Genomic DNA, 48,713 nt, shown 5'->3' on the forward strand with positions numbered 1-48,713 from the left:
CCTGCAACCTCGCACCCCTCTGCCGACGCCACCACAGACTCAAACAGCGCACCGACTGGAAACTCCACCAAATCTGGGCAGGACTACTGCTCTGGATCACCCCCTCCGGCACCTGGTACATCGTCCGCCCCGACCGGCAGTGATCTCCGCACGCAGGACATCGGCTCCTCGGCTGGACTGGAGGCCATCCCGAGGTGGTCGGGGGTGGGTTATTTCTCACATTGGAACCATTATTTACAAGCTCAACTTGTATTAATGTGGGGAATCCGGCGTCCTCGGTCGAGATGCTGGTCGAGGTTGGCAGTAAGGGTGCGGCATGGAGATCGAGTCGCTGGCGATGGCCCTTGAGCGGGAGCATCACGAGATCGACGCCTGCATCGAGGCGTTCATGGACGGGACGCGGGAGGCGCTCGCGGGCGCCGTCCGTGCGCTGCGCCGCCACATCTACCTCGAAGAGGAGTTCCTGTTCCCCGCCCTGCACGCGGCAGGGCTGACGGCGCCGGTGCTCGTCATGCTGCGCGAGCACGGGCAGATGTGGGCCACGCTCGACGCCCTCGACGCGCAGCCGGAAGACGGTGCCGCGTACACGCTGTGCCGGCGGCTTACCGTCCAGCTCCTGCACCACAACCTGAAGGAGGAGAAGATCCTCTACCCGGAGCTGGAGCGGGTCGTGCCGGAACCGCGGGCCGAGCGGCTGCGGGCCTTCCTTGAATCCGGAGAGATGCCCGCGGAGTGGGTGTGCGTGCGCGCGCGGGCCTGAGTGAACGGAGAAGCACAGTGGAGAAGAAGGCCGTTATCGGCAACGCGTCCGCGCTCGTGGAGTTCAGCGCCGATGGGTACCGCCCGAAGGTCCTGTCGGCGACCGACCTCACCAGGGTGATGGTCGTCGGCATGGAGGACGGGCAAGAAATCCCGCTGCACACGCCGGGCGTGGAGCTGGCGCTGGCGATCATGGAGGGGGCCGGTGAGGTGTGGATCGGCGACGCTCCGCGTCCGGTGGCAGCGGGGGACCTCGTGGTCATTCCCGCCGGTACCACCCGAGGCGTCCGGGCCACGGGGCGGCTGGTGTTCATGAACGTTGTGTCGCCGCCGCCGACCGCCGCGGACCACGATGCCGACCGCCGGCCGTGGCCCGCCGTCGGAGAGTCCCCCGTCAGCTGAGGTAGACGGAGTGCTCGGCGAGGGCCGGGGTCAGGTGCGGGGGGAGGCCCGCCATGGCCGAGACCTCTTCGGCGGAGGTGAATGCGTGCAGGTCCTGGCGCAGCCGCACGATGCGTTCGGCGTCGTCGTGGGTGATGCCGGGGATGGTCATGATCGCGGACGCGGGGGCGTGGTTGATGTCGACGAGGCCGCCATCGTCGAAGGTCCTCGGCAGGTCGGGACGGCCGATGCGCATCTCCAGTGCCGTCTCGGGGTCGTCGCGGGCGAAGGCGGCGGCGCGGGCGCGCAGACCGCGGCGGCGGCGGGCCTCCCGTTCGGCCTGTTCGAGGGAGTCGGGTGAGATGCTCAGGCCGAACAGTCGGCGTCTGATGGCCAGCGCGTGGAGCGTTCCGCCCAGCCATGACAGAACCCACGTGATGACGAACACGGAGTCGGCTGTGCTGCCGTCTTTGCTGTCCGCCGTCGCCAGCATGGTCGTGACGAGGGCGAGGTAAGGGATCGTCGCCGCCCACAGGCCGGTGCTTCTCGTGCGGGCGGCGGCGAATCCGATGGCGATGGGCGTCCCATAGCCGAGGGTGTACAGCGGGCTCAGAGCCCAGAAGTAGCTCGCTGCCGTCCGGCCTGGTCCGGTCGTCGTCATGGGCCACCTTGATCGTTGCTGCTCTGATGTGCCGTGGAGGGGCCGGTCGCCGGAACCGGCGGGGGTCAGGCGATCTCGATGAAGCCGAGGTGGTCGTAGAGGCGGCGGGCGCGGCGGTTGCGGCGGGTCACGGCCAGGGAGACCGTGGTGTGGCCCCGTTCGGTCAAGGCGTGCATCGCCGCCCGGACGAGGCCGCGGCCGAGGCCGTGTCCGGCGTGGGACGGGGCGGTGAAGAGGAAGGCCAGGAACGGCTCGCCCCGGTAGAGGGTGACCAGGGCCGCTCCCACCGGACGGTCTTCGTGGTCGGCGACGAATGAGGCTTCCGGGAGGAACGTCCCGTACTCGCCGTCCAGGGTGAGCTGGATCTCGCGTGCCGCGCCCGGGAGGTCGCCGACGTCGGCCTCGTCGGGGGTGCCCCGGTAGGCGGCCCACATGGCGGCGGCGAGCGCCGGGACGTCGGCGGTGGTGAACGGCCGGAGGCCCGGCGGAGGCGGCGGTGCCGCGCCCAGGGTCGCCTGGAGGCGGCTGCGCACGGGTGCGCCGAACGTCCCGGATGTCATGTTTTCCAGTCTAGGCGGCGCCCCCGGCGCGGGCCGGGGGCGCCATGGCCGTGCGGCCGGCCGTCAGCGCTTGTACCGGCGGCCGTGCAGCATGTTGACCAGGCCGAGGACGCGGGCCATCTCCTTCTCGGTGCGGCCGAACGAGGTGAGGTTCATCGTCGCGAACCGCTGCCGGGTGATGGCCTTCGGGCGGGTGAACTCGCGCAGCCCGTCCGCGCCGTGGATGCGCCCGAACCCGGACTCGCCGACGCCGCCGAACGGCAGCGCGGCCACCTGGGCGAACGCGGCGAAGGCGTTGATGGACGTCATGCCGGACCGCATCCGGCGGGCGACGTCCAGGGCGCGGGACTTGTCGCCGGAGAAGATCGTCCCGGCGAGGCCGTAGCTGGTCTTGTTGGTCCGCTCGACGGCCTCGTCGAGGTCCTTGACGCGGTGGACGGTGATCGTCGGGCCGAACGTCTCCTCGCAGACGGCGGACGAGTCGTCCGGCACGTTGGCGAGGACGACCGGCTCCACGTACGGCTTGCGCACGGACTCGGCCCCGCCCACGACCGCCTTGCCGCCCTTGGCGATGGCGTCCTTGATGTGCCGCTCGATGATGTCGAGCTGCGACGGCATGGTGATCGGGCCGTAGGCGGCCTCGCGGTCGAAGCCGGGACGCAGGTCCTTGGCCTTCTCGGTGAGCTTGCCGAGGAACTTGTCGTAGGCGTCGTCGACGACGTAGATGCGCTCGACACCGATGCAGGTCTGGCCGGCGTTCGACATGGCGCCCCACAGCGCGGCGTCGGCGGCGGCGTCGAGGTCGGCGTCGGAGTCGACGATGCAGGCGTCCTTGCCGCCGCACTCGGCGACGATCGGAGTGAGGTTCTCCGCGCAGGCCGCCATGACGCGCTTGGCGGTCCGGGCCGACCCGGTGAAGGCGACCTTGTCGACGTGCGGGGACGAGGCCAGCGCCGCGCCGGTCTCGCCGAGCCCGGTGATCGTCTGCAGGACGGGGTGCTCGGGGATGACCGCGGCGAACAGCTCGGCGAGCAGCACGCCGACGCCCGGGGTGAACTCCGACGGCTTGAACACGACGGCGTTGCCGGCGGCGAGCGCGTACCCGATCGAGCCCATCGGGGTGAAGATCGGGTAGTTCCACGGGCCGATGACGCCGACGACGCCGAGCGACTGGTACTCCAGCACGCACTTCTGGTTGATCGCCATGAGGCCGGGGTAGACGCTGCGCGGCCCGAGGACCTTCTGCGCGTTGCGGGCGGCCCAGTCCAGGTGGGTGATCGCCATGATCGTCTCGAGCTGGGCGTCCTGCACCGGCTTGCCGGTCTCCTGGTGGATGAGCTCGGCCATCCGGTTCAGGTTGCGGGCGAGCGACCCCTTGACGTTGAGCAGCCGGAGCCGGCGCTCCTTCCAGCCGAGGGCCCGCCACCACTCGGCGGCCTCCCGGGCGCGCTCGATCGCCGCCGCCACGGCGGCACCGTCCTGGACGGGGTGCTCGGCGACGACCTCGCCGGTGGCCGGGTTCAGCGACGCGAACGTCTCGGTGCTCTCGGTGGCCACGGACATGAGGAACCTCCCGGGAGGAGCCTGGTAAGTGATTACTTGCACTGTGTGTACCGGCTAGTAAACCACCCTAAGCCCCCGGCTGGGAGTCGGGGATCCAGCTTCCGTGGAATCCGGCCGGAACGCGCCGCGGCAGGTGGACGGTCGCCGTGTGCGACAGGTCGGACGCGTCGAGGACGAGCAGTTCGGCCCCGGCGTCGCCGGACGCGATCGACAGCAGCCAGCCCTCGTCCTCCCCGCGCGCCCCCTCGGCCGGGACGAAGACCGCCTCGCCGAGCTGCACGTCCTCCCCGCACTCGCGCGCCGACGGCGCCCCGCGCAGGTCGTACTTCACGACCGTGTTCCCGGCGACCGTGTAGAGGTAGCGGTGCTCCAGTCCCGTCCTGGTGTCGTCGTGGGTCGGGAACTCCACGCTCCGGTCGTCGAGCTGCTCCTCGGCCGCCTTCCCGGTGGCGGGGTCGAGGACCCAGCGGTGCAGGAGGGCGCTCTCCGATGTCACCGCCTCGGTCGCGGGGTCGACGGTGCCGCCGATGCCGGCCCAGAGCGGGGCGAACGTCTCGGGACGGTAGCGCGCGCCGTCCAGCACGATCCGGCCGGCGGCGTCCTCGTGCGCGTTGCCGACGTGGAAGACGTAGCACGGGTCGACCTCGAACCAGCGGACCCCGCCCGACCCCTCGCGCGGCATCACGCCGAGCCGCGCCCCGTACCCGTCGTCCCACCGGTACGGGATCGGGGACTCGCCGGACAGCGCCATGTCCAGGTCGAACACCATCGGCAGGTCGAGCCACACGACATGGTTCTCGGTGATCGCGAAGTCGTGCATCATCGTCGGGCCGGGCACCTCGACCTCCCGGCTCTCCACCAGCGTCCCGTCCGCGGACAGCCGGTGGTAGGTGAGGTAGGGCGGGAACACGCCGTAGCCGAAGAACAGCAGGTCGCCGGTGACCGGGTCCTCCTTGGGATGCGCGGTCATCGCCGTGGTGAGCCGGCCGCCGAAGTCGCACGGCCCCGCGGTGCCGAGGTCGGGCGTCACCTCGTAGGGGAAGCCGTTCTCCACCAGCGCCCAGATCTTGCCCGCGTGCGGGACGACGTGCGTGTTCGCCCGCACGGCGCGCCGGTCGAAGGTGTAGTCCTCGCGGAGGAACGGCTTCCCTTCGGTGAAGGCGTCCGTCCGGACCCAGCGGTTGCGGTACCACTCGGCCCGGCCGTCGCGCAGCCGCACCCCGTGGAGCATCCCGTGGCCGCTGAACCAGTGCCCGCTCGGCTCGCCCGGCTTGGGGTTCGGGCCGTTGCGGAAGTACCGGCCGGTCAGCTCCGCCGGCAGCGTCCCGGTGACGCGCAGGTTGAAGGCATCGGTCTCGTCGGGGACGGGCGCCAGGTGCCCGTCCAGCCAGGCGGCCGTGCGGTCCGCGGCGCTCTCGTTCATGGTGTTCTCGCTCATCGCGAGACTCCTTCCAGCGTTAGGGGGAGGTGGCGCTTGCGCGCGAGGTCGGGGTAGCGGGCCGTGAAGACCGCCGGGCCCGCGAAGCCGGCGACCTTGACGGCGACCAGCAGGGCCGTGGCGTCCGGGGCCCAGTGCTGGACGAGACCGAGCACGACCGCCATCACGGTGAAGCCCGCGGCCCAGACGGCGGTGATCACGCGGTTGATGCGCCTGAACAGGCCGGTCGCGGCGATCTCCGCCGAGACCTGGCGGCGGGCGATACCGGCGGTGAACGGACGGCGGAGCAGGAGCGTCCCCCAGGCGGTGACCGCCAGCCAGCCGATCGCGAGCGAGGCGCCGTAGTCCAGGACGGACGAGCCGGGCTCGGTGAGCGCCAGCGCGGTGAGCGCCGCCATGTAGACCGCGGTGGAGATCTCCAGTATCAGCGAGTCGGCGCGATGCCCCCGGCGGAGGTCCTGGCCGAGCAGCACGAGCGCCGCGACCAGCCCGCTGACGGCGCCGGCCCGGACGTCGAAGCCGCTCACGACCGCGAGCAGGATCCACGGCAGGAAGGTTCGGGCGTAGTACTTCGGCATGGCGCGGGCCCCTCGGCGACGGACGTCGATGGTGACGTTCCAACTTTGACATGTCGAACGTAGACGTTCCAATTATGACATGTCAATACAGACTGGTAGGGTCCACGGCATGAGTTTGCGACACGCGGTGCTCGGCCTCCTCGCCGAACTGGGCGGCGCCAGCGGCTACGACCTGCTGAAACTGTTCGAGGTGTCGCTCGACAACGTATGGCCGGCCACGCAGAGCCAGCTCTACGGCGAACTCGGCAAGCTCACAGATGCGGGCCTGATCGAGGTCGCCGCCGAGGGCCCGCGCGGCCGCCGCGAGTACCGGATCACCCCGTCCGGCCGGGCGGAACTGCACCACTGGCTGGTCGACGTCGCCCCGAAGCCCAACCGGCGGGACGAGACGCTGCTGCGCGTGTTCTTCCTCGGCGAGGCGACCCGCGCCGAGGCCCGCCGCTACATCGACGAGCAGATCGCCGCGATCGACGGCCACGCCGCCGGGCTCGCGGAGGTCGAGAAGGCCGTCGAATGGGACGAGCAGGGCGGCATGGCGGACAACGGCCGCTTCGTCCTGGAGTACGGCAAGCGCTTCTTCGAGATGCGCCGCGACTGGCTGCGCTGGGTCGCCGCCGAACTCGCCGCCCGCGAATCCCGCACAACCGATGAATCCCCCGAAGGCTGAAGGGGGCGCGCCCAAGCCGGATGCGTCCTAGCCAGGTGCGCCCCGTCCCCGCTCGTGGTCAGTTGAAGTCGCCGGCGTGGTCGGCCGCCCATTCCGCGAAGGTCCGGGCGGGCCGGTAGGCCTGTCGCCCGCCCGATGAGCCGCACCTGGCGCGGCCTCACCGGTGACGCGGACGACGTCCCGTCCGACCGCAGGGAGGATTTGTCCGACCTTGAGCGGCGCCGCGACGAGGGTGAACTGGCCGCCGACCTCGATCCGGCCGCCGTCCGGCTGGTGCTGATGGCGATGACCTCGGCGCCGGTCACGATGCCGCACGCGGTGCGCCGCGTGTTCGGCCTCGACGCCGAGTCACCCGAGTTCAGGGAGCGCTACGCCGAGCAGGTGCGCCGCATCGTCCGGCACCTGGCCGGGCCCTGAGGCGTCAGTTGAGGCGTCAGTTCCAGTTCTCCCACAACTGGAACAGTGACAGCCCGACCTGGATCGGGATCTCGCCGATGCCCAGCGCGTCCGTGATGGAGAAGACGATGTTGAAGAAGGCCTTGTTGATCGGGCCCAGCCAGAGCAGTGCGATCAGGATGAGGAAGACGTAGCCGCCGTAGGGGCTGACCTTGGCGACCCAGCGTTGCGGCAGGTACGGCTCGATGATCCCGAACCCGTCCAGGCCGGGGATCGGCAGCAGGTTCAGGACGGCGGCGGTGACCTGGAGGAACGCCAGGAACGCCACGCCCAGCCAGAACACCCCGTGGTCCTGGTGGGCGAAGTTCTTGTAGAGCACCGCCAGCATGATGGCGAACAGGACGTTGGACAGCGGGCCCGCCGCCGAGATCAGGCTGTGCCGCAGCCTGCCCCGGATGGAGTGCCGGTCGATCCAGACGGCGCCGCCCGGCAGGCCGATGCCGCCGAGCATGATGAACACCACCGGGATCACGAAGCTCAGCACGATGTCGGAGTACTTCAGCGGGTTCAGCGTGAGATAACCCTTGGCGGCGATGCTGCGGTCGCCCGACCGGAACGCCATGTAGGCGTGCCCGAACTCGTGCATGCAGAGCGACAGCATCCACGCCGCCAGGACGAACCCGAACAGCGCGACCCGCGCCTCCTTGGCGGGGTTCTCTCCGTACCGCCAGACGATCAGGCCGCACAGGACGGTCGCCGCCACGATCGCGAGGAACACCGGGCTCGGCCGGACGGCCGCGCTCCCGCGCGCCTCGTGCGCAGTCCCGTTCATCGTTCCCGGCCCCTCTCGCCGCGCCGCCGTTCTCCCGGCGCCCCGTCCCGCCCGATCGTCATTCGGAAGCTACCCGCTCCAACGCCGTGCCCGTGCGGCGGGGTTCCGGCCCGCGCCGGCCTCGCGGCCCCGGCCGGCGTCACGGCGCCGCGATCACCGGGACGACGTAGGTGCGCAGGAAGCGGCGCTGCGCCTCGGCGTCCCGGTCCCGGTCCATCACGATCAGCGAGGTGATGATCCGGAAGAGGAACTCGACCGTCCCCTCCACCTCGATGTCGGCCCGCAGCATCCGCTGCCGCTGCGCCTGCGCGAAGTACGGCCGCACGTACTCGCAGCACAGGTCGAGGACGTGCTCGGCCGCGCCCGCGACCGCCGCCTGCATGTGGCCCGCCGCCTCCGGGACGAGGAAGTGCGCGATCGTCGGCTCGCCGCGGACGTACTCGATCGCGTCCAGCGATCCCTCGACGATCGCCTCCGGCACCGACCGCTCCCGGCGCAGCCGCGCCGCCAGCCGGTCCAGGAACCGGTGCAGGTCGCGCACCACCACGGCGAGGATCAGCTCGTCCCGGCCGCCGGTGACGCTCCGGTACACGGTCGCGCGCGACAGGCGCGCCGCCGCCGCGATGTCCTCGACCGTCGTCTTGGCGACGCCGAAGCGGCGGAAGCACTCTTCGGCCGCGTCGATGATCCGCTCACGCGTCGCGTCGGTGGTGACCGGGGGCATGGCAGCACATTACCGGCTGCCCGCCGGCGGCTAGTCCAGCGTGTACTCCAGCGCCCAGGTGTGGGATCCGTCCTCGGCGACGGTGATCTGGCCGAAGCCGCGGATGCCGGCCAGTTCCCCGGTCCCGGACGTGGGCACGATCAGCCACCGCAGCCACTGGGTGTCGGGCGTCCCGTCCTCGCTGCCCGCGCTGTGCTGCAGGACGAAGCCGCCCTCCCGGCCGTGCAGGATGCCCCGCACCCGCTCGACCCCCACGTAGGCGACGGGCCCGGCGGGCGTCTCCACGGTGGTCAGCTCGGTGGTGCTCGTCCCGACGAGGTCGCCGTGGAACTGCTTGCCGACGTGGACGCGGGTCAGCTTCGTGCCGTCCCGCTCCTCGTAGGGCTTCTCCGTGTCCCACGCCTCGATGTCGAAGCTGCCGCTGGCTTGAAACGTCATGCCCGCCATGATGCCCGCCGCGTCCGACAGCCGGGGAGCACTCAGCGCAGGACGCCCCGGAACAGCGCCCTAGAAAAGGGTGCCCTCGTGTTCGATGCCGCGCAGCGCGTCGTAGTCGAGGGTGACGCAGTCGATGCCGCGGTCGGTGGCGAGGACGCGGGCCTGCGGCTTGATCTCCTGCGCGGCGAACACGCCGCGGACGGGCGCGAGGTGCGGGTCGCGGTTCAGCAGCTCCAGGTACCGGGTCAGCTGCTCGACGCCGTCGATCTCGCCGCGCCGCTTGATCTCGATCGCGACGGTGGCGCTGTCGGCGTCCCGGCACAGGATGTCGACCGGCCCGATCGCGGTGGGGAACTCGCGGCGGATCAGCGTGTAGCCGGTGCCGAGCGTGGTGATGTGCTCGGCGAGCAGTTCCTGCAGGTGCGCCTCGACGCCGTCCTTCTGCAGGCCCGGGTCGATGCCCAGCTCATGGCTGGCGTCGTGCAGGATCTCCTCGATGGTGAGGATGAGGCGCTCGCCCGACTTGCCGTGCGTCACCGTCCAGCGCGCGACGGCGCCGTTCTCCTCGTAGCTCTCCTCGCGCAGCGAGCAGGGCGGGTTCATCCAGTTGAGGGGCTTGTAGGCGCGGTCGTCGGCATGGATGCTCACGCTCCCGTCCGCCTTGATCAGGATCAGGCGGGGGGCCATCGGCAGATGGGCGGTGAGCTTGCCGGCGTAGTCGACACTGCAGCGGGCGATAACGAGACGCACGGTGCCTCACCTTAGTGCCGGACGCCGCACGCGTGGTCGAGGTCCGTCCAGTCGACCCGCCTAAGCCATCCGGACCCGCGCACCTAAGGCGTGCTGCCGATGTGGCGGCGGCCCCCTTAGGACGAGTGTCTTGGATGTCGGGCCGTGCCGAGCGGCCCGGAACATTCGGGAGACACCGTGTACCACCACGAGATCATGCAGTCGATCATGAGCGAGCGGACCCGCGAGCTGCGGGCGCGGGCCGAGACCGAGCGGGACGCCCGGTTCGCGCGCCGGGCCCGCGAGTTCTGGGCCGACCGCGCCGAGCGGGTCACCGCCGTCCGCCGGGCGCGCCGCCATGGAGCGGCGCCCGCGCGATGACGCGCGCCCCTGGACGGACGGGGGTCGTCCAGGGGCGCTCCGTAGCGGAATGAAAATCTTTGTCAAGCCTGGAATTCTCCGGGCACCGTGATTAGCGTCGGCGGGTGGGTGTTCATCCTCAAACGGCGAAAGGACCCCCGCATGTCTCTCGACGTGACTCCGGAACTGCTTGAGACGGCGCAGCAGGGCGAGGTCGGCCAGGCCGACTTCGTCGAGTGCATCAGGACGTCCCTCCCGTACGCGTGGGACATGATCAGCGGTCTGGTGGCCCGGCTCCAGGTGGACGGCGGCGACTTCGCCGACAACCTCACCCCGCCCCCCGACGAGCAGGCCCGAGGCCAGCTCCTCCGCGTCCTCGCGAGCGACGCCATGCGCTCCACTCTGGAGCGCCACTTCGGCGTGAAGCTGGCCTTCCAGAACTGCCACCGCGTCGCCGTCTTCCCGGCGGGCGACTCCTCCGCCTACCGCACTTTCGTGACCCCCCGCGAACAGATCCTCAACCAGTCCCCCGAACTCCGCGACTGCTGACCCCGCCTCGGCCGACGCGCGGCGTGCTGCCCCGGTACGACCGGCCGGCAGCACGCCGCACGCATGACATGCTCACCCGCGCAGGCCGGGGAGGACCTCGGTGCCCAGCCGGGTGATGTTCTCCAGGGTCGCTTCGCGGGAGCCGGCGGCCTCGACCAGCAGGATCAGGTGCTCGATGCCCGTCTTCCCGACCGTGGTCAGGAGCGACTCGACGCAGTCGTCCGGGGAGCCGACGGGGTGGATGTCGCACATGCGGCGGGTGTAGCCGACCGGGTCGGGGGAGGGGCGTGGACGGTCGTCCACGGCGACGTATCCCTCCAGGCCGGGGCCCAGCCAGCGTGGCATCTCGTCCATCAGGGTCTTGACCGCCGCTTCCCGGGTGTCGGCGACCTGGGCTACGTGGGTGGAGATGTGCGGAAGGTCGGGGCGGCCGTGGCGGGCGACGGCGGCGGCCTTCTCGTCGGCGTCCACGTGCATGCCGAGGAGCATGGGCAGGTCGCGTTGGGCTGCGAGCCGTTCGGTGGCGGGGGAGGTGCAGGCGACCGTCACCGATGGTGGGTCGGGCGTGCGTGGGACGAGCGGGACCTCACGGAAGCGGAAGTGTTTCCCCTCCCAGGAGACACGGTCAGAGCGCAGGGAAGTAAGGAGAAGGTCCAGGGACTCGGCGAAGCCGTGCTCGTAGCGGGGGAGGCCGGTGCCGAAGACCTCCAGGTCCCGCCACGGGCCGCCGCGTCCGACGCCCAGGTGGAAACGGCCGCCGGAGAGAAGGGACAGCATCGCCGCCTGCTCGGCGAGCGCCACCGGATGCTGGGTGGACAGGACGCTCACCGCCGTCCCCACGTGGATCCGGGACGTGACGGCCAGGACATGCCCGGCCAGGAGCGTCGCTGACGGGACGACCCCGTACGACATGAAGTGGTGTTCGGCCAGCCATACGTCGTCGAACCCGGCGCGTTCGGCTGCGACGGCGGCCTCGACCGTGCGGGTGAGAGCTGCGGTGTCACTCTGCCTGGGGAAACGGGTGGCGAGGAGGAAGATTCCGAGGCGCACGTCCTCGTCGTACCCGGGAGCGGGTGTGCGTGAGCGCTCTGCAAGACTGCCAATCATGGATGAGGGTTCGTTCAGCAGGGTCGGGGTCGTCGGACTGGGCACGATGGGCGCGGGCATCGCCGAGGTGCTGGCGCGCGGTGGCCTCGCGGTCGTCGGCATCGAGGTGGGCCGGGACGCGCTGGAGCGCGGGCGCGGGCACCTGGAGAGCTCCACCGGACGGGCCGTGAAGCGCGGCAGGCTCACCGAGGACGCGCAGCGCGAGATCCTCGGCCGGGTCGCGCTGTCCACCGACTTCGCCGACCTCGGCGACTGCGACCTCGTGATCGAGGCCGTCCCCGAGCGGCTCGACCTGAAGCGCAAGGTCTTCGCCGAACTGGACCGGGTCTGCCGGGACGACGCCGTCCTCGCCACGAACACCTCGTCGCTGTCGGTCACCGACATCGCGGTCACCACCGGGCGCCCCACCAAGATCGTCGGCGTGCACTTCTTCAACCCGGCGCCGGTGATGAAGCTGGTCGAGGTCATCGCGACCGTGCTGACCGAGCCGGCCGCCGTGGCCCGCGTCGCCGCCCTGGTCAAGGGCCTCGGCAAGACCCCGGTCACGATCGGCGACCGCGCCGGGTTCGTCGCGAACCGGCTGCTGTTCGGCTACCTGAACCAGGCCGCCGGGATGCTGGAGTCGGGGCACGCGACCCGCGACGACATCGACACGGCGATGAAGGCGGGCGCCGGCCTGCCGATGGGCCCGTTCACCCTCATGGACCTGATCGGCCTCGACACCTGCCTCGAGGTGCTGGACGCGATCTACGCCGAGTCCCGCGACCGCCGGCACGCGGCCTCGCCGGTGCTGCGCGAACTCGTCACCGCCGGCCTGCTCGGCCGCAAGACCGGCCGCGGCTTCTACTCCTACGACGCCACCGGTGACGCCGGGGCCGCGGCGGCGGAGGGCGCGCCCCCGGTCGTCGGCATCGTCGGGGTCGGCCCGCTCGCCGACGCGCTCGCCGCGCTGTGCGACCGCGCGGGCGCCCAGGTCCGCGACTCGGCCGCCGACCTCGGCGGCTGCGACGTGGTCGTCGAGGCGGCCGAGGACGCCGAGGCCGGGCGGGCGCTGCTGCTGGCCGCCGCCCAGGCCGCCGGGCCGGACGCGGTGCTGGCCGTCACCTCCGTGGACGGCTCGGTGATCGAGCAGGCCATGGCCACCGGACGTCCCGCCGACGTCGTCGGGCTGCACCTGCCCGACCCGGCCGGCACGCTCGCCGAGATCGCCGCCACCGTGCTGACCGGCCCGGACGTCGCCGACCGCGCCGCCGGCCTGCTCGCCCGCCTCGGCCTCACCGCCGTCCGCTGCCGCGACCGCGCCGGTTTCATCGTGGACGCGCTGCGCTTCCCGTACCTGAACGACGCCGCCGCGATGCTCGGCGCCGGATACGCCGACGCCGACTCGATCGACGCCGCGATGACGCTGGGCTGCGGCTACCCGACGGGCCCGATCGCCGACCTCGACCGCCTCGGCGCCGCCCGCGCCGTCACCGTCCTGCGCGCCCTGCACGCCGAGACCCGCGAGCCCGCCCTGTCCCCGACCCCGCTCCTGATCGAGCACGTGACGGCGGACAAGCCGATCCGCTGACCGTCCTCGCCGGGCGAAAGGACGGACTCCGCGCGCCGAATACCCTTGGAGCCATGAGCCCCCGCAAGAATCGCCGTGCTGTCTCCGGACGTCCCCCGAGCGGCGGCGGGTCCTGGGCCGAGGAGACCGAGGAGGGGCCGGACGGCGAGTGGGTCGTCCGGTCGATCGCCGGGGCCGGTGCCGCCAAGGCGTACCGGTGCCCCGGCTGCGACCAGGAGATCCCGCCGGGCGTCGGGCATGTCGTCGCCTGGCGGGCGGGTGACGGCGGCGACGACCGGCGGCACTGGCACCGTCCGTGCTGGCAGGCCCGCACCCGGCGCGCCCCCCGCACCCTGCGCTCGCGGAACGCACCCCGTTACTGACGTGCTTGTGCGGGGGCTCGGGGGCATCCCCCCGGAACGAGAGGAGACCCATGGCGGACATCAGGGCGGCGACGGTGCTTCCGGCGCGGCGCGAGGAGATCACGCTGCACACCTCGGACGGGCTGGAGCTGGTCGGGGAGCTGGCGCTGCCGCCGGAGCGGCCGCCGGTCGCGACGCTGGTCTGCCTGCATCCGCTGCCCACGGCCGAGGGGATGATGGACAGCCACGTGCTGCGCAAGGCGTCCTACCGGCTGCCCGCCCTCGCCGACCTCGCCGTGCTGCGGTTCAACACGCGGGGGACGACGTCGGCGCGCGGGACGAGCCAGGGCGAGTTCGGCGAGGGCGAGACCGAGCGGTTCGACGTCGCGGCGGCGCTGGAGTACACCGAGTACCACGACCTGCCGCGCCCGTGGCTGCTCGGCTGGTCGTTCGGTACCGAGCTGGCGCTGAAGTGGGGACGCGACCCGCTGGTCGAGGGCGCGATCCTGCTGTCCCCGCCGCTGAAGCGGGCCGGCGACGCCGACCTGGACGCGTGGGGCGCGGACGGGCGTCCCGTGCTGGCGCTCGTGCCGGAGTTCGACGACTACCTGCGTCCGGCGGAGGCGCGGGAGCGGTTCAAGCGCGTCCCGCAGGCCGAGGTGGTCGGGGTGGACAAGGCCAAGCACCTCTGGGTCGGCGAGCCGTATGTCCGGACCGTCCTGAACGAGATCGTCAAGCGGGTGGCGCCGGCCGCCTACCCGCTCCCCACAGAATGGGATGAACCGGACAGCTAAACCGCTGCGGCCGATCGCGGCCACTCCCGTCACATCCGTGCGATAGCGGGTAACCATGGCCCAATGACGGTGCAGCTGTACGCAAGGGATGTCGGTTCCGGCACGCCGCTCGTTCTGCTGCACGCGTTCCCGCTGTCCTCGGCGATGTGGCTGGCCCAGCGTGAGGGCCTCGCGAACCGGTTCCGGGTCATCACTCCCGACCTGCGCGGCTTCGGCGGGTCGGTGCTCGGCGATGACGAGCCGTCGGTCGACGCGATGGCCGACGACGTCGCCCGCCTGTTCCGGAGCCTCGGCCTGCGGCGCGCCGTCGTCGCCGGCCTGTCCATGGGCGGGTACGTCGCCATGGCGCTGTGCCGCCGGCACCCCGACCTCGTCCTCGGGCTGGTCCTCGCCGCGACCCGCGCGGCCGCCGACACCGAGCCCGTCCGGGCGAACCGGCTCCGGCAGGCCGAGCGGCTCGACCGCGAGGGCGGCCCGCAGGTCCTGGTGGACGAGGTGCTGCCCGGCCTCGTCGGGCCCACCACCTACCGGCAGCGCGCCCTCATCTACGGGCGGGTCCGCGGGCTCGTCCAGGCCACGCCGCCGGCCGCCGCCGCCTGGGCGCAGCGCGCCATGGCCGGACGCCCCGACGCGTTCGACACGCTCCGCGCCGCCACGGTGCCCGCCCTCGTCATGATCGGGGACGAGGACGCGCTCGCCACCGAGGACGAGGCCCGCGCCATGGCGGACGCACTCCCGAACGCCGAACTGCTGGTCGTCCCGCGCGCCGGGCACCTGTGCGCGGTCGAGCAGCCGGACCTGTTCAACCAGGCGGTCGCCGAGTTCGCCGCCGCCCTCGCCCGCATCGGCCGCTGAACCGCCCGCGCGCCGACCCTGCCGCTACAGCGTCTCCTGGCGTGGCATGACGACCTCGCGGATCAGCAGCGAGATCGCCGCCGCCGTCGGGATCGCCAGCAGCGCGCCGACCACGCCGAGCAGCGCCGCGCCGACCAGCGCCGCGACGATCGTCACCGCGGGCTGCACATCGACCGTCCGCTTCATGACGCGCGGGTAGACCAGGTAGTTCTCCACCTGCTGGTAGAGCACGTAGAAGATCACACAGGCGATGAGGTCGGTGGTGTCCCCGGTGAGGAACGCGACCAGGCACACGACCACGGCGCCGATCGTGGCGCCGATGAGCGGGATCAGGTCGGTCACCGCGACGATCAGCGCCAGCGCCAGCGCGTACTTCACCCCGACTATCGACAGGAAGATATAGGAGGAGAGGCCCGCGATGAACGCGATCGTGAACTGCCCGGCGACGTATCCGCCGATCCGGTCGAGGATCTCGTCGCCGAGCAGGGCGACGCGGGCTCTTCGGGAGCGCGGCGCGAGCTGGTAGAAGAACGTCTTGATCTGCGGCAGCGAGCTGAGGAAGTACAGCGTCAGGATCAGGATCGTGATCGTCTGGAAGATGCCGTTGACCGCGACCTTGCCGATGCCGGTGGCGGTGTCGGTCAGGGTCTTCTGGAAGCCGTCGCTGTTGACCGCCTTCTCGGCGCGGTCCAGCAGCCCGTAGCGCTTGTCCCACTCGGCGAGCGTCTTGTTGTCCTGCAGCTGCTGGACGTACTCGGGGATGTTGTGCCGCAGCTCGGTGACCTGCTCCGACACCGGCTGGACGAGCGAGGCGACGAACCCGGCGAAGAACATGATGACGACCAGGAACACCGACGCGACGGCGGCGCTGCGCGGGAACCCGAACTTGCGGAGCCGCTCCACCGCCGGGTTCAGGCCGACGGCCAGGAACATCGCGACGACGATCATCACGATGACCGACTTGGCGTTGGTGGCCGTCTTCACCAGCATCCACGCGGTGATGACGCCGAGTGCGGCGGTGAACCCGAACACGAACGGGTGGGCGCGGCCGAGCGGCTGCCCGGGCCGGCCGAACGGGAACCGCTGGTCGACGCCCGCCTCCCGGCGGCGCTGCTCGACGTCGTGCGCCGGGTCGGGTGCGCCGGGCACCGGCGGCACCTGCTCGGCGACCGCCTTCTCCGGCGGCAGCGTGACCGGCGCCCCGGTCGCCGGATCGCGTTCGCCCACGGGCTCGTCCGTCTCCTCAGGCCGCAACGCCCCACTCGGCGCGGCACTATCCGCACCGGCACTGTCGTCTGCGGGAGTGTCGTCGCTGGGGGTGTCCGCGCCCTGGTCGTCGGCGGGCGGGGTGGGGGCGGGGACGCGGTCGCCGCCTTGCGGACGTCCCGGGCCGGCCGCCGCCTCCGGCTCGTCGTCGCGGGAGGTCTCGTCGGCCACGCCGCTCTCCTCTTTCGTATGCCTCGCCAAAGGACGCGGTCGCCCACGGGGTCACGGATCGCGGGCCGCCGGAACGACGTCCCACGGTGGTCAGACGAAGGAAAGCCCAGAGGCGTTTCCTCGCCTCCAGGCTTTCCTCGACGCCGGTCTCAGGAACTCACTCCTGCCACCAGTCCTCGTCGTCCTCGTCGGGCTTCTTGCCCGGGCCCTGCTTGGCGGGCGCGGCCTTGGCGGCGGCCGGCGGCTGCTGCTTCGGCTGGGCCGGGGCCGGCTTGGGCTCGGCGGCGGGGATGGCGGCCTTCTCCGGGGGCGCGGCCAGCTCGGGCTCGCTGCCCATCGTCGGCGCGACGCCGCCGATGAGCTGGCGCAGCTGGTTGAGGTGGCTGGTGATGCTGTCGCGCTGCCGGGTGAGCTCGTCGACCTGGCGCTGCGCCGCCGTCCGGACGCGGTCGGCCTCGGCCTTGGTCTCGGCGAGCAGCTGCTCGGCCTGCGCCTTGGCCTCGGCGATCACGTTGTCGGAGTTCTTGCGCGCGTTGGCCATCAGCTGCTTGGCGTGCGAGTCGGCCTCGCGCCGGGTCTGGTCGGCCTGCTGGGTGGCCTTCCCGGCCCGCTGCTCGGCGGACGCGGCGCGCTGCTCGGCCTCGGCGACCAGCTTCTGGGTGGCGGCCTGCGCGGCGGAGTGCCGCTCGGCGTCCTGCCGGTCGGCCTCCTCGCGGCGGGCGGCCAGCTGGATCTCGAACTCGGCCTCGGCCTGGGCGCGCTGGGCCTCGCTCTCCTCCAGGATGCGCTGGGCCTGCGCGCGCATCTCGTCGGCCTGCCGCTTGGCCGTGGTGAGGATCTCGTCCCGCTCGCGCTTGGTGGACGCGCGCAGCTGCGCGACCTCGCGCTCGGTGGTGGTGCGCAGCTTGGCGATCTCGCGCTCGGCGCCCGCCCGCTTCTCGGCGACCTCGTGGTCGGCGGTCGCGCGCAGCTTGGCGACCTCCCGCTCGGTCGTCGAGGTCAGCTCGTCGGCCTCGCGGTGGGCGGAGGTGCGCACCTCCTCGGCCTCGCGCTCGGCCGCGTTGCGCATGTCGTCGCCCTCGCGCTGGGCGTTGGCGCGCAGTTCGGCGGCGTCGTTCTCGGCGGTGGCACGCTGCTCGGCGGCGTCGACCTTGGCCGCGGCCTTGATCTCGTTCGCCTCGGAGCGGGCCGCCTGGACCAGCTCGGTCGCCTGCTCCTCGGCGAGCCGCAGCAGCTGCTCGATGCGGGCGCCGAGACCGGAGTAGGTGGGTCGTTCCTGCTCCTGCAGCTGACGGTGCGCGTCCGACAGCTCCCGCTGCAGGGCGCTGGTCTGCTCGCGGGTCTGCCGCACCTCGTTGTCGAGCTGCTTGATGTGCTCGTCGACCTGGTGCCGGTCGTAGCCGCGAAGCACCACGTCGAACTCGCGCGGGGGCGTGTCTTCAAAGAAGTTGCTGAGCTGGGCGTCGATGTCGGACTGCATGTGGCTCAATCCTGATGTGACGGGGCTACGGGTGGTTCCGGGGACCGGTTGAACGCCTGACATGAACGGGCGCAGTGCCCCAGGACCTCTTCCGGTGGGTGAAGCGTACTCCGGACACTGCCGTGTTGGGGGCTCATCTTGACGCGCTGCGTGGAATGTCCGGTTTGTTGGCGTGTTCGGCCGTGTTGAAGGTGCCCAGGTACCCGGTGGGCAAATGCACCAGATGTGTCCGAATGGTCACAGAGCGGCGGTCCAAGGTCGACCGCCCGTGACCGTGATATCGAACACGTCACGATCCGGGCCCGCCCGCCGGCGCGCCCGCCGGGCAAGATCATTCCGCGTCGCGGCGCTTCTGCACGAGCTCGGTCAGCACGCCGTGGCAGTCCTTGGGGTGCAAAAAATTGATCAAGGATCCCATGGACCCGTTGCGCGGCGCGTCGTACAGCACCCGCACGCCCTTGCCCGCGATGGCGGCCGCCTCGCCCTCGACCGTCCCGTCCGTGCCGAACGCGATGTGGTGGACGCCCTCGCCGTTCTTCGCCAGCCACTTGGCGACGGCCGAGTCCTCCCGGATCGGCTCGATCAGCTGCAGGTAGCTCGCCGCGCCGTCCCCCGTCTCATTGATCTTGAGCATGCACTCCCGGACGCCCTGCTCCTCGTTCACCTCGAAGTGCGCGTCGGTGAAACCGTACGTCGCCTTGTAGAACTCGACGGTCGCCTCGAGGTCGTGACAGGCGATGCCGATGTGGTCGATACGGGTCAGCATGGGCTTTCTCCCTACTAGGGGGGCCAGGCGGGGGCGAACGGAACCGGACGGCGTTCCCCTGGGTATGGTGGCAAACGTCGCCGCAGCACCACCTGGAGGGCCCCCATCATGACCGCCACGTCCGTGATCGTCGCAGGCGCGCGCACCCCCATCGGACGCCTGCTGGGCTCGCTGAAGGACTTCTCCGCGGCCGACCTCGGCGCGCACGCGATCAAGGCGGCGCTGGAGCGGGCCGGGGTCTCCGGCGACCAGGTGCAGTACGTGATCCTCGGCCAGGTGCTGCAGGCCGGCGCGGGGCAGATCCCGTCCCGGCAGGCGGCGGTCAAGGCGGGCATCCCGATGAGCGTCCCGTCGATCACGATCAACAAGGTGTGCCTGTCCGGGCTGGACGCGATCGCGCTCGCCGACCAGCTCATCCGCGCGGGCGAGTTCGACATCGTCGTGGCGGGCGGCATGGAGTCGATGACCCAGGCCCCGCACCTGATGCCGAAGTCGCGCGGCGGCTACAAGTACGGCTCGATCGAGGTCCTCGACCACCTGGCCTACGACGCGCTCACCGACGCGTTCGACGGCATCGCCATGGGCGAGTCGACCGAGCACCACAACGCCAAGCTCGGCATCTCCCGCGAGGAGCAGGACGAGTTCTCCGCCCGCTCCCACCAGCGCGCCGCCGAGGCCATCAAGAACGGCGTGTTCGACGACGAGATCGCCCCCGTCGAGATCCCGCAGCGCAAGGGCGACCCGATCGTGTTCGCCAAGGACGAGGGCGTGCGCGGCGACACCACCGCCGAGGGCCTCGCCAAGCTGCGTCCCGCCTTCGCCAAGGACGGCACGATCACCGCCGGCTCGTCCTCGCAGATCTCCGACGGCGCCGCGGCCGTCGTCGTCATGTCCAAGGCCAAGGCCGAGGAGCTCGGCCTCACCTGGCTCGCCGAGATCGGCGCGCACGGCAACGTCGCGGGGCCCGACAACTCGCTGCAGTCCCAGCCGTCCAACGCGATCCGGCACGCGCTCGGCAAGGCGGGCCTGACCGTCGACGACCTCGACCTCATCGAGATCAACGAGGCGTTCGCGTCCGTCGGCATCCAGTCGATGCGCGACCTCGGCGTCGGCCCCGAGAAGGTCAACGTCAACGGCGGCGCCATCGCGCTCGGCCACCCGGTCGGCATGTCCGGCGCCCGCATCGCCCTGCACCTCGCCTACGAGCTGAAGCGCCGCGGCGGCGGCACCGGCGCCGCCGGCCTCTGCGGCGGCGGCGGCCAAGGCGACGCGTTGATTCTGCGTGTTCCGACCCGAACCCTCGCCTAGCGGCTCGGAACCAGTCGGCACACTGGCGATCGCTGGCATCGCTCTGGCTCGCCTTGCGGCTCGCTGCGCGATCAGGTTCTCGCAAGCTCGAACCTGCCTTCGGACGCGATCGCGATGGTGTGGGTTGTTGCGTGGCCGGGGCAGTGGCTGAGGTCAGTGACGCCTATTGAGCCGTCGGCTTGATCGTGACGGTCTTGAAGCCGAGGGCCTTGAGCATGTTCTCCAGCATCGACTTCGTGTTGGCGTCGGCCTGGCGCGCCAGGTTGCTCTGCTGCGCGGCGGACTGGATCTTCTGGGACGCCAGCACGTAGAGCTGCTGCTGGTTGTTCGGGTTGCTGCTGAAGAAGTCGCCGAAGCGGTCGATGAGGCCGCGTTCGGTGGCGTAGACGTAGCTGGTCTTCGGGTCGAGGTTGGTGTTCTCCAACTGGGCGTGCGGGAGGGTGATCGTGGCGGCCGTGCGGTCCTCGTCGACCTTGACGGCGCCCGAGCCGAGCCCGGAGAAGTCCACGTAGGCGTCCACGGTGCCGTTGCCGACGAACAGCGTGCGCTTGCCGCGCAGCGAGGCGGGCAGGAACTTGGCGTCCTTCTCCAGGTCCACGACGACCTGGAAGCTGCCGCTCGCCGCCTCGTAGCGGTGCAGGTCGCGGATCGACTTCAGCAGGACGGGCCCGCTGCGGTCCTTCGTCTCGACGCCGAACGGGTTCAGCCAGCCCGGCAGCCCGTGCAGCGCCCGCTGCGCGACCAGCACCAGCGCGATGGTCGCGACGATCAGCACGAGCGGGGTGAGCAGGCCGCGCCGGGAGGGCTTGGGGGGCGCGTCGTTCTTCGGTTGGGGGCGAGCCATGCACCAAGCATTCCCGGCATCTCCGCCCAATACCTGGCGAGCCGGTGAGGTCGGCGTGGACGCCGGTGTGATCAAGGCCATAGGCCCGGACGAAACCCCAGGTGAGGACGGCCCGTTGAGCGGGGCGTGGACATGATTCGTGTTTTCCGGTTCGTCTCCGTCGCGGAGGCGATCTCGTTCCTGCTGCTCCTGCTGGTCGCGATGCCGCTGAAGTACGGGGCGGACGCGCCGGTGGGCGTCCAGCTGATGGGGCCGCTGCACGGAGTCCTGTTCATGGCCTACGTCGGCATGGTGTTCCTCGTCCGCGAGCAGCTCCGCTGGGACCTCAAGCGCACGGTCCTCGCGCTCGCCGCCGCCGTACTGCCGGTGGCGCCGTTCCTCGTGGAGCGCTACTGGACCAGGCCGCCGACGCCCGCCGCCGAGCCGCAGCCGGCCGGACGGGTCTGAGCTTCTGCGTGGCCGCGGGCTGCTGGGGGTGGCAGCCGCGGCCACGCAGGGGAAACCTTCACCCGGGGGAACTCGCGCGGTCCAGCGTCCGGCGGAGGGACCTCTCGGTCGTGCGGTGCTTCTTCGCCGCGCGGAAGTCCGCGGCGCCGAGGGTGCAGGTTTGGTACTCGGTGAAGTGGCGGCGCAGCCACGCGCGGCGCTGGTGCTCGGTCCAGGACGCGAACCGGCGGGCCGCGCGGTCGTCGGTGACGGACGGGGGATCGTCGCCGACCAGCCACGCCTGGATCATCGCGCCGTAACCGTCGGGGGATGCGCATGCGCGGGGATCCTTGAGCGCACCGCTGATCTGCCGGACGACCTTCGCCGCGTACCCGGGGGAGAGGTTCTCGTCGACGTGGACGGTGGCGACGCCGTCCACTACTGAGACCGGCGCCCATGCCGGACGCTGCCGCACCGCCGTGAACTCGCCGGGCGTGCCGTTCAGCCGCGCGGCGAGCGGGACGACCGCCGCCGTCAGCTCGGGCAGCGCGTCCCGCAGCGCCGGATGCACGCAGATGGTCACCGGCCACTGCCGGCACGCGGGGGGCGCGGGCGCGGCGCGGACCGTCCCGCCGTCGGAGCCGTACAGGCCCAGCGTGGCGGACCCGGTCGCGGCCAGTGCGGCGGCCAGCGGCAGGACGAGCAGGAACCGCCGCGTCGCCCACAGCACGTAGCCGAGGATCAGCGCCGCCGTCAGGCCCGCCGTCCAGAGGACCTGGTCGGCGAACACGCGGGGGCGCAGCGTGGTGAACAGGTCGATGCGGGGGAACGCGGCCGGGGGCAGCAGGCTCCACCACGACACGCCGGGGATGCGCGCGGCCGCCCACATCGCGGTCGCACCGAACACCAGGGCCGCCGTCGCGCGGTGCGGGACGACCCGTCCCAGCAGGTATCCCGCGACGACGTGCAGGACGAGTGCGCCCGCCCCCGCGATCGCGCCCAGCGGATGCGGGTGCCCGGCCTCCGCCTGCGCCAGCGTCACGGCCACGACGAGCGCCGTCACCGCGGTGTAGGAGACCAGCGCCGCCGAGGACAGCAGCAGCAGGTCGAGCAGCGCGCCCGTGGCGGGCGAGCGCGCGGTGAGGTCGCGCAGGTAGTCCAGCGGGCGCTCGCGGACCGCCGCCCACGCCGCCAGCCCGGCGGCGACGGGCCCGAGGAAGCGGACGGCGTTGACCAGCGCGACGACCGTGTTGTCCCAGTACGCGGCGGAGCGGACGAGCGCCGGCAGCGCCGCCGCCGTCCCGACCGCGGTGAGGACCGGCACCGCCACCAGCAGCGCCGTGCGACGGGCGTCCAGCCGGAGCACCCGCCCGAGGTCAGACACCGGTGGCGCTTCCGGCGGGCAGCGGGAACCGCGGCAGCGCCGGCCGCCCGACCCGCCTCTTCCGCCGCCGCCCCACGACACCGTCCCCCCGCCGATCCGGCCCGGGGACGCTCTGCCGCTCCGGCCCCCCGCCGCGCTGCTGCCCGGGCGCCCCGCCGCGCTGCTGTTCGGGCGCCGGGGCGTTCTGCAGGTCGGGCGTGTCGGTGCGCTGCCGGTCGAGCGTGTCGGCGGGCTGTTGTCCGGGCGCGCTGCCGGGCTGCTGTCCGGGCGTGCCGGCGCTCTGCCGGTCGGGTGTGCCGGTGTGCTGGCGGGTGAGTGCGCCGACGCCCTCGCGGTCGAGCGCGCCGATGTGCTGCGGGTCGGGGGCGGCGGCGCCGCGGCGGTCGGCGGCGGTGCGGCCGCGCCGGGCGGCGGACGAGTGGGTGGGCTGCTCGGTCAGCCGGCCGCGGGCGAGCGTGAAGAGGCGGTCGCACCAGCCGGTGAGCGTCTCGGTGGCGTCGGCGGTCACCACGACCGTCGGCGCCAGCGTGCGCAGCACCGGGATCAGCTCCGACATCGCGGCGGTCAGCGTGGACCGGCCGGGGCCGTCGGCGCCGCCGGGCCACGGCTCGGCGGCGGCGCACAGCGCGCCGAACGGGTCGTCCAGCAGCACCGCGCTCGGCTCGTGGACGCAGGCGGCGGCGAGCCCGGCGCGCAGCCGGACCTCCGGCGGCAGCAGCGCCAGCTCCGTCCCGGCCGCGTCGGCGAGGTCGAGCCGCTTCAGCATGCAGCGCGCGGCGGACGCGCTCTGCCGCTTGTAGTACGCCGCGTAGGCGACGAACTCGCCGGCCGTCATGTTCTCGGCGCGGGAGAACCGGGCCGGCAGGTAGCCGATCCCGGCCCGCGCGGCGCGCAGCCCGGCGGCGTTCGATATGTCATGTCCGAGAATGCGCAGCAGGCCGGCATTCGGCCTGCGCAAGGTCGCGAACGTGGCCAGCAGAGTGGATTTACCGGCGCCAGGTGGTCCGGCCAAGCCGACCACGCCTTCGGGTACGCCGAAGGTCACCGGGCGCAGGAGCCACCGCCCCCCGCGGCGGACACCCATTCCTCGGGCCACGATCACGGAATGATCCGCGATCACAAGTGTTTCCCCCCGTTGCTCGTCATGCGGTCGCGGCACCGGCACGGAGGCTCCGGTGGCCTCGGGTCCCCCAACCCGCCACGCGGTGCTCCGCCGGACCGGCCCGCCGCACGGCGGGCACCGGCCGCTTTTGCCCGGCCGCGATGCATCGACAACCTGACTATAACCGGGCTTGGTGATGGCTGTCAGCAATCTTTTTGCCTTTACAGCGGCGCGTCTGGATTCTTTGCCTTCCGCGCCGAAGCGGAGAATTCAAGAAAGGCCGACAATTCCCGGTTTAGGGGATGGAGTGGGATGTGCCGGACGTCCGGCCCCGGCGGCGCGCTCCGCTGGGAGCGTACGGACGCACGGCGCGGTGCGGTCATGGGGCAGGATGGACCCATGTCTTCTCGGGACTTTTCGTTGCACGGGGCCATCGACCTGGGGGCGCGCCAGGCGGCCACAAGGAAGCAGCAGGAACGCCGCGCCCAGGGTGGCGGTGGCGCGCCGGCGGGCGCGGGCGGCGCCGCCGGCCAGTACGTCGTGGACGTCACCGACGAGACCTTCAACACCGAGGTCGTGGAGCGGTCGCAGTCCGTGCCCGTCCTCGTCGACTTCTGGGCGGAGTGGTGCGGGCCGTGCAAGCAGCTCGGCCCCATCCTGGAGAAGCTGGCCGGCGAGGCCGCCGGCCAGTGGGTGCTCGCGAAGGTCGACATCGACGCGAACCCGCAGCTCGCCGCCTACATGCAGCAGATGGGCGTGCGCGGCATCCCGTTCGTCGCGGCGGTCGTCGCCGGGCAGCTGCTGCCGTTCCTGAACGGCGCCGCGCCCGAACCGCAGGTCCGCGAGGCCATCGACCAGCTCTTCGACGCGCTGCGCAAGGAGGGCATCCTGCCGGACGCCCCCGAGGGCGAGCAGCCCGCGGCCGACGCCGCGCCCGCCCCCGCCGTGGACCCCGTCTACGCCGAGGCCGAGGACGCCCTGCAGCGCGGTGACCTGCCCGCCGCCAAGACCGCGTTCGAGCGGCTCCTCGCGGGCAACCCGAGGGACGGCCAGGCCAAGCAGGGCCTCGCCCTCGTCGAGCTGAGCCTGCGCGTCGGCTCGCTGGACCCCGAGCGCACGCTGCAGGACGCCGCCGCCAAGCCCGGTGACGTCCAGGCCCAGATCAGCGCGGCCGACGTGGAGATGGTGTCCGGCCGCATCGACGAGGCGTTCGACCGGCTGCTGGCGGCCGTGCGCGGCAGCGCGGGCGACGACCGCGACACCGTGCGCAAGCACCTGCTGTCGCTGTTCGAGCTGCTGCCGCCGGACGACCCGCGCATCGGCCGGGCCCGCCGCGGCCTGCAGTCCGCCCTGTTCTGACCCGCGGTTCCGTCCCCGGCCGTTCGGTGGGAACGAGCCGGGGCGATCGGGACACCCGGCCGCGATGTTCCGCGTATGCTCGATGAGATGACCGTGCCCGGACGGCCCGCATGCAGCACTTACATGCGGCCGGCCCCGCCGATCCGCGGCTCCGCAACCTCGTGACCGACTTCCCGGTGACCGATATCCCGGCGATCGACATCATGAGGCCGCCCGTGCCCGCGGGCGGCGCACCGGGACGAGAACCACCCGGAGCAGCAAGGAGCAGTCGTCGTGGCGAGCGTGCCGAGCGTGTCGTACTCCATCACCGTCCGGCTGGAGGTCCCGGCCGGCGGCCGGGCCGTGAGCCAGATCACCCAGGTCGTCGAGAACGCCGGCGGCGTCGTCACGGCCCTCGACGTCAACACCGCCGGCCACGAGACCCTGCGCATCGACGTGACGATCGCCACCCGCGACACCCAGCACGCCGAGGCGATCGCCGGGGCGCTGGAGGGCATCGAGTCCGTCAAGATCCACAAGGTCAGCGACCGGACCTTCCTGATGCACCTCGGCGGCAAGATCGAGATGCAGTCGAAGGTGCCGCTGCGCAACCGCGACGAACTGTCGATGGCCTACACGCCGGGCGTCGCCCGCGTCTCCCTCGCCATCGCCCGCAACCCCGAGGACGTCCGGCGGCTGACCATCAAGCGCAACAGCGTCGCCGTCGTCACCGACGGGTCCGCGGTGCTCGGCCTCGGCAACATCGGCCCGGAGGCGGCGCTGCCCGTCATGGAGGGCAAGGCCGCCCTGTTCAAGCGGTTCGCCGGGATCGACGCGTGGCCGATCTGCCTCGACACGCAGGACACCGACGAGATCGTCCGGACCGTCCAGATCCTCGCGCCCGCGTTCGGCGGCATCAACCTGGAGGACATCTCCGCGCCGCGCTGCTTCGAGGTCGAGGCCCGGCTGCGCGAACTGCTCGACATCCCCGTCTTCCACGACGACCAGCACGGCACCGCGATCTGCGTGCTGGCGGCGCTGACCAACGCGCTGCGCGTCGTCGGCAAGGACCTCGGCTCCGTCCGCATCACGATGGCGGGCGCGGGCGCCGCGGGCACCGCGATCCTGAAGCTGCTGATGCACGCGGGCGCCCGCGACCTGATCGTGTGCGACTACCTCGGCGCCGTCCACAAGGGCCGCGACGACCTGGACGACTCGCTCCGCTGGATCGCCGAGCACACCAACGCGTCCGGCTACGCGGGCGACCTGCGCGGCGCGGTGAAGGACGCCGACGTGTTCATCGGCGTCTCCGCCCCCGGCATCCTGAACGGCGACGACATCGCGACGATGAACGACGACGCGATCGTGTTCGCGCTCGCCAACCCCGAGCCCGAGGTGGCCCCGGACGAGGCCCGCGAGCACGCCGCCGTCGTCGCCACCGGCCGCAGCGACTACCCCAACCAGATCAACAACGTGCTGGCGTTCCCCGGCGTCTTCCGCGGCCTGCTGGACGCGCAGGCCGACGTCGTCACCATGGAGATGCTGGCCGCCGCCGCCACCGCGCTCGCCGAGGTCGTCACCCCGGAGGAGATCGGCCCCAACTACATCATCCCGAGCGTCTTCCACCCGGACGTGGCGACCCGCGTCGCCGGCGCCGTCCGCGAGGCCGCCGGCGGCCGCCCCCGCACCGAGGCCTAGCCGACGCGGGCCGGTCGGGGCCGGCCGGAGCCTTTGGTCAGTCCTTCTCGCCGACGAACATCTTCTCGCGGCGGCGGGGCCAGATCCCGCCGTACCAGAAGATGATCGCGCCGGTGAGGATGATGCCGACGCCTGTCGCGGCGCGCGCCCACAGGACGGTGTCCGGGCCGGTGTGCGGCAGGTTGCTCGGCGGCGTCTCGGTCGGCGCGCCCGCAGCCGCCTTCTTGCAGTTCGCCTTCACGGTCCTGGTCTCGATGCGCTTGTTCGCCCAGGTGACCGCGAGGTCGGTGCGGCGGTCCTCGCGCAGCTTGACCGAGACCGTCCGGGTGGTGTCCGGGCGGATCTGGCCGGGCTCGGCGGCGCCGCCGTCGTCCCGCTCGACGGAGAAGTCCTCGGTCTGCGTCCCGGTGTTGCGGATCTTGACGTGCACGGTGCGCTCGGGGCACGAGACCGCGCCGATGCTGGCGGTGACCGGCCGCGCGGGCGCCTTCGGCGTCCCGGACCTGGTGGGCGTGGCCGACGCCGGCGGCGACTTGCCGGTGCTCGACGCGCTCGGGCTCGCGGACGCGGTGGACGCGGTGGGCTCCGCCGATCCGTCCGACTTGAACAACGCCGGGATGGCGATCAGCGCGCCGATCACGATGAACACGGCGGCGATGATGACCCTGGGCAACTGCATTCCGCTGTCCTCCCGGCGCGCACCAAGCGGATGGCCGATGATCCTAGATCATTCTTAACCCAGGACCTTGTGGTGCCGATATCCCCATCGATAGGAATGCGTAACAGGCTAACGAGCGAGGGGGCGTGCCGCCGGAGGTCCGCGCAACGCATGATGGAACCCATGGAAGACGGCATCAGGGTGGGGCTCCTGCTGGTGGCGACCCCTCAGCTGGAGGATCCGAACTTTCGCCGCAGCGTCGTCCTGCTGGTCGAGCACGATGTCGGGGGCGGGACGCTCGGGGTTGTCCTCAACCGGCCGACCGAGGTTCCCGTCGACCGGGTGCTCCCGCCGTGGGGCGATCTCGCGACCGGGCCCGCCGTGGTGTTCCAGGGCGGCCCCGTCGCGCTGGAGCACCCGCTCGCCCTGGCCCGCCTCCCCGGCGAGGACGAACCGCTCGGCTGGCGCGCCCTGGACGGCGGCGCGGAGGTCGCGCGGGTCGGCGTGGTCGACCTCGAGGCCCCGCCGGGGCTGCTCGCGGCGGAGCTGCTGCAGCTGCGGGTGTTCGCCGGATACGCGGGCTGGTCGGCGGGGCAGCTGCTCGGCGAGGTCCAGGACGGCTCGTGGTACCTGGTGCCCGCCGAGGCCGGGGACGTGTTCGCCGCCGACCCCGAGCGCCTCTGGCCGGACGTTCTGCGCAGGCAGGGCGGCGATCTGGCGTTCGTCTCCACTTTCCCCGACGACCCCACGCTGAACTAAGGTGAAGACGTGAGTACGAAGATCCTTCCCGAGAGCGACACCCAGCAGGATGTCCGGCCGGACCTCTCGCACGGTGACGGCGACCACGAGCGGTTCGCCCACTACGTGAAGAAGCAGAAGATCACCGAGAGCGCGGTGACCGGCACGCCGGTGATCGCGCTGTGCGGCAAGGTCTGGGTGCCGAACCGGGATCCGAAGAAGTACCCGGTCTGCCCCGAGTGCAAGGAGATCTACGAGTCCATGCAGTCGGGCGGCAAGGGCGACAAGGGCGGCAAGGGCGAGTGACCCGCCGCTGAGACGCGGCGGGCGGCGCGCCGCCGTTTCGGGCTGCGCGCTTCCGGGTCCCGCGGTGGGGGCATACCGCGGGACCCCGTACTTCTGACACGACTTCTGACATACGAGCCCTCTGACCTGCGGGCTTCTGACATACGGGGGATGAATGCGGCGGCTGGCCGGGGTTTCGCTATGCGCACTGTTGACTACGGTGTGCGTTGTTCCGGGTGCGACGGGTGACCGGCCGCGGGTCCGCCCCGCATCGGCCGCCGCACGGGACGGTTCGGCCGCACGGGACGGTGCCGCCGCGCGGTCCGGTTCCGCAGCGTGGTCCGCTGCCGCCGCGCGGGACGGCGACTGCGTGCACCACGCGAACGCCCGGACCGTCCACCCGCGCGACCGGGCCGATCTCGGCCACGACCGGGTCGTCGGCATGCTCGCCGACCTCCGCCGCACGCTCCTCGACCGGTTCGGGACGTCCGACGAGGGGCGGCTCGACGCGTCCCGGCGGATGGCGCGGCGCCTCGTCGTCCCCGTGCGGTTCCACGTCGTCCACAGCGGGCGGAGCGGACGGCTGTCGAAGAAGGCCGTCAAGCGCCAGATCTCCACACTGAACGCCGCGTACGGGGGCAGGAAGGGCGGCGTCGACACCCGCGTGCGGTTCCGGCTGACCGGCCTCGACCGGACGGACAACGCGGCCTGGTTCCACGCCCCGGAGCGCCACGAGCGCGCGATGAAGAAGCACCTGCGCAAGGGCGGGCGCGGCACGCTCAACGTCTACACGGCCGCCGCCGGGTCGGACGTCCTCGGCTTCTCCACGTTCCCGCAGTGGTACGCGGACGCCCCGCGCATGGACGGCGTGGTCGTCGACTACCGCAGCCTGCCGGGCGGCTCGTACGGGCCGTTCAGCCGCGGGTACACGGCCGTCCACGAGATCGGGCACTGGCTCGGCCTGCTGCACACGTTCGAGGGCGGCTGCGTCCCGCCGGGCGACGGGGTGGCCGACACCCCGTACGAGGCGGAGCCGGCGCAGGGCTGCCCGCACTCCCGCGACACCTGCCCGCAGCGGGGCGATGATCCGGTCCACAACTTCATGGACTACGCCCACGACTCGTGCATGCGCGCCTTCACCGCAGGTCAGGGCCGCCGCATCCGGGCGTCCTGGGCGGCCTACCGGTCCCGGAGGCAGGGCGGGCACCGTGTGGATCTGCGCACAGCCGAGCCGACCGGGGCACGAACTGTCGGTGCGGCTCGGTAGCCTTCAATGACCGTGAGCACCTTCGCCGCATCGAGCATGCCCCCCGCGTTCCCCGAACGGGCCGCCTGGGGGACGGCGTCGTCCCTGCGCGCCTGGCAGCAGCAGGCGCTGGAGGCCTACTTCGGGACGGACGGCTCCGAACCCGGCCCGCGCGACTTCCTCACCGTCGCGACGCCCGGCGCGGGCAAGACGACGTTCGCGCTCCGCCTCGCCCGCGAGCTGCTGGAGCGCCGGACCATCCAGGCGATCACGGTCGTGTGCCCGACCGAGCACCTGAAGCGGCAGTGGGCCGAGTCCGCCGCCCGCGTCGGCATCAAGATCGACCCGGAGTGGCAGAACAGCGACGGCCCCATCGGCAAGGACTTCCACGGCGTCGCCGTCACCTACGCCACGGTCGCGGCCCGTCCGGCGCTGCACCGCAACCGCACCGAGTCGCGCAAGCACCTCATCGTCTTCGACGAGGTGCACCACGCGGGCGACGGCCTGTCGTGGGGCGACGCCGTGCGCGAGGCGTTCGAGCCCGCGACCCGGCGCCTCGCCCTCTCGGGCACCCCGTTCCGGACGGACATCAACCCGATCCCGTTCGTCCAGTACGAGGAGGGCCCGGACGGCATCCGCCGCAGCCAGGCCGACTACACCTACGGCTACGGCCCCGCCCTGGCCGACGGCGTCGTCCGCCCGGTGATCTTCCTGGCGTACGCGGGGGAGATGCGCTGGCGCACCCGTGCCGGCGACGAGATCACCGCGACCCTGGGCGAGCCGCTCACCCAGGACCAGATGGCCCAGGCGTGGCGCGCCGCGCTCGACCCGAAGGGCGACTGGATCAAGCAGGTCCTGGCCGCCGCCGACCGCCGCCTCACCGAACTGCGCCGCGTCATCCCGGACGCGGGCGGCCTGGTCATCGCCACCGACCACGAGACGGCCCGCGCCTACGCGGGGATGCTCAAGGCGGTCACCGGCCAGAGCGCGACCATCGTGCTGTCGGATGACCCGACCGCGTCCAAGAAGATCAAGAAGTTCGCCGACACCGAGGACCGCTGGATGGTCGCGGTCCGGATGGTGTCGGAGGGCGTGGACATCCCGCGCCTCTCGGTAGGGGTCTACGCCACCTCGACCAGCACACCCCTCTTCTTCGCGCAGGCGATCGGGCGCTTCGTCCGAGCCCGCAAACGGGGCGAGACAGCGTCGGTCTTCCTGCCGTCGGTGCCGACCCTCATGGGCCACGCCTCCGAAATGGAGGAGGAGCGCGACCACGTCCTGGACCGTCCCGTCCGGGAGGACGGCCTGGACGACGACCTCCTGGCCGAGGCCAACCGCAAACAGGACAATCCTGACGTAGGCGAAGAACTCCCCTTCGAGACCGTGGAGGCGTCGGCGACATTCGACCGCGTCCTCTACGACGGCGGCGAATTCGGCATGAACGCCCAGCCGGGCTCCGCCGAAGAGGAGGAGTACCTGGGCATCCCCGGCCTCCTGGAACCCGACCAGGTGTCGGCGCTGCTCCGCAAGCGCCAGGCGGCCCAGATAGCCAGCGAACGCAAGCGCAAGACCGGCGACCCCCGCACGGACCGCACCGCCGCCGAGGACATAGCCACCCTGCGCCGCGAGCTGAACGGCCTGGTCAACGCCTGGAACCACCGCACGGGCCAGCCGCAGGGCGTCATCCACAACGAGCTGCGCCGCGCCTGCGGCGGCCCGCCCGTCCCCCAGGCCAGCGCCGCCGAGATCCGCGAACGCATAGCCAAGATCCGCGACTGGGCCGCCAAGCGCCGCCACTGACCGGATAGGTCCTCGCACGTCCGTGGTCACGCGCGTCCGTGGTCACGTGGGCCCTTGCTCGCCCAGCCGAGGACACATGTTTTTCCACCTCCCTCTAGGGAGCGGGCACCCGGGCTTGGACGACACGTTGTTCGTCGGAGCGATCCTCCACCTCCGCTAGGGCGGACCGTCTTTCAGTAGACGACGTACAGGGATGAGCATGCTTGTAGAGGGTCGTCACCAATTCGATGACGACCGTACGTGTGATGTAGTCGGCTCTAGGGCGTGCTGAGGAAAGACGTTCGAAATGCACTCCCGAGCGGTCTCTGGCGCGCGCGGGGGAATTTAGCGCGATTGCACTCGCCTCCGCAGCCAGTCTCGAACCGATCACTGTAAACGGCCGTCAGAACGGCATTCTATTGCGAAATCCGGTGGCTAAATCATTGCTTCTGTGTCACGCTATGGAGTGGCAAAAGCGCGATGAGTGTTCAAGCTCCGTGCATCCCCAGGACAGCAGCCGCACATGGCCGGTCATCCCCGGCCGTGCAAGTTGGAAGGAGAGGGAATGGGGCAACGCCCGAACGATCTACGCCCCTGGGAGTCACCGAACGCGCTCTTCGGCTCCGAGCTCCGGCGTTACCGCGAGGCCGCCGGACTGAGCATCGCGGCCTTCTGCGAGCGGATCCAAGACAGCGCCCCGTACTCGAAGAGCACCATCGGAACCGTGGAGCGCGGCGAGTCCCGCCCCGACCGGCTCCTGGCCGTCCACGGCGACCGGGTTCTCGACACCCGCGAGGCCCTGACCCACCTGTGGGACGGCCTCTTCAAGGGCACCAACGCCGTCCCGGTCTGGTTCGTCGACTGGGCCATGCAGGAACCGAAGTTCGACGCGATCCGGAGCTATCAACCTCTGGTCGTCCCCGGACTCCTCCAGACCCCCGCCTACGCCGCCCACGTGCTCGATGACGACGAGGCCGCCCTCGAGGTCCGTCTGACCCGGCAGGACATACTGGCCGACGAGTCCCCACCGCACCTGATGTACGTGATGGACGAGAGTGTGCTCCACCGCGGCACCGGGGACCCCGAGGTGATGCGGGAGCAGCTTCAGCACCTACTGGCGGTCTCGTCACGCCTCGTCCGCATCCAGATCGCCCCGCTGCGTCTGCACGAAGGGACCAGAGGCGCCTTCGCCATCGGAACCCTTCCGGATGGAAGCGAGGTAGGGTACAAAGACAACGCGATCAGCGGCGACACCACCACCGATCGCCTAGAAATCAATCGGCTCACCAAGCTGTTCGCGTCCATTCAGTCCGCCGCTTACCCGGTGGACCAGTCCCTCGACCTGATAGCAAAGGTGGCAAAGGAGAAGTGGACCTGAGCACCGCCAAGTGGCGCAAGTCCAGCCGGAGCTCCGGCAACGGCGGCGACTGCGTTGAACTCGCCCGCATCGCCGACACAGTCGCGATCCGTGACAGCAAGGACCCCGAGGGCCCCAAGCTGCTCCTCACCCCCCGATCCCTCCGCGACCTGACCCGCGCCCTCAAGAACGCCTAGCAGCACAAGGGGACGCCCTCCCCCCCCACGACGAGGGCGTCCCTCCCCCCGGCCCCCCACATGGCTCCCTGAAGGTGGTCGTAGTAATGGACCTGAGCACCGCCAAGTGGCGCAAGGCGTCCCGTAGCTCCAACAACGGCGGCGACTGCGTCGAACTCGCCCGCGTCGCCGGCACCGTCGCGATCCGTGACAGCAAGGACCCCCAGGGCCCGAAGCTCCTCCTCACCCTCCGATCCCTCCGCGACCTGACCCAGGCCCTCAAGAACGCCTAGCTGTACTGATCGGAGACGTTGATCGGAGGTGACGGGCTCGACGAGCCGAAGTTGCTTGTGAGCCAGTGCTCGATTGACTTGAACGGGAACTCGTGAAGCTGGTGCGGCCCGGAGATCGCTATAGGCGTCTGGACCCGGTCGAGTCGGAACAGGCGCCAGCCATCGCGATCGAGGTCGTAGCCGATGAGGTACCAGTGCTGCTGGCGAAGGATGTGCCGATAGGGCTCGACCGTTCGGCGTGATTCGCGGCAGTCTTGGTCCGTGTAGACGAAACGGAGACGAGCGCCGGTTGCGACAGCGTCAGCAAGCGTGCCGATGAGTTCCCAGTCCACGGGTGCCGGCGTCTTGATCAGGATCTGTGTGGAGAGTGCGGTCGCTGCCGCTCGTTGGCGCAGGCTGGGTGGGAGCACCTGTTCAAGCTTGGCTCGGGCAGCAGCGACGGACGTGTCGTCGGGCGCCCACGACTCAAGGACCAGCAGGCTCGTGATGATGGTCGAGACCTCGTCCGGGCTGAGTAGCAGCGGTGGGATCTTCATGCTCGGCCGCAACTGATAGGCGCCGCCGGGTCCGGGACGAGAGCGCACGTCGTACCCCAGGTCACGAAGGCGCATCGCGTCACGGCGCGCGGTCCGTTCGCTGACCCGCAGTTGGATGGCCAGTTCGCGAACGGTCCACTCCCGGCCAGACTGGAGTAGAGCCAGCAACTGCAGCGAGCGTGTCGACGGTGACTCCATCAATCCATGATCGACCAAGATGCGGCCAGGATCGGGCCGCATCCCCTCCTAGCGTGGCAGGACAGACCCGAGGAGGGAACCCCGTGCGAATCGCTGTCACGACACCCCAAGGCCATGTAGGGCACCACCTGACGTCGATGCTCATCCGGGCCGGCGCCAGGCCACTGCTGCTAGCCCGTCACCCGCAGAACATCCCCCCTGGCCTGGCCGCGCATGTCGACATCGTCGAGGCCGACTCGCGCGAGCCGGACCAGGTGGTCGCTGCGACCGCCGGCGTCGATGCCGTCTACTGGGTGGACCCGCCCACCGAGTCGGCGGATCCGCTCGCGGACTACGCCCGCGCGACAGAGGCCATTACCGCGGCAGTCGAGAGAAACCGCATCGGGCGGGTGGTCTTTCAGAGCAGCGTCGGCGCCGAGAAGCGTCACGGCGCCGGTGAGATCGACGGTCTTGCCGCCACCGAGGTCGCGCTCGACCGCCTCGACGTGGACGTCACGCACCTGCGGTGCGGCTACTTCTTCACCAACCTGCTCTATGACATCGAGTCGGTGAAAGCCGGCCATCTGCGGACCGTGCAGCCGATCGACAGCTCGATGAGCTGGGTCGCCCCGCGAGACATCGCCGAGGTGGCCGCACTCACGCTGCTCAGCCTCGAGTGGACCGGACGCCGTGTCCAGGCCGTTCACGGCCCCGAGGACCTGTCGTGGGCGCAGGTCGCCTCGATCCTCACCGAAGAACTCGGGCACGAAGTGCGCGTCGAGCAGATCCCCGACGAGCGCATGCGCGAGCAGTACCTCCAACTCGGGATGCCGCCGGCGACGGCGGATGCCCTGCTCGGCATGTCGACAGGGCTGCGGGACGGGTTCGTCCCCGAGCAGGACCGCTCCAACATCACCACGACGCCCACGCAGCTGCGCGGATGGCTCCGAGACGAACTCGTCCCAGCCCTCTGACGCCCTCACCCCATCAGGCTCACCAACGGCGGGCGGCCCACCACGGGCCGCCCGCTGCGATGTTCGCCGCCTTTTTGGCGAGCAGCAGCGGTTACCGGGGTGGAATGCAGCGGTGCAGCGGCGGTGCGGACGGCCGAGGTCGCCCGCGCCGCGCTGCTCGCCGTGCTCCTCCGTTCTCCATCAACGGAACCCCCGACGTCGACGAACATGAGGCACAGAAGATCCGGAGGCGGATGCGGCAGCATGATGCCAAGGTGACCGCACGACAGGAAGAGGAGGAGGGCTGATGAGCATCTACTGGTTCGAGTTGGACGTCGGGCCGGTCGGCGACCTTGAGGAGGCCGCGGAGCGGCTGTACTCGCGTCGCGGTGATGGTCAGCTGTCCGGTGACGAGCACGGCGACCGGTGAGCGCGGGCCTGGAAACTTTCCGTTCCCGATGATTCATCGCGGTAGTCGGGTCAAGCTGTACTCCTGGGCGCACGTTTCCCGCCGGCTGGCCGATGCCGGGCTCGGGAAGATCGACTCGGTTGCTGCGGAGGTGGCCGCCGCTGCGGCGGATGTGGATGCCCTGCTGCGCGCGAGAAAGGTCCTGCGCGAGGCGCCCTCGAGTAGACGCGAAGTCTTGGTGAAGCTGATCGCGGCTTGAGCACGCTCGGCAGGCCGTCGTCGGGTGAGGAGGGGTAGGTGACTGGGATGGTTGCTGTGGTGTTGGACGAGGTTATGGCCGAGTTGGCCGGCCTTGAGGACCCGAAGATGCGCGCCGTGAACGAGAAGCACGGTGACGATCACGGCGTGAATCTGAGCAAGCTGCGGGCGCTCGCCAAGCGGTTGAAGACGCAGCAGGAACTCGCGTGTCGTCTCTGGGAGGCGGGCGATAGCGCGGCGAGGCTGCTGGCGATTCTCATCTGCCGTCCGAAGGCGTTCGGGCGGGACGAGTTGGACGCCATGCTGCGTGAGGCCCGCACGCCCAAGGTGCACGACTGGCTCGTCAACTACGTGGTGAAGAAGAGCCCGCACTCGGAGGAGTTGCGCTTGGCCTGGTTCGCCGATCCGGACGCAGTGGTGGCGAGCGCCGGTTGGGCGCTCACCACCGAACGCGTGACGAAGAAACCTGATGTTCTCGACCTCGCCGGCCTGCTCGACGCCATCGAGGCTGAGATGAAGGACGCCCCGGAGCGCCTGCAGTGGGCGATGAACCACTGCCTGGCTCAGATCGGGATCGACCACGCCGAGTACCGCGCCCGTGCCATCGGCATCGGTGAACGTCTGGAAGTGCTCAAGGACTACCCGACCCCACCCGGCTGCACTTCTCCGTTCGCGCCCACCTGGATCACCGAGATCGTGCGCCGCCGCCACGACAAGTAAGGAGTTTCGCGGCGGCGCAAGTCGATGCCCGGGGTCAGCGAAGGGGGCGGAAGAAGGTCTGGATGTCGTTGACGAGCAGGTCGGGGGCTTCCATGGCCGCGAAATGGCCGCCGCGGTCGTGCTCTGACCAGTGCACGACGTTGTGTTCGCGTTCCGCGATGCGCCGGACACCGCCGTCACCGGGGAAGACGGCGACACCGTGCGGCACGGCCGAGTATTCGGTCACCGCTCCCCAGCCCTTCTGGCCCTCTTTGTAGAGGCGCGCGGCCGAGGCGGCGGTCTGGGTGAACCAGTAGATGCTGATGTTGGTGAGCAGTTGGTCGAGGTCCACCGCGTCCTCGGGGAGTTCGCGGGCCGGGTCCGTCCATTCCTTGAACTTCTCCGCGATCCACGCCAGTTGTGCCGCGGGGGAGTCGTGCAGCCCGAACGCGAGCGTCTGCGGACGAGTCGCCTGGATGATCGCGTAGCCGGCCCTGTCCTGGTCCTCGTACTGGCCGAGCCGGGCGAGTTCGGCGGGGGTCAGCCCCTCGAACTCGGCCGGGTCGCCCGTCGGGAACCCCAGCGCGCCGTTCACGTGCACGCCGGCGACGTTGCCGGGCGCGGCGCGGCCGAGCATCGGCGAGATGACCGATCCGCTGTCGCCGCCCTGGGCGCCGTAGCGCTCGTAGCCGAGGCGGTCCATCAGGGTCGCCCAGCACCGCGCGACCCGCTCCAGGTCCCAGCCGGTCTCGGTGGTGGGCCCGGAGAAGCCGAACCCGGGGATGGACGGGACGACGACGTGGAACGCGTCGGCGGCGTCACCGCCGTGCGCCACCGGGTCGGTCAGCGGTCCGATGATCTTCAGGAACTCGGCGACCGAACCGGGCCAGCCGTGCGTGACGATCAGGGGCAGCGCGCCCGGCTCGGGAGAGCGGACATGCAGGAAGTGGACGTTCTGCCCGTCGATCACCGTCGTGTACTGCGGAAAGGCGTTCAACCGCGCCTCGGCGGCCCGCCAGTCGAACCCGGTCCGCCAGTGCTCGGCGAGCTTCTTCGCATACCCGACGGGCACCCCGTAGGACCAGCCCGCACCGGGCAGCTCGTCCGGCCACCGGGTCGCCGCCAGCCGGCTGCGCAGGTCGTCCAGCTGCGCCTGCGGGACGTCGATCTCGAAGCGGTGGATTCGCGTGTCGTCGTTGCTCATGTCTCCACGCTAGATCCGGGTTAGGACGACTTCTGTCCTAGGATGACCGCCATGCTGGAAACCTCGGCACGATTGCTGCGGCTGCTGTCGCTGCTGCAGACCCCCAGGGACTGGCCCGGCGCCGAGCTGGCCGAACGGCTCGGCGTCTCGCCCCGCACGATCCGCCGCGACGTCGATCGGCTGCGCGAACTCGGATACGCCGTGCACGCCACGGCGGGCGCACCCGGTTACCGGCTCGGCGCCGGGAACGGGCTCCCGCCGCTGCTGCTCGACGACGACGAAGCGGTCGCGGTCGCCATCGGGCTGGGCACCGCCGCGGTCTCCGACGTGGCGGGTATCCAGGAGACCTCCGTCCGCGCCCTCGCCAAGCTCGAACGGGTCCTCCCGTCCCGGCTCCGCAGTCGGGTCGGCGCCCTGCGGTCGATCACCGTCCCGCTGACGGGCGCCGCCGCGGGCGTGGACCCGGCCGTGCTCACCGCGATCGCCGCGGCCGTCCGCGACCGGGAGAGCCTGCGGTTCGACTACCGGTCCCACGACGGCACCGCGCAGCGCCGCACCGCCGAGCCGTACCGGCTGGTGAACTCGGGCCGCCGCTGGTACCTCGTGGCCTGGGATCCCGGACGGGACGACTGGCGCACGTTCCGCGTCGACCGGCTGCGCCTGCGCACCCCCAACGGGCCGCGCTTCGCGCCCCGCGAACCGCCCGGCGGCGACCTCGTCCGCTACATCTCCGAGGGGATCTCCGCGGCCCCGTACCGCTACCGCGGCCGGTTCACGGTGCAGGCCCCGGCGGACGCCATCGCCGCCCGGATGCCACCGACCATGGCGGTCGTCGAGCCGGCGGGCGACGGCGCGTGCGTCCTCACCACGGGATCCAACTCACTGGACGAACTCGCCATGTGGGTCGCGCAACTCGGCGTCCCGTTCCACGTGGAGGAGCCGCTTGAACTCCGCGAGCACATCCGCGCGCTCGGCACCCGCCTCATCGAGGCGACGGCGACGCGACCCTAGCGGTCGGCGTTCCGCTGGAGGACGCGCGCCGGGGTGGTGATGAGCGCCCGGATCGGTGACCGCCCGGCGGACGTGCCCGCCGGACCGCAGCGCGCCATGACGACCGCCTGGCTGAGCAGGCACGCGGCGAGTGCGATCATCACGGCCGCGTACCCCGGCGCGGGCCAGTGGGCGTTCATCGGAGTCCTGCAGCGTAGAGACCCCGTCCTTGAGGGCGGGGAGGGAGCGCGGAGTGCCAGGGCATGATGACTCTCCGGGTTTTGTCGGTGGCGGTCGGTATGTTGCGGGGCGTGTCCCGGTATCGGCTGTGTCCGACCCCTGCTCAGGAGGCGGGGTTGCTGGGGCATTGCTCGCATGCCCGGTTCGTGTGGAATCTGGCGGTGGAGCAGCAGGCCTGGTGGACGCCGCGGCGCGGTCCGGCTCCGGGGTATGTCGCGCAGGCCCGACAGCTCACGGAGGCCCGCGCCGCGTTCGCATGGCTGCGCGCCGGTTCGCAGACGGTGCAGCAGCAGGCGCTCAAGGACTTCGCGCAGGCGATGGCGAACTTCTTCGCGGGCACGCACCGCCGCCCCACCTGGCGCAAAGCCGGTGTGCATGAGGGGTTCCGGGTTGTCGGTGCCCGTGGCCGGGCGTGGGATGTGCGGCGGTTGTCGCGCCGCATAGGTGAGGTGTGGGTGCCGAAGGTGGGGTGGGTGCGGTTTCGCTGGTCCCGTCCGGTCCCGCCGGGGGTGAAGTCGTTCCGGGTGACGCGCGACCGCGCCGGACGCTGGCACGTCGCATTCGCCGCCATACCCGACCCGGTTCCCGCGCCCGGCAACGGTGCGGCGGTCGGTGTCGACCGGGGCGTGGCCGTCAGTGCCGCGCTGTCCACCGGCCAGACCACCAGCGTGCCGGGCTTGACGCGGGGGGAGGCCGAGCGGTTGGACCGGTTGCTGCGCCGTCTGGCTCGGGCGAAGCGGGGGTCGAACCGGCGTGCCCGCGTCAAGGCCGCCATCGCGCGGCTCAAGGCGCGCCAGGCCGACCGGCGCAAGGACTGGGTGGAGAAGACCTCGACGGACCTGGCGCACCGCTTCGACGTCATCGCCGTCGAGGATCTCAACATCGCCGGAATGACCCGGTCGGCGCGCGGCACCCTGGACGCACCTGGCACGGGTGTGCGCGCCAAAGCCGGGCTCAACCGGGGCATCCTGGCCAACGGGTGGGGCCTGCTCGTCATCCGCCTGGAGCACAAGGCATCCGGACGGGTGGTCCGGGTCGACCCGGCGTACACCTCGCAGACCTGTAATGCGTGCGGGCACCGCGCCCGGGACAACCGCGAGAGCCAAGCGGTGTTCCGGTGCACGGCCTGCGGGCACCGGGTCAACGCCGACGTCAACGCCGCACGCAACATCAAAGACACCGCCGTGGGACGCACGGTGGCAGCGCGGGGAGGCACGCCGTCGGGCGGGCCGGTGAACCGCGAACCCCAATCCGCTCTCCTCTTCATATAGGGGGGCAGGTTGAAATCCCCCGCCTTCAGGCGGGGGAGGACGTCAAGAGCGCCAGATGGACGAGGACGTGACGGAGAGGATGATCCCGCGGCCGACGATGGTGACCGCGCCGAGGAGGTTCTCGTCGCGCCGCGCGCCCCGCTCGTCCGACAGGGCCCGGAGCCGGACGAGGAACGTCCGCTGCCGTGAACAGCCCCAGCAGAATCCACAGTGTCCGCGAATTCCATGCTCACGGCTATGGGCCATTGGCGTTGCGGGTCGTCGAAGCGGCCACCGGTCGGGAACGTCCGGACGAGGTCATGGCAATGCTGGCCGTCGCCGGTGCGAAGACCTGGGTGGGGCTCGACCAGGCGCTGCGCCTGTACGCAGAGCAGTCGCTGGAGGGCGAGTGGCTTTCCTGGCTGGTGGCGGCCTGTTCCGGGGACGGCCATCGGCGGGAGTCGGCGGTCGTGGATCCGGTGATGGGCGCCGACGAAGGGTCGTTGCCTGTTTTGGTGCTGCGAACCGCCGAGTGGGTTCCGCAGGTGCGTGACCGCGCACGCCGGTCACTGGCTGACGCATTGCGGATGGCGAGTCCGGTGGCGTTGCCGGCGGCGGCGAGTGTGGCGGTGGCGATCGGATCGTGGGCGCGGGGCGGACATGCCCTGAACGCCGTCACCGAGGCGCTCGCGACGGCACCGGACGACGTGCTGGAACGGTTGCTGCGACGGGGAGACGCGAAGATCCGGATCGAGGCGCTCACCGCGCTGGTGGATCTCGGCCGTCCCGAGGCGGGTGCGGCTCATCTGGCGGAGCGGTCGGCGATGATGCGCGCCACCGCGCAGTGGGCGGTCCGCCGCGCCGGACGTGCTCCTGCCGCGATCTACCGCGACGCCCTGACCTCGGAGCGGCCACCGAGCCGGGTCCGCGCGCTGGTCGCCGGGCTCGGTGTATGCGGCACACGGCAGGACGTAGACGTACTCCTGCCCTTCCTGGAGCACTCCCGTCCCCGGGTGCGGGCCGAAGCAGTACGAGCCGTCCGCCGCCTGGGCGGATCCATCACTCTTCCCGCGAGCGGGCGTCCGGGAGGTCGGCCAGGAGCATCGTGACGATGCCGTTCTCCTCCCAACTCGCCGAGGAGCACCGCACGTTCGCCACGCTCGAGACCACCGACCGACCCGGCGCCATCGCCTGCGCCGAGGCGGAGTTCACCGTCTGGACCGCCTCCCACCTGCACATGACGGCCGGCATGGGGATCACGCCGGCCATGCGTGCGCGTTGACCGCGCCCTCAACGGCCACCGCCCGGCGCGGTCTCCACCTTCCCGAGCACCGCAGCCCTCCTGGCCGAAGAGCAGTTCGCCGGACGGCTGCACATCGCACCGGCCGTCGTCGCCGTCAGCGCCGAGGTCCTCACCATGGACATGCGCCGCATCCGCGAAGCCTGGAACATCGAGCCGCACCAGGTACACCTAGCCGCAATCACCCGCGAACTCCGGAAAACCTGGCGCGATACCGTCGGCGATCATCATCGTCCCCGTCCCGGAAATCGTCCGCGAAGGCGGCCGCGCAGCCGAATTCAAACTCATCATGAACAACGCGTGCTAACCGCCCGCCTATAGTTAAGCGCGTGTATTTCGTGTCCCGATGGCGAGAGGAATCGCCGTTTAGTACAGTAAGCGCGTGGTCACGCTGCCCGCCGCCACTGTGCTCAACTGGTTCCAGCGAGCCTGGAACCGCGACGACCCGGCGGCGTGGATCGAAAGCGAGCTGGAGGGCGAGGTCTACGGCCTCGACTCGGTCTTCGACGAGGCCCGGAAATGGAACCTGCCCCGCCCGGAGACCATTGATGAGCTGCGCGAGTTGCTGCACGAGCACCTCTGGGTGGAGGGTGATGACGACTACATCCGGCTCGGTGAGCGCGCTTTGAGAGTACGTACCGATGACGACGAGGTGGACCTCGCCTATTACTTCATCGACGACGGGGCCGCCGCCGCATTGCCCGACCGGCTCGCGTTCCTGCTGCATGACACCTGGCCGCTGACCTCCGCCGCCGCCGCGTCCGGCACCGCTTTCAGGCCGGACGTGCCGGTGCGCACCGTCTGGCCTGCCTCTCCGGGGCCCGAGTTGGTCTTCTCGGTCCGCCTGTGCTGGGATTCGCCCGATGTCGATCGAAACCTGCACTTACCCGGCGCCGTGGCCTTTCCCGGTCTGACTCTGCCGGATCTCGCCGCGCGGTTGCGGAGTGCTGACGGGCCCGAGGCCCGAGGCTGGGGGGCTTTGCCGATGTCGACCTTGCCGTCGCGATTGAGGTGGAGGCCGTCCTCGTCGGAGTAGAAGCGGTGGAGCTTCGTGCGCCATTGCGAGTTGGAACCCCCGGCCTTGGTGTGCTCGAATGGCGTCAGCCCGGTGTCGGTGAAGAAGTTCGTGTACACGGGTGGCCCGTCGGCCCCAGCCTGTGTGCGCGTAGCGGAACTCGTCGTCCGTGCAGGACACGAGCGGCAGCCACCACGCCACCGAACCGGGGTCGGCGAGCGCCGCGCCCAGCCGCTCCGCGTCGCGGCGCTCGTCGGGGAGCAGGCCGGGCGGGACGGGGACGCCGAGGCGCTCCAGCGCGGCCGCCGCGTTCTCCCGCAGGTCCCAGCTGCTGCGCGAGGGCAGGGCGTCCAGTACCGCCAGCCCGCCGAACTCGATGATCTGGCCCCGGGGCCTGCCGGTGGCGATCTCCGTCGCGTGATCTCGTGTCGGGCTCATGACGGCTTCGATGGCCCGCCGCGCCACCCGGTTCCTTCGTCCGGGCCCCGGATCAGGTGAGGGTCGGAGTCAGGTTCAGGGCCTTGATGATGTGGGTGACCGTCTCCTCCGGGGTGCCCGTGATGGGTGCCAGGAGGACGTCCTCGTCGGGGAACGGGAGCTCCAGGTCGGCGAACTGGGTGTCCAGGAGCGCCGCCTTGAAGAAGTGGCCCTTGCGGGCCTTCATCCGGGCCGCGATGAGGTCGCGGTCGCCGTCCAGGAGGACCATGGCGACCCCGGCCCGGCCGCCGGCCAGGATGTCGCGGTACTTGCGCTTCAGGGCCGAGCAGGTCACGACGCCGGGACGGTCGGCGGCGAGGCGCTCGGTGATCCAGACGGCGATGGAGCGGAGCCAGGGGAGCCGGTCGTCGTCGTTGAGAGGGTGGCCCGCGCGCATCTTCGCGATGTTGGCCTCGGAGTGGAAGTCGTCGGCCTCGGCGTAGTCCCAGCCGAGGCGTTCGGCGAGCAGGGTGCCGATGGTGGTCTTGCCGCTGCCGGACACGCCGGCGACCAGGATGACCTTGGGGGGTGTGGTCGGCATGGTCAGGCGTTCACCACCGGTGCGCCGGACAGCGTGACGCCCTCGGCCCGCAGCTCCTCCAGGGCGCGGTCGACAGTGGTCTTGCCGACGCCGGCGGTGAGGCCGAGCAGGACGGTGGTGCGCAGCCCGCCGCGGGCGGCGTCGACCGCGGTCGCCCGGACGCAGTGGTCGGTGGCGATGCCGACGATGTCGACGGTGTCGACGCCGCGGGCGCCCAGCCAGTCCGCCAGCGGCGTCTCGTCGTCGGAGAAGCCCTCGAAGCCGCTGTAGGCGGCGGTCTCGCGGCCCTTGCTGAACACGGCCTCGATGGGGGCGAGCGCCAGGTTCGGGTGGAAGTCGGCGCCGGGGGTGCCGATCACGCAGTGCGGCGGCCAGGAGTCGGCGAAGTCGGGCTCGGCGGAGAAATGGGCGCCGGGATCGAGATGGAAGTCGCGCGTCGCGACGATGTGCGCGTAGTCGGCGGCGTGCCCGGCCACGTGCTCGGAGATGCCGGCGGCCACGCCGGCGCCGCCGCCGACGGCCAGCGAGCCCCCCTCGCAGAAGTCGTTCTGCACGTCCACGATGATCAGAGCCTTCTTGCCCACGACCGCTCCCTGTTACCGGTTGCCCCGGAATCGACCGTACCCCAGGCCCGCGTGGATACGGCGTTATGGGCGGGGGCCGCCGTTGACGAATTCGGTGGGGACGGCGGGCTCGCCCTTGGACAGCTGGACCGCCGTCGGCGGCAGCTCCGCGACCGAGCGCGCGTGCCGGTCCCTGGCCGCCTGGAGCGGCTCGCGCCCGACGACCTCGCCGTCGCGGACCAGCGGCACCTGCAGGACGCGGTCGCGCGGCCCGGGAGCCGACGGCCCGGTGGAGATCGTCTCGGCGTAGGCGACGCCGTGGCCGTCGACGCGGCGCAGGGCCGTCTTGCGTCCGCCCCGGCTCGGCTTGCCCGTGGAGCGCTTCGCGACCGGGCGCATGGGCGCGCCGTCGTCCGGGCCGTCGGAGCGGGCGACGAGCTTGTAGACGAGGGACGCGGTCGGCGCGCCCGAACCGGTGACGAGGGACGTCCCGACGCCGTAGCCGTCGACCGGGGCGGCGGCCAGCGCGGCGATGCCGTACTCGTCCAGGTCGCCGGTCACCACGATGCGCGTGCCGTGCGCGCCGAGCGAGTCGAGCTGCTCGCGGACGCGGCGGGCCATCACGCCGAGGTCGCCGCTGTCGATCCGGACGGCGCCGAGCGACGGCCCGGCGAGCTCCACGGCGGTGCGGACGGCCCGCTCGACGTCGTAGGTGTCGACGAGGAGGGTCGTGCCGTCCCCGAGCGAGTCGAGCTGCGCCTCGAACGCGTGCCGCTCGCTGTCGTGCAGGAGGGTGAAGGAGTGCGCGCTCGTCCCGGCGGTCGGCACCCCGTACAGCCGGCCCGCCTCCAGGTTGGACGTGGTGGTGAACCCGGTGATGTAGGACGCGCGGGCGGCGGCGACGGCGGCGCGCTCGTGGGTGCGCCGCGACCCCATCTCGATGATCGGGCGGCCCTGCGCGGCCTGCACCATCCGGGACGCGGCGGACGCGATCGCGCAGTCGTGGTTCAGGATCGACAATGCCAGCGTCTCGAGCAGGACGGCCTCCCCGAACGTCCCCTCGACCACCAGGATCGGCGATTCCGGGAAGTAGCAGTCGCCCTCGGCATAGCCCCACACGTCGCCGGTGAAGCGGTACTTCTCCAGCCATCGCGCGGTCGGCTCGTCCACGATCCCGTTGTCGGTGAGGAACTCCAGTTCGGCGGCCTCGAACCGGAACGCCTCGATCGCGTCCAGCAGCCGCCCGACGCCCGCGACGACCCCGTAGCGCCGCCCGGCGGGCAGGCTGCGCGCGAACACCTCGAAGACGGCGCGGCGGTCGGCGGTCCCGCTGCGGAGCGCGGCCTGGAGCATGGTCAGCTCGTACTGGTCGGTGAGGAGAGCGGTGCCGTCAGCAAGGTCCACAAGTGGCACCTTAAGCCCGACTGTGGGCACCATGGAGGTGCGGGCCCGCGCACCCGGCGGGGGAGCGGCGCATAGCATCGGGTGCGGCGGGCGGACCGAAAGCGCAGCAGAGAGGGGGGCGATCCGGGCAATGAGCGCCATGAGCACGGCGCCCGCGCCGGTGGAGCTCGAACGGCCGGACGCCGAGGAGGACGTCAGCGCCGACCGGCCCTGGCTGGCGATCGTCTGGAACGACCCGATCAACCTGATGTCGTACGTCACCTACGTGTTCCAGGCCGTGTTCGGGTATCCGAAGACCAAGGCCGAGAAGCTGATGCTCGACGTCCATCACAAGGGCCGCGCGGTCGTCGCGAACGGCACCCGCGAGGAGATGGAGCGCGACGTCGAGATCCTGCACTCCTACGGCCTGTGGGCGACGGTGAAGAGGGACGACTGAGCCGATGACCGATGTGGAGAAGACCCGCGAGGGCGTCCGGGTGCGGCTGGGGTCGGAGGAGTCCGCGCTGCTGCGCGCCCTGATGGAGCAGATGCTCGCGCTGATCGGCGAGGCGCCCGCCGGGGACGACGAACTGGCCGCGATGGGCATCGCCGAGAACGCGACGAAGCCCGACGACCCCGTCCTCGCCCGGCTGTTCCCGGACGCCTACCGCGACGACGGCGAGGCCGCCGGGGAGTTCCGCCGCTACACCGAGATGGGGCTGCGGGACGGCAAGCGCGAGGCCGCCGGGATGGTGCTGAGCGCCCTCGGCGACGCGGGCGACGACCCCGGCGCCGACGGGATCGCCCTGGACGAGAAGCAGGCGCAGGGCTGGCTGCGGGCGCTGAACGACGTCCGGCTGGCGCTCGGCACCCGGCTCGACATCACCGAGGACTGGTACGAGGAGGTCCGCGGGATGGACCCGAGCGACCCGCGCGCGTCCCTGTTCGCCGTCTACGACTGGCTGACGGAGCTTCAGGAGGGTCTCGTCCAGGCCCTCTGGTAGCCGTTGCCTTAGGCTCGGGGCCATGCTGACGATCGAGCGCGCCCTCGTGGACCAGATCATCGCGCACGCGCGTGCCGACCACCCGGACGAGGCGTGCGGCATCATCGCCGGCCCGATCGGATCGGACCGTCCCGTCAGGTATGTCGCGATGGAGAACGCCGAGCGGTCCCCGACCTTCTACCGGTTCGACTCCCGGGAGCAGCTGAGGGTGTGGCGGGAGATGGACGACCGCGACGAGGAGCCGGTGGTGATCTACCACTCGCACACCGCAACGGAGGCGTACCCGTCCCGCACGGACGTCTCCTACGCGTCCGAGCCGAACGCCCACTACGTGCTCGTGTCGACCCGCGAGGACGACGAGACCGAGTTCCGGTCGTTCCGGATCGTGGACGGCGAGGTGACCGAAGAAGAGGTCGCGGTCGTGGACGCACACAAGTCGTAGGAACGAGGGGTAAGGCGGAGCGGATCCGGATGGTCGCGGCCGGTAAACTGGTCGACATGTGGACGAGCGGGCATGAGACGGGCGGCGCGCGGTGGCGTGCCGGATCCGCCGCCGTGCCACCCGTGCAGAGCTTCCTGTTCGGGCACTCGCGCGCCGAGGTCGTCTACGACTGTCGCTGACGCGCTGATCACCGCCCGAGCCGAATCACCGCCTGGAATCATCCCGCCGCCCGCCCGGTTGCACCGCGAGAGGGCGGGGAGCCCCGTACGACGTAGAAGGAGATCACCGCGATGGCGATCGAGGTCCGGATCCCGACGATCCTGCGCAACCTGACCGACGGCGCGAAGTCCGTCGAGGGCAAGGGCGCCACGCTGGACGAGCTGTTCAGCGACCTGGACGGCCGGCACGCCGGCCTGCGCGACCGGCTGGTGGACGACAAGGGCCTGCGCAAGTTCGTCAACGTCTACCTGAACGACGAGGACGTGCGCTTCCTCGGCGGGCTGGAGACGCAGGTCGCCGACGGCGACAGCGTCACCATCCTGCCGGCCGTGGCCGGCGGCTGAGCCGGGCCGGACGAGCACCGATGCGCTTCGACTCGCTACTGGACTCGCTCGGCCGCACGCCGCTGGTCGGTCTGCCGCGGCTGTCGCCGAGCGAGGACGTCCGGATCTGGGCCAAGCTGGAGGACCGCAACCCCACCGGCTCGGTGAAGGACCGTCCCGCCTTCTACATGATCGAGAAGGCGGAGAAGGAGGGGCTGCTGACGCCCGGCTGCACGATCCTGGAGCCGACGTCCGGCAACACCGGCATCTCCCTCGCCATGGTCGCCAAGCTGCGCGGCTACCGGATGGTGTGCGTGATGCCGGAGAACACCTCCGCCGAGCGCCGCCAGCTGCTGGAGATGTGGGGCGCCGAGATCATCTCGTCCCCGGCGGCGGGCGGCTCGAACGAGGCCGTCCGGGTGGCGAAGGGGCTGGCGGCCGAGAACCCCGACTGGGTGATGCTCTACCAGTACGGCAACGAGGCCAACGCGCTCGCGCACTACGAGACGACCGGCCCCGAGATCCTGGAGGACCTGCCGACGGTCACGCACTTCGTCGCGGGGCTCGGCACCACGGGCACGCTGATGGGCGTCGGCCGGTTCCTGCGCGAGCGGGTGCCGGACGTGAAGATCGTCGCGGCGGAGCCCCGGTACGGCGACCTCGTGTACGGGCTGCGCAACATCGACGAGGGCTTCATCCCGGAGCTGTACGACGACACGGTGCTGACCACCCGGTTCTCCGTCACCTCCGGGGACGCGCTGCGCCGCACCCGCGAACTGCTGGAGCAGGAGGGCATCTTCGCGGGCATCTCGACCGGCGGCGCGCTGCACGCGGCGATCGGCATGGCGAAGAAGGCGGTGAAGGCCGGCGAGCGAGCCGACATCGCGTTCGTCGTCGCCGACGGCGGCTGGAAGTACCTGTCGACGGGCGCCTACGGCGGCACGCTGGAAGAGGCCGAGGCCCGCCTAGAAGGCCAACTCTGGGCCTGACCCACCCCACCCCGAACCCCCCACCTCGCCCCCGCCTCTTTGTTGATCTGCGGCGTGTTGTTGTTATCCGGCCCGCCATAACAACAACACGCCGCAGATCAACGAAGCGCCGCCGGGGGCGGGG

The 48,713-nt window shown here is 71.3% G+C and carries 60 protein-coding genes; 37 read left to right on the forward strand and 23 right to left on the reverse strand.

Annotation, left to right across the window (positions count from 1 at the left end):
• The first annotated feature begins 316 nt into the window (after positions 1-316).
• Positions 317-760, forward strand: a complete 444-nt coding sequence (locus ABZ806_RS31330; RefSeq protein ID WP_500221039.1) for a hemerythrin domain-containing protein — start codon at positions 317-319, stop codon at positions 758-760.
• A gap of 17 nt (positions 761-777) precedes the next feature.
• The gene (locus ABZ806_RS31335; protein ID WP_500221040.1) at positions 778-1,161 is read left to right on the forward strand and encodes a cupin domain-containing protein; all 384 of its coding nucleotides are present in this window, start codon (positions 778-780) and stop codon (positions 1,159-1,161) included.
• Here the strand turns inward: ABZ806_RS31335 and ABZ806_RS31340 are convergent.
• The 5 genes from ABZ806_RS31340 to ABZ806_RS31360 all read right to left on the reverse strand — a co-directional run bounded on the left by ABZ806_RS31340 (position 1,154) and on the right by ABZ806_RS31360 (position 5,940).
• Positions 1,154-1,801 (reverse strand): ComEA family DNA-binding protein, encoded by a 648-nt coding sequence (locus ABZ806_RS31340; RefSeq protein ID WP_500221041.1) that lies wholly within the window; start codon positions 1,799-1,801, stop codon positions 1,154-1,156. The two genes, ABZ806_RS31335 and ABZ806_RS31340, sit on opposite strands and share 8 nt — an antisense overlap.
• 65 nt (positions 1,802-1,866) lie before the next feature.
• Complete coding sequence (locus tag ABZ806_RS31345) at positions 1,867-2,361, reverse strand: GNAT family N-acetyltransferase (protein ID WP_500221042.1); 495 nt, start codon at positions 2,359-2,361, stop codon at positions 1,867-1,869.
• A 63-nt stretch (positions 2,362-2,424) separates the two neighbouring features.
• The gene (locus ABZ806_RS31350) at positions 2,425-3,924 is read right to left on the reverse strand and encodes an aldehyde dehydrogenase family protein (protein WP_500221043.1); all 1,500 of its coding nucleotides are present in this window, start codon (positions 3,922-3,924) and stop codon (positions 2,425-2,427) included.
• 67 nt (positions 3,925-3,991) lie between these two features.
• Positions 3,992-5,362: a carotenoid oxygenase family protein gene (locus ABZ806_RS31355; protein ID WP_500221044.1), complete on the reverse strand. Its 1,371-nt coding sequence runs from the start codon at positions 5,360-5,362 to the stop codon at positions 3,992-3,994.
• Positions 5,359-5,940, reverse strand: a complete 582-nt coding sequence (locus ABZ806_RS31360; RefSeq protein ID WP_500221045.1) for a hypothetical protein — start codon at positions 5,938-5,940, stop codon at positions 5,359-5,361. Before ABZ806_RS31360 ends, ABZ806_RS31355 begins: the two co-directional genes overlap by 4 nt.
• A 109-nt stretch (positions 5,941-6,049) precedes the next feature.
• Here ABZ806_RS31360 and ABZ806_RS31365 point away from each other — a divergent pair, with 109 nt between their 5' ends.
• Positions 6,050-6,607, forward strand: coding sequence for a PadR family transcriptional regulator (locus tag ABZ806_RS31365; RefSeq protein WP_500221046.1), 558 nt, complete (start codon positions 6,050-6,052; stop codon positions 6,605-6,607).
• Positions 6,608-6,742: 135 nt separating this feature from the next.
• Positions 6,743-7,024: a hypothetical protein gene (locus ABZ806_RS31370; RefSeq protein WP_500221047.1), complete on the forward strand. Its 282-nt coding sequence runs from the start codon at positions 6,743-6,745 to the stop codon at positions 7,022-7,024.
• Between the two features lie 16 nt (positions 7,025-7,040).
• Here the strand turns inward: ABZ806_RS31370 and ABZ806_RS31375 are convergent, their stop codons facing one another.
• The 4 genes from ABZ806_RS31375 to nucS all read right to left on the reverse strand — a co-directional run bounded on the left by ABZ806_RS31375 (position 7,041) and on the right by nucS (position 9,747).
• Positions 7,041-7,835: a site-2 protease family protein gene (locus ABZ806_RS31375; RefSeq protein WP_500221048.1), complete on the reverse strand. Its 795-nt coding sequence runs from the start codon at positions 7,833-7,835 to the stop codon at positions 7,041-7,043.
• 139 nt (positions 7,836-7,974) lie between these two features.
• Positions 7,975-8,559 (reverse strand): TetR/AcrR family transcriptional regulator, encoded by a 585-nt coding sequence (locus tag ABZ806_RS31380; protein ID WP_131939862.1) that lies wholly within the window; start codon positions 8,557-8,559, stop codon positions 7,975-7,977.
• 30 nt (positions 8,560-8,589) lie between these two features.
• Complete coding sequence (locus ABZ806_RS31385) at positions 8,590-8,997, reverse strand: DUF3224 domain-containing protein (RefSeq protein ID WP_500221049.1); 408 nt, start codon at positions 8,995-8,997, stop codon at positions 8,590-8,592.
• A 69-nt stretch (positions 8,998-9,066) separates the two neighbouring features.
• Positions 9,067-9,747, reverse strand: a complete 681-nt coding sequence (gene nucS, locus ABZ806_RS31390; RefSeq protein WP_500221050.1) for an endonuclease NucS — start codon at positions 9,745-9,747, stop codon at positions 9,067-9,069.
• A 177-nt stretch (positions 9,748-9,924) separates the two neighbouring features.
• On the opposite strand from nucS, the gene ABZ806_RS31395 reads away from it, so the two are divergent.
• Together ABZ806_RS31395 and ABZ806_RS31400 are read left to right on the forward strand one after the other, a co-directional pair.
• A complete protein-coding gene (locus ABZ806_RS31395; protein ID WP_500221051.1) occupies positions 9,925-10,107 on the forward strand; it encodes a hypothetical protein in 183 nt (60 codons plus the stop codon).
• Positions 10,108-10,248: 141 nt separating this feature from the next.
• Complete coding sequence (locus ABZ806_RS31400; RefSeq protein ID WP_500221052.1) at positions 10,249-10,635, forward strand: SCO5389 family protein; 387 nt, start codon at positions 10,249-10,251, stop codon at positions 10,633-10,635.
• 72 nt (positions 10,636-10,707) lie between these two features.
• On the opposite strand, the gene ABZ806_RS31405 is transcribed toward ABZ806_RS31400, so the two are convergent.
• On the reverse strand, positions 10,708-11,685 hold the full coding sequence (locus ABZ806_RS31405; protein WP_500221053.1) for an LLM class flavin-dependent oxidoreductase: 978 nt from the start codon (positions 11,683-11,685) through the stop codon (positions 10,708-10,710).
• 55 nt (positions 11,686-11,740) lie between these two features.
• On the opposite strand from ABZ806_RS31405, the gene ABZ806_RS31410 reads away from it, so the two are divergent.
• From ABZ806_RS31410 to ABZ806_RS31425, 4 genes are all read left to right on the forward strand, one after another.
• Positions 11,741-13,312 (forward strand): 3-hydroxyacyl-CoA dehydrogenase family protein, encoded by a 1,572-nt coding sequence (locus ABZ806_RS31410; protein WP_500221054.1) that lies wholly within the window; start codon positions 11,741-11,743, stop codon positions 13,310-13,312.
• A gap of 53 nt (positions 13,313-13,365) precedes the next feature.
• Positions 13,366-13,674 carry an Rv1322 family protein gene (locus tag ABZ806_RS31415; RefSeq protein ID WP_500221055.1) on the forward strand — a complete coding sequence of 103 codons (309 nt, stop codon included), beginning with the start codon at positions 13,366-13,368 and terminating at the stop codon, positions 13,672-13,674.
• Positions 13,675-13,724: 50 nt separating this feature from the next.
• Positions 13,725-14,447, forward strand: coding sequence for an alpha/beta hydrolase (locus ABZ806_RS31420; protein WP_500221056.1), 723 nt, complete (start codon positions 13,725-13,727; stop codon positions 14,445-14,447).
• Positions 14,448-14,510: 63 nt separating this feature from the next.
• On the forward strand, positions 14,511-15,302 hold the full coding sequence (locus tag ABZ806_RS31425) for an alpha/beta fold hydrolase (RefSeq protein WP_500221057.1): 792 nt from the start codon (positions 14,511-14,513) through the stop codon (positions 15,300-15,302).
• Between the two features lie 24 nt (positions 15,303-15,326).
• Here ABZ806_RS31425 and ABZ806_RS31430 read toward each other — a convergent pair whose 3' ends face one another.
• The 3 genes from ABZ806_RS31430 to mce all read right to left on the reverse strand — a co-directional run bounded on the left by ABZ806_RS31430 (position 15,327) and on the right by mce (position 18,985).
• On the reverse strand, positions 15,327-16,739 hold the full coding sequence (locus tag ABZ806_RS31430; protein WP_500221058.1) for an AI-2E family transporter: 1,413 nt from the start codon (positions 16,737-16,739) through the stop codon (positions 15,327-15,329).
• Positions 16,740-16,896: 157 nt separating this feature from the next.
• Positions 16,897-18,219 (reverse strand): DivIVA domain-containing protein, encoded by a 1,323-nt coding sequence (locus tag ABZ806_RS31435; protein ID WP_500221059.1) that lies wholly within the window; start codon positions 18,217-18,219, stop codon positions 16,897-16,899.
• Between the two features lie 331 nt (positions 18,220-18,550).
• Positions 18,551-18,985: a methylmalonyl-CoA epimerase gene (gene mce, locus ABZ806_RS31440; protein ID WP_131939206.1), complete on the reverse strand. Its 435-nt coding sequence runs from the start codon at positions 18,983-18,985 to the stop codon at positions 18,551-18,553.
• Between the two features lie 108 nt (positions 18,986-19,093).
• On the opposite strand from mce, the gene ABZ806_RS31445 reads away from it, so the two are divergent.
• Positions 19,094-20,293: an acetyl-CoA C-acetyltransferase gene (locus ABZ806_RS31445; RefSeq protein ID WP_500221060.1), complete on the forward strand. Its 1,200-nt coding sequence runs from the start codon at positions 19,094-19,096 to the stop codon at positions 20,291-20,293.
• 163 nt (positions 20,294-20,456) lie between these two features.
• Here the strand turns inward: ABZ806_RS31445 and ABZ806_RS31450 are convergent, their stop codons facing one another.
• Complete coding sequence (locus ABZ806_RS31450; RefSeq protein ID WP_500221061.1) at positions 20,457-21,137, reverse strand: DUF4230 domain-containing protein; 681 nt, start codon at positions 21,135-21,137, stop codon at positions 20,457-20,459.
• Between the two features lie 132 nt (positions 21,138-21,269).
• Here ABZ806_RS31450 and ABZ806_RS31455 point away from each other — a divergent pair, with 132 nt between their 5' ends.
• Positions 21,270-21,584: a DUF3817 domain-containing protein gene (locus ABZ806_RS31455; RefSeq protein ID WP_500221062.1), complete on the forward strand. Its 315-nt coding sequence runs from the start codon at positions 21,270-21,272 to the stop codon at positions 21,582-21,584.
• A 58-nt stretch (positions 21,585-21,642) separates the two neighbouring features.
• Here the strand turns inward: ABZ806_RS31455 and ABZ806_RS31460 are convergent, their stop codons facing one another.
• Entirely contained in the window at positions 21,643-22,947 is a 1,305-nt protein-coding gene (locus tag ABZ806_RS31460) for a hypothetical protein (RefSeq protein WP_500221063.1), read from the reverse strand.
• Positions 22,940-24,031: an ATP-binding cassette domain-containing protein gene (locus ABZ806_RS31465; protein WP_500221093.1), complete on the reverse strand. Its 1,092-nt coding sequence runs from the start codon at positions 24,029-24,031 to the stop codon at positions 22,940-22,942. Before ABZ806_RS31465 ends, ABZ806_RS31460 begins: the two co-directional genes overlap by 8 nt.
• A 417-nt stretch (positions 24,032-24,448) precedes the next feature.
• Between ABZ806_RS31465 and ABZ806_RS31470 the strand changes: the two genes are divergently transcribed.
• Together ABZ806_RS31470 and ABZ806_RS31475 are read left to right on the forward strand one after the other, a co-directional pair.
• Entirely contained in the window at positions 24,449-25,408 is a 960-nt protein-coding gene (locus ABZ806_RS31470) for a tetratricopeptide repeat protein (protein ID WP_500221064.1), read from the forward strand.
• Between the two features lie 273 nt (positions 25,409-25,681).
• Entirely contained in the window at positions 25,682-27,085 is a 1,404-nt protein-coding gene (locus ABZ806_RS31475) for an NAD-dependent malic enzyme (RefSeq protein WP_500221065.1), read from the forward strand.
• 37 nt (positions 27,086-27,122) lie between these two features.
• Here ABZ806_RS31475 and ABZ806_RS31480 read toward each other — a convergent pair whose 3' ends face one another.
• Positions 27,123-27,764, reverse strand: a complete 642-nt coding sequence (locus ABZ806_RS31480) for a hypothetical protein (protein WP_500221066.1) — start codon at positions 27,762-27,764, stop codon at positions 27,123-27,125.
• Positions 27,765-27,926: 162 nt separating this feature from the next.
• On the opposite strand from ABZ806_RS31480, the gene ABZ806_RS31485 reads away from it, so the two are divergent.
• The 7 genes from ABZ806_RS31485 (at position 27,927) to ABZ806_RS31515 (ending at position 33,617) form a co-directional block, all read left to right on the forward strand.
• The gene (locus ABZ806_RS31485) at positions 27,927-28,502 is read left to right on the forward strand and encodes a YqgE/AlgH family protein (protein ID WP_500221067.1); all 576 of its coding nucleotides are present in this window, start codon (positions 27,927-27,929) and stop codon (positions 28,500-28,502) included.
• A 9-nt stretch (positions 28,503-28,511) separates the two neighbouring features.
• A complete protein-coding gene (locus ABZ806_RS31490) occupies positions 28,512-28,787 on the forward strand; it encodes a DUF3039 domain-containing protein (RefSeq protein WP_500221068.1) in 276 nt (91 codons plus the stop codon).
• Between the two features lie 349 nt (positions 28,788-29,136).
• Entirely contained in the window at positions 29,137-30,033 is an 897-nt protein-coding gene (locus ABZ806_RS31495; RefSeq protein ID WP_500221069.1) for a zinc metalloprotease, read from the forward strand.
• A 36-nt stretch (positions 30,034-30,069) separates the two neighbouring features.
• Entirely contained in the window at positions 30,070-31,812 is a 1,743-nt protein-coding gene (locus ABZ806_RS31500; protein ID WP_500221094.1) for a DEAD/DEAH box helicase, read from the forward strand.
• A 544-nt stretch (positions 31,813-32,356) separates the two neighbouring features.
• Positions 32,357-33,169, forward strand: coding sequence for a helix-turn-helix domain-containing protein (locus ABZ806_RS31505; protein WP_500221070.1), 813 nt, complete (start codon positions 32,357-32,359; stop codon positions 33,167-33,169).
• Positions 33,160-33,345 carry a DUF397 domain-containing protein gene (locus tag ABZ806_RS31510; protein WP_500221071.1) on the forward strand — a complete coding sequence of 62 codons (186 nt, stop codon included), beginning with the start codon at positions 33,160-33,162 and terminating at the stop codon, positions 33,343-33,345. Before ABZ806_RS31505 ends, ABZ806_RS31510 begins: the two co-directional genes overlap by 10 nt.
• 86 nt (positions 33,346-33,431) lie before the next feature.
• Positions 33,432-33,617, forward strand: a complete 186-nt coding sequence (locus ABZ806_RS31515) for a DUF397 domain-containing protein (protein WP_500221072.1) — start codon at positions 33,432-33,434, stop codon at positions 33,615-33,617.
• Here the strand turns inward: ABZ806_RS31515 and ABZ806_RS31520 are convergent.
• The gene (locus ABZ806_RS31520) at positions 33,614-34,351 is read right to left on the reverse strand and encodes a helix-turn-helix transcriptional regulator (RefSeq protein WP_500221073.1); all 738 of its coding nucleotides are present in this window, start codon (positions 34,349-34,351) and stop codon (positions 33,614-33,616) included. The genes ABZ806_RS31515 and ABZ806_RS31520 overlap by 4 nt on opposite strands.
• 83 nt (positions 34,352-34,434) lie before the next feature.
• Between ABZ806_RS31520 and ABZ806_RS31525 the strand changes: the two genes are divergently transcribed.
• The 4 genes from ABZ806_RS31525 (at position 34,435) to ABZ806_RS31540 (ending at position 36,670) form a co-directional block, all read left to right on the forward strand.
• Complete coding sequence (locus ABZ806_RS31525; RefSeq protein WP_500221074.1) at positions 34,435-35,304, forward strand: NAD(P)H-binding protein; 870 nt, start codon at positions 34,435-34,437, stop codon at positions 35,302-35,304.
• A gap of 286 nt (positions 35,305-35,590) precedes the next feature.
• The gene (locus ABZ806_RS31530) at positions 35,591-35,713 is read left to right on the forward strand and encodes a hypothetical protein (protein ID WP_500221075.1); all 123 of its coding nucleotides are present in this window, start codon (positions 35,591-35,593) and stop codon (positions 35,711-35,713) included.
• Entirely contained in the window at positions 35,691-35,951 is a 261-nt protein-coding gene (locus tag ABZ806_RS31535) for a hypothetical protein (RefSeq protein WP_500221076.1), read from the forward strand. Before ABZ806_RS31530 ends, ABZ806_RS31535 begins: the two co-directional genes overlap by 23 nt.
• Before the next feature lie 47 nt (positions 35,952-35,998).
• On the forward strand, positions 35,999-36,670 hold the full coding sequence (locus ABZ806_RS31540) for a DNA alkylation repair protein (protein ID WP_500221077.1): 672 nt from the start codon (positions 35,999-36,001) through the stop codon (positions 36,668-36,670).
• A gap of 34 nt (positions 36,671-36,704) precedes the next feature.
• Here the strand turns inward: ABZ806_RS31540 and ABZ806_RS31545 are convergent, their stop codons facing one another.
• Positions 36,705-37,853 (reverse strand): epoxide hydrolase family protein, encoded by a 1,149-nt coding sequence (locus tag ABZ806_RS31545; RefSeq protein WP_500221078.1) that lies wholly within the window; start codon positions 37,851-37,853, stop codon positions 36,705-36,707.
• A gap of 51 nt (positions 37,854-37,904) precedes the next feature.
• Here ABZ806_RS31545 and ABZ806_RS31550 point away from each other — a divergent pair, with 51 nt between their 5' ends.
• Positions 37,905-38,864, forward strand: coding sequence for a helix-turn-helix transcriptional regulator (locus ABZ806_RS31550; RefSeq protein ID WP_500221079.1), 960 nt, complete (start codon positions 37,905-37,907; stop codon positions 38,862-38,864).
• On the opposite strand, the gene ABZ806_RS31555 is transcribed toward ABZ806_RS31550, so the two are convergent.
• Positions 38,861-39,043, reverse strand: a complete 183-nt coding sequence (locus ABZ806_RS31555) for a hypothetical protein (protein WP_500221080.1) — start codon at positions 39,041-39,043, stop codon at positions 38,861-38,863. The two genes, ABZ806_RS31550 and ABZ806_RS31555, sit on opposite strands and share 4 nt — an antisense overlap.
• A 99-nt stretch (positions 39,044-39,142) precedes the next feature.
• On the opposite strand from ABZ806_RS31555, the gene ABZ806_RS31560 reads away from it, so the two are divergent.
• The 5 genes from ABZ806_RS31560 to ABZ806_RS31580 all read left to right on the forward strand — a co-directional run bounded on the left by ABZ806_RS31560 (position 39,143) and on the right by ABZ806_RS31580 (position 43,069).
• Entirely contained in the window at positions 39,143-40,354 is a 1,212-nt protein-coding gene (locus ABZ806_RS31560) for an RNA-guided endonuclease InsQ/TnpB family protein (protein ID WP_500221095.1), read from the forward strand.
• A 185-nt stretch (positions 40,355-40,539) separates the two neighbouring features.
• Positions 40,540-41,442, forward strand: coding sequence for a HEAT repeat domain-containing protein (locus ABZ806_RS31565; protein ID WP_500221081.1), 903 nt, complete (start codon positions 40,540-40,542; stop codon positions 41,440-41,442).
• Positions 41,439-41,615, forward strand: a complete 177-nt coding sequence (locus ABZ806_RS31570) for a hypothetical protein (protein WP_500221082.1) — start codon at positions 41,439-41,441, stop codon at positions 41,613-41,615. The genes ABZ806_RS31565 and ABZ806_RS31570 overlap by 4 nt, the downstream gene beginning before the upstream one ends.
• Positions 41,616-42,015: 400 nt before the next feature.
• Entirely contained in the window at positions 42,016-42,669 is a 654-nt protein-coding gene (locus ABZ806_RS31575; RefSeq protein ID WP_500221083.1) for a hypothetical protein, read from the forward strand.
• A 148-nt stretch (positions 42,670-42,817) separates the two neighbouring features.
• Positions 42,818-43,069: a hypothetical protein gene (locus ABZ806_RS31580; protein ID WP_500221084.1), complete on the forward strand. Its 252-nt coding sequence runs from the start codon at positions 42,818-42,820 to the stop codon at positions 43,067-43,069.
• Positions 43,070-43,138: 69 nt separating this feature from the next.
• On the opposite strand, the gene ABZ806_RS31585 is transcribed toward ABZ806_RS31580, so the two are convergent.
• The 3 genes from ABZ806_RS31585 to ABZ806_RS31595 form a co-directional block, all read right to left on the reverse strand.
• Positions 43,139-43,666: a gluconokinase gene (locus tag ABZ806_RS31585; protein WP_500221085.1), complete on the reverse strand. Its 528-nt coding sequence runs from the start codon at positions 43,664-43,666 to the stop codon at positions 43,139-43,141.
• Between the two features lie 2 nt (positions 43,667-43,668).
• Positions 43,669-44,250 carry an isochorismatase family protein gene (locus tag ABZ806_RS31590; RefSeq protein ID WP_500221086.1) on the reverse strand — a complete coding sequence of 194 codons (582 nt, stop codon included), beginning with the start codon at positions 44,248-44,250 and terminating at the stop codon, positions 43,669-43,671.
• Positions 44,251-44,313: 63 nt separating this feature from the next.
• Positions 44,314-45,666: a nicotinate phosphoribosyltransferase gene (locus ABZ806_RS31595; RefSeq protein ID WP_500221087.1), complete on the reverse strand. Its 1,353-nt coding sequence runs from the start codon at positions 45,664-45,666 to the stop codon at positions 44,314-44,316.
• Between the two features lie 106 nt (positions 45,667-45,772).
• Here ABZ806_RS31595 and clpS point away from each other — a divergent pair, with 106 nt between their 5' ends.
• The 6 genes from clpS to ABZ806_RS31625 all read left to right on the forward strand — a co-directional run bounded on the left by clpS (position 45,773) and on the right by ABZ806_RS31625 (position 48,589).
• Positions 45,773-46,069 carry an ATP-dependent Clp protease adapter ClpS gene (gene clpS, locus ABZ806_RS31600; protein WP_131875481.1) on the forward strand — a complete coding sequence of 99 codons (297 nt, stop codon included), beginning with the start codon at positions 45,773-45,775 and terminating at the stop codon, positions 46,067-46,069.
• A 4-nt stretch (positions 46,070-46,073) separates the two neighbouring features.
• On the forward strand, positions 46,074-46,616 hold the full coding sequence (locus ABZ806_RS31605; protein WP_500221088.1) for a DUF2017 domain-containing protein: 543 nt from the start codon (positions 46,074-46,076) through the stop codon (positions 46,614-46,616).
• A gap of 22 nt (positions 46,617-46,638) precedes the next feature.
• The gene (locus ABZ806_RS31610) at positions 46,639-47,058 is read left to right on the forward strand and encodes a M67 family metallopeptidase (RefSeq protein ID WP_500221089.1); all 420 of its coding nucleotides are present in this window, start codon (positions 46,639-46,641) and stop codon (positions 47,056-47,058) included.
• A gap of 29 nt (positions 47,059-47,087) precedes the next feature.
• A complete protein-coding gene (locus ABZ806_RS31615; protein WP_500221090.1) occupies positions 47,088-47,237 on the forward strand; it encodes a hypothetical protein in 150 nt (49 codons plus the stop codon).
• Positions 47,238-47,348: 111 nt separating this feature from the next.
• Entirely contained in the window at positions 47,349-47,621 is a 273-nt protein-coding gene (locus ABZ806_RS31620; RefSeq protein ID WP_500221091.1) for a MoaD/ThiS family protein, read from the forward strand.
• 20 nt (positions 47,622-47,641) lie between these two features.
• Entirely contained in the window at positions 47,642-48,589 is a 948-nt protein-coding gene (locus ABZ806_RS31625) for a PLP-dependent cysteine synthase family protein (protein WP_500221092.1), read from the forward strand.
• Positions 48,590-48,713: the final 124 nt, after the last annotated feature.

The sequence above is a fragment of the Spirillospora sp. NPDC047418 genome (assembly GCF_040643275.1).
GTDB lineage: Bacteria > Actinomycetota > Actinomycetes > Streptosporangiales > Streptosporangiaceae > Spirillospora.

Coding starts and splice junctions, on each gene's coding strand:
- ABZ806_RS31330 (WP_500221039.1), top strand. CDS start 317: ATGGAGATCGAGTCGCTGGCGATGGCCCTTGAGCGGGAGCATCACGAG.
- ABZ806_RS31340 (WP_500221041.1), bottom strand. CDS start 1,801: ATGACGACGACCGGACCAGGCCGGACGGCAGCGAGCTACTTCTGGGCT.
- ABZ806_RS31345 (WP_500221042.1), bottom strand. CDS start 2,361: ATGACATCCGGGACGTTCGGCGCACCCGTGCGCAGCCGCCTCCAGGCG.
- ABZ806_RS31350 (WP_500221043.1), bottom strand. CDS start 3,924: ATGTCCGTGGCCACCGAGAGCACCGAGACGTTCGCGTCGCTGAACCCG.
- ABZ806_RS31355 (WP_500221044.1), bottom strand. CDS start 5,362: ATGAGCGAGAACACCATGAACGAGAGCGCCGCGGACCGCACGGCCGCC.
- ABZ806_RS31360 (WP_500221045.1), bottom strand. CDS start 5,940: ATGCCGAAGTACTACGCCCGAACCTTCCTGCCGTGGATCCTGCTCGCG.
- ABZ806_RS31365 (WP_500221046.1), top strand. CDS start 6,050: ATGAGTTTGCGACACGCGGTGCTCGGCCTCCTCGCCGAACTGGGCGGC.
- ABZ806_RS31370 (WP_500221047.1), top strand. CDS start 6,743: ATGAGCCGCACCTGGCGCGGCCTCACCGGTGACGCGGACGACGTCCCG.
- ABZ806_RS31375 (WP_500221048.1), bottom strand. CDS start 7,835: ATGAACGGGACTGCGCACGAGGCGCGCGGGAGCGCGGCCGTCCGGCCG.
- ABZ806_RS31380 (WP_131939862.1), bottom strand. CDS start 8,559: ATGCCCCCGGTCACCACCGACGCGACGCGTGAGCGGATCATCGACGCG.
- ABZ806_RS31385 (WP_500221049.1), bottom strand. CDS start 8,997: ATGACGTTTCAAGCCAGCGGCAGCTTCGACATCGAGGCGTGGGACACG.
- ABZ806_RS31400 (WP_500221052.1), top strand. CDS start 10,249: ATGTCTCTCGACGTGACTCCGGAACTGCTTGAGACGGCGCAGCAGGGC.
- ABZ806_RS31410 (WP_500221054.1), top strand. CDS start 11,741: ATGGATGAGGGTTCGTTCAGCAGGGTCGGGGTCGTCGGACTGGGCACG.
- ABZ806_RS31415 (WP_500221055.1), top strand. CDS start 13,366: ATGAGCCCCCGCAAGAATCGCCGTGCTGTCTCCGGACGTCCCCCGAGC.
- ABZ806_RS31420 (WP_500221056.1), top strand. CDS start 13,725: ATGGCGGACATCAGGGCGGCGACGGTGCTTCCGGCGCGGCGCGAGGAG.
- ABZ806_RS31425 (WP_500221057.1), top strand. CDS start 14,511: ATGACGGTGCAGCTGTACGCAAGGGATGTCGGTTCCGGCACGCCGCTC.
- ABZ806_RS31435 (WP_500221059.1), bottom strand. CDS start 18,219: ATGCAGTCCGACATCGACGCCCAGCTCAGCAACTTCTTTGAAGACACG.
- mce (WP_131939206.1), bottom strand. CDS start 18,985: ATGCTGACCCGTATCGACCACATCGGCATCGCCTGTCACGACCTCGAG.
- ABZ806_RS31445 (WP_500221060.1), top strand. CDS start 19,094: ATGACCGCCACGTCCGTGATCGTCGCAGGCGCGCGCACCCCCATCGGA.
- ABZ806_RS31450 (WP_500221061.1), bottom strand. CDS start 21,137: ATGGCTCGCCCCCAACCGAAGAACGACGCGCCCCCCAAGCCCTCCCGG.
- ABZ806_RS31455 (WP_500221062.1), top strand. CDS start 21,270: ATGATTCGTGTTTTCCGGTTCGTCTCCGTCGCGGAGGCGATCTCGTTC.
- ABZ806_RS31465 (WP_500221093.1), bottom strand. CDS start 24,031: ATGGGTGTCCGCCGCGGGGGGCGGTGGCTCCTGCGCCCGGTGACCTTC.
- ABZ806_RS31470 (WP_500221064.1), top strand. CDS start 24,449: ATGTCTTCTCGGGACTTTTCGTTGCACGGGGCCATCGACCTGGGGGCG.
- ABZ806_RS31480 (WP_500221066.1), bottom strand. CDS start 27,764: ATGCAGTTGCCCAGGGTCATCATCGCCGCCGTGTTCATCGTGATCGGC.
- ABZ806_RS31485 (WP_500221067.1), top strand. CDS start 27,927: ATGGAAGACGGCATCAGGGTGGGGCTCCTGCTGGTGGCGACCCCTCAG.
- ABZ806_RS31500 (WP_500221094.1), top strand. CDS start 30,070: ATGCCCCCCGCGTTCCCCGAACGGGCCGCCTGGGGGACGGCGTCGTCC.
- ABZ806_RS31505 (WP_500221070.1), top strand. CDS start 32,357: ATGGGGCAACGCCCGAACGATCTACGCCCCTGGGAGTCACCGAACGCG.
- ABZ806_RS31515 (WP_500221072.1), top strand. CDS start 33,432: ATGGACCTGAGCACCGCCAAGTGGCGCAAGGCGTCCCGTAGCTCCAAC.
- ABZ806_RS31520 (WP_500221073.1), bottom strand. CDS start 34,351: ATGGAGTCACCGTCGACACGCTCGCTGCAGTTGCTGGCTCTACTCCAG.
- ABZ806_RS31530 (WP_500221075.1), top strand. CDS start 35,591: ATGAGCATCTACTGGTTCGAGTTGGACGTCGGGCCGGTCGGCGACCTT.
- ABZ806_RS31540 (WP_500221077.1), top strand. CDS start 35,999: ATGGTTGCTGTGGTGTTGGACGAGGTTATGGCCGAGTTGGCCGGCCTT.
- ABZ806_RS31545 (WP_500221078.1), bottom strand. CDS start 37,853: ATGAGCAACGACGACACGCGAATCCACCGCTTCGAGATCGACGTCCCG.
- ABZ806_RS31550 (WP_500221079.1), top strand. CDS start 37,905: ATGCTGGAAACCTCGGCACGATTGCTGCGGCTGCTGTCGCTGCTGCAG.
- ABZ806_RS31555 (WP_500221080.1), bottom strand. CDS start 39,043: ATGAACGCCCACTGGCCCGCGCCGGGGTACGCGGCCGTGATGATCGCA.
- ABZ806_RS31560 (WP_500221095.1), top strand. CDS start 39,143: ATGTTGCGGGGCGTGTCCCGGTATCGGCTGTGTCCGACCCCTGCTCAG.
- ABZ806_RS31585 (WP_500221085.1), bottom strand. CDS start 43,666: ATGCCGACCACACCCCCCAAGGTCATCCTGGTCGCCGGCGTGTCCGGC.
- ABZ806_RS31595 (WP_500221087.1), bottom strand. CDS start 45,666: ATGGTGCCCACAGTCGGGCTTAAGGTGCCACTTGTGGACCTTGCTGAC.
- clpS (WP_131875481.1), top strand. CDS start 45,773: ATGAGCACGGCGCCCGCGCCGGTGGAGCTCGAACGGCCGGACGCCGAG.
- ABZ806_RS31605 (WP_500221088.1), top strand. CDS start 46,074: ATGACCGATGTGGAGAAGACCCGCGAGGGCGTCCGGGTGCGGCTGGGG.
- ABZ806_RS31610 (WP_500221089.1), top strand. CDS start 46,639: ATGCTGACGATCGAGCGCGCCCTCGTGGACCAGATCATCGCGCACGCG.
- ABZ806_RS31615 (WP_500221090.1), top strand. CDS start 47,088: ATGGTCGCGGCCGGTAAACTGGTCGACATGTGGACGAGCGGGCATGAG.
- ABZ806_RS31620 (WP_500221091.1), top strand. CDS start 47,349: ATGGCGATCGAGGTCCGGATCCCGACGATCCTGCGCAACCTGACCGAC.
- ABZ806_RS31625 (WP_500221092.1), top strand. CDS start 47,642: ATGCGCTTCGACTCGCTACTGGACTCGCTCGGCCGCACGCCGCTGGTC.